Consider the following 48,473-nt stretch of genomic DNA (forward strand, 5'->3'; position numbering starts at 1 on the left):
CACCTCGCCTCCGAGGCGCTGGTCGCCGTCCACATGCATCTGTCCGGCATGCCCGGCAAGACGAGCTTGCCCGGCAAGGCAACGCAGGGAGGCCAGCTGTGAGCGCGCTTCCCTTCGCCTTCGCCTATCCGGCCATTCTCGGCGCCCTCGTGGCGCTTCCCGTCATCTGGTGGCTGCTGCGCCTGACCCCGCCGCGCCCGAAGGCCGAAGTCTTCCCGCCGCTGCGCATCCTCGCCACCGTGCTGAAACGCGAGGAAACGCCGGCGCAGAGCCCCTGGTGGCTGACGCTGCTGCGCATGCTTCTCGCCGCCGCCGTCATTCTCGCCATCGCCGATCCGGTGTTCAATCCGCGCGCGAGTTCGATCGCCCCGGGCGGTCCGCTCGTGCTTTTCATCGACAATGGCTGGGCGACCGCACCGGATTGGGAGCGCCGCGTTGAGACCGCCGAGGCGCTGATCGACGACGCGGATTCAGCAAGCCTGCCCGTATCCATCGCCTTTACCGCCGACCCGAGCAACGATGCGCTCGCCGGCACCGCCGCCGTTGCCCGCGAGAGGCTCCGCGCCGCCGAACCGCGGCCGCTGGTGCCCGACCGCCAGCGCGCCTTCGCAGCGTTGCGCGCGGCGCTTGACGGCGTCAAGCCCGGCACGCTCGCCTTCCTGACCGACGGCGCCGCCGCGAACGACAACGACGCCACCGTTCGCCAGCTGGCCGACCTGCAGCCGGCGCAGCTTCGGCTGATCGCCTCCGACGCGACGCAAACCGTGGCGATAACGGACGCCAACAACGCCGCCGACGCCATGACCGTCGCGGCCACCCGCCTCGACAGCGCCTCCGCCGCCACCCTGCCGCTGACCGCCCAGGACGCGCAGGGCCGCGCCATCGCCTCGGGCTCCATCTCTTTCCAGCCCGGCCAGTCCGTGGCATCGGGCTCGATCACGGCGCCCTTCGAGATGCGCAACGACTTCGCCCGCGTCAGCATCGACAATCACCCGACGGCCGGTGCCGTCCAGCTTCTCGACGACGGTTTCAAGCGCCGCCGCGTCGTGCTCTTGTCGGGCGAGGCAAGCGACAGCCTGCAGCCGCTGCTGTCGCCGCTCTACTACATCCAGCGCGCCCTGCAGCCCTATGCCGATCTGATCGAGCCGAACGCCACCAATCTCGCCACCTCCATCCCCGATCTTCTGGCGCAGAACCCCTCGGTCATCGTCATGGCCGATATCGGCCGCCTGCCGCAGGAGACCTACGAGCCGCTGCAGCGCTGGATCAACAACGGCGGCACGCTGATCCGCTTCGCCGGCCCGCGCCTGGCCGCCGCCCCCGCCGACGATCCGCTGGTTCCGGTCACGCTGCGCCAGGGCGAACGCGCGCTCGGCGGCGCCTTGTCCTGGGCCGAGCCGCAGCCGCTGGCCGAATTCCCCAATTTCGGCCCCTTCGCCGGCATGGCGCGCCCGACCGACGTCACGGTGAAGCGCCAGGTGCTGGCCGAGCCGACGCCGGATCTGGCGGAACGCACATGGGCAAGCCTCGCCGACGGCACGCCGCTGGTGACGGTGAAGCCGATGAACGCCGGCCGCATCGTGCTCTTCCACGTCAGCGCCGAAGCCACATGGTCGGATCTTCCGATCTCGGGCAATTTCGTCGAGATGCTGCGCCGCATCGTGCAATTGTCACGCTCCGGCGGCGTCACCTCGCAATCCGGCGGCGCGACGACCGCGGACGCGCTGCCGCCCTTCCGGCTGTTGACCGCCAAGGGCGCGCTAACCACCGAAACCGGCGCCGCGCGGCCGCTGATCCAGAACGCCAAGGCCGCCCCCGTGGCCGGCTTCGAAAATCCGCCGGGCCTATACGGCTCCGAAGAAGGGTTCACCGCCTTGAACGTCCTGCCCCAGAACGCCGAACTCAAGCCCCTCGACGCCTCGGGCGTGACGCTGGTGCGCGAGGGCCTGATCGGCGGCGAGACATGGTCGGCCAAACCCTCGCTCTTCCTCATCGCCTTCCTGCTCCTGCTTGCCGACAGCCTGATCGTCATGCTCATGAGCGGCGCCTTCTCGCGCCTGCGCCCGGCCGCGCGCACGGCGGCGATGATCGCGGTGGCGGCCGGCGCCGCCTTCCTCGTCCAGCCCGGCCAGTCGCGCGCCGACGACAGCAAGCCCGGCGATGACCAGATCTTCCAGCGGCTCGACAACACCCACCTCGCCTACGTCGTCACCGGCGAGCCCGAGGTCGACCGCATCTCCCAGCGCGGGCTCGAGGGTCTCACGCAATATCTGACATTCCGCACCACGCTCGAACCGTCCGCTCCCGTCGGCCTCGATATCACCAAGGACGAGCTCGCCTTCTATCCGATCATCTACTGGCCGATCTCGGCCACCGCGCCCATGCCGTCGGCCGCCTCGATCAACCGGATCGACGCCTACATGCGCTCCGGCGGCACCGTGCTCTTCGACACCCGCGACCAGTTCAGCGCCCTCGACAACAGCGGCGGCACCAGCGCCAATGGCGAGCGCCTGCAGCAGATCCTCGCCAATCTCGACATACCGCCGCTGGAGCCGGTTCCCTCCGATCACGTGCTGACCAAGTCCTTTTATCTTCTGTCGAGCTTCCCCGGCCGTTATGCCGGCAGCCCGCTCTGGATCGAGGCGCGTCAGGACAACCGCTCCGGCAACGCCAAGTCGGCGGCAACGGCCGACGGCGTTTCGCCGATCCTCATCACTGGCAACGATTTCGCCGGCGCCTGGGCCGTGGACGACAATGGCGTCCCGATCCTTCCCACCGTCCCCCCGGACGAGGCGCAGCGCGAATATGCCTATCGCAGCGGCGTCAACATCATGATGTATATGCTCACCGGCAACTACAAGACCGACCAGGTACATGTCCCCGCCCTCCTCGAACGGCTGGGACAGTGACATGACGTTTGATTTCGCGCCCTTCATCCCCTGGCCGCTTCTGGCGGGCCTCGCCGTCATCGTCGTCGCCATCGCCGCGCTCGCTATCTTCAGGGGCGTACGCGGCGCCTGGATACGCAGCATGGCGGCCCTTGCCCTGCTCGCCGCGCTCGCCAATCCGCTTCTGATGCAGGAGGATCGCGAACAGCTCTCGACGATCGTCCCCGTCATCGTCGACCGCAGCCAGAGCCAGCAGACGCCGGAGCGCGTCAAGATGACCAACGACGCGCTGGCGCAGCTCAAGGACCGTCTGGCCCGCTTCCCGAACGTCGAGGCACGCTATGTCGATGCCACCGAGCCGGAAGATTCCGACGCGCCCTCGACACGGCTCTTCAACGCCCTGTCGGCGGCCGTCGCCGACGTTCCGCCGGCCCGCATCGGCGGCGCCATCATGATCAGCGACGGCCAGATCCACGACGTGCCCGGCGTCAATCAGGCGCTCGGCTTCGACGCCCCGATCCACGGCCTCATCACCGGCAAGGCCAAGGAGTTCGACCGCCGCATCGAGGTGATCAAGGCACCGCGCTTCGGCATCGTCAACGAGGAGCAGCAACTGGTGCTGCGCGTCTTCGACGATGGCCCGAGCCCCGGCGGCACCGCCGACGTCACGGTCAAACTCAACGGCAACGAGATCGCGACGCTGCAGGCAACACCCGGCCGCGACACGCCCTTCTCCTTCAAGGTCGAGCGCGGTGGCAGCAACGTGCTGGAATTCTCCGTGGCGGCTCTGCCGGGAGAGGTGACGCAAGCCAACAATCGCGCCGTCCACGTCATCGACGGCATCCGCCAGAACCTGCGCGTGCTGCTGGTCTCCGGCGAACCGCACGCCGGCGAGCGCGCCTGGCGCAACCTGTTGAAATCCGACGCCTCCGTCGATCTCGTGCACTTCACAATCCTGCGTCCGCCGGAAAAGCAGGATGGCACGCCGATCAACGAACTGTCGCTGATCGCCTTCCCGACGCGCGAGCTCTTTGTCGACAAGATCAAGGACTTCGACCTGATCATCTTCGACCGCTACCAGCATCGCGGCGTGCTGCCGATCCTCTATTACGATTACATCGCGCAATATGTCCAAAACGGCGGCGCGCTGCTGATCGCGGCGGGTCCGGAACAGGCCGGTCCGGATTCGATCGCGCTGACGCCGCTCTCCTCCGTGCTGCCCGCCGCCCCCACCGGCGAGATGATCGAAAAGGCGTTCTATCCCCGCCTATCCGAGATCGGAAAGAAGCACCCCGTCACCCGTGGTCTCGATGGTTCGACCGAAGAGCCGCCGCGGTGGGGCCGCTGGTTCCGCAGCGTCGGCGTCGAAAAGCCTCAGGGCGATACGGTCATGGTCGGCGCCGACAACAACCCGCTGCTGGTGCTCAACCGCGCCGGCCAGGGTCGCGTCGCCATGCTCCTGTCCGATCAGGGCTGGCTCTGGGCGCGCGGCTTCGAAGGCGGCGGTCCGCACGTATCGCTCTATCGCCGTATGGCCCACTGGCTGATGAAGGAACCGGCTCTGGAAGAAGAGGCGCTGACCGCGCGCGCCTCCGGCCGCACGCTCGAGATCACCCGCCAGACCATCGGCGACAATCCCGGCAACGCCACCGTCCGCTACCCCTCGGGCAAGACCGAGACGCTGCCGCTTGTCCAGTCCGAGCCCGGCCTCTTCAAGGCCGAGAAACGCATGGACGAAATCGGCCTCTTCGAGATCCGCAACGGCGAGATGAGCACGATGGTCCATGTCGGCGCCGTCGATGCGCCGGAATTCAAGGCGATGATCTCGACGCCCGATGTGCTGAAGCCGATATCGGACAAGACCAGGGGTCTCGTCACCCGGGTCTCCAACGAGGACGGCAACGTCACGATCCCGCCGATCCTGCCGGTGCGCGGCCAGATCCGTGTCGCCGACGACGACCGCATGCAGATCCGCCTGACCAACGAGACGGTGCTGAAGGGCATCAACACGCTGCCGCTCTTCGCGGGCTTTGCCGGCGTCGGCATCCTGCTGCTCGCCTTCGGCGCCATGTGGTGGCGCGAGGGTCGCTGACCCGATGCCGCGACTCGAACTGACCGCCACGCCCTCCCCCGATGACCTCGCGGTCATCGGCGAGAGCCTCACCGCCTTCAACCACGCCGATGTCGGCCCGGCCGACCGCCGGACGCTGGCGGTGCTGATCCGCGACGAGGAGGGAACGGTGCTAGGTGGCCTCTCCGGCTATACCGCCTGGGGCTGGCTCTTCACGCAGTTGCTGTTCATCCCCGAAAACCATCGCGGCACCGGCCTCGCCGGAAGGCTTCTCTCGATGGCCGAACAGGAAGCAGCCACCCGCGGCTGCCACGGCGCCTGGATCGACACCTTCAGCCCAAAGGCGCTCAAAGCCTATCGGAAACAGGGATACGAGATCTTCGGCGAACTGCCGGAATTCCCGAAAGGCCGCACGCGGACGTTTCTGCGCAAGACGCTGACGCCTGGGCCGTCTCGGACCGGCGCTGAATAGCGGAGCCTGTCGCCTGCTTTAGAGATGCGCGATCTTGGCCTCGACCTCGGTCAGTCGCGACTGAACCTCTTCCGCGATGCGAGAGGCATGCGATGCATCGCGCAAGGCTGTCAGCACCTCATTGTACTGCCCGACCACATCGATCTGCATTCGCTTGAGGTCATGGGCGCGGTCGTCGAGATCGCCTCAAGCCGACCTGACGTCTCGCTGTGATGCCGAAGCGCGAGCTCGTGCAAACTGTTCATTTTGCGATTGAGCTTGGAGATCTCGGTCTCGACCGTGCTAAACTTGTCGATGGCGGCTTCGACCATGCCCAAGGTCCGCTTCTGGCCATTGAACATGGCTTCCATCATCGCCAGCATTCTCGCCGTCTCGCTGTCGCCCACGCGCCTCGATCCTCCGTTCTCGTTCAATATGGCATTACGGCACGCAAACAACAAGAAAGCCTGCCCCTCAGGCGATCGACGCCTGACGGGTCTCTGAATCGATCGCCAACGCCGCCAGCGCCGAGACGACGAGGAAGCCGGCGAAGAGGCCGATCGCAACCCCGAGCCCTTCGGAAACGACCAGCGCCATCAGCGATGGCGCGAGAAGTCCGCCGAGCCGCGCGACGGCGCCCGCCGTGCCCATGCCGGTCGCCCGCACCGCGGTCGGGTAGAGTTCCGGCGTATAGGCGTAGAGCGCGCCCCATGTCCCAAGCAGCGCGAAGCTCATGATCAGAAGCGACGCGCCGACCATGATATCGACCCCGGAAACGACGAACAGCAGGCACCCCGCCGCCGACAGCAGGCAGAAGCCGATCAGCGTCGGCTTGCGGCCCCAGGCCTCGACGCCATAGGCCGCGAGCGCGTAGCCGGGGATCTGCGCCAGCGCCACGAAAACAAGGAAGCCGTAGCCCCGGACGAAGCCGAAGCCATCGCCCGCGAGCTTCGCCGGCATCCAGGTGAAGACGCCGTAATAGGAGACCGACACCAGGAACCAGATCACCAGGATCATCACCGTGCGGCGGCGAAGCGCGCCGGAAAACACCCCTTCGGATGCGGCATGCGGTGGTGAAACCAGCTCGTCGCCCGCTTCAAGCGCGGGCTTGCCGTTGGCCACCAGCACCCGGTTGATCGTCGTCTTCGCTTCCTCGCCGCGACCGCCGCGCAGCAGATAGAGCGGCGATTCCGGCACGAACAGCCGCAGGCCGAGCCCAAGGATGGCAGGCAGCGCCGTCACCGCGAAGATGTAGCGCCACGCATCCTGGACCCCGGCGACGCTGGCCGCCCATGCCGCAAGCGCCACGATCAGCGTTCCGATCGCCCAGAACCCCTCAAGCGCCACCAGCCAGCGGCCACGGCTTTTCGACGGCAGGAATTCCGCCATCATCGCATAATCGACCGGCAGCGTGCCGCCGACGGCCACGCCGGTGAGAAACCTGAGAGCGAGCAGGATGGTGAAACTCGGCGCGAAAACCGAAAGCGCCCCGAACACCGCGTCGCAGGCGACCGTCAGCAGCAGCACGTTGCGCCGCCCCACCCTGTCGGCCAGACGGCCGAAGGCGTAGGCGCCGATCAGCATCCCAAGGAAGAACAGCGTGCCCGTCTGCAGCGCCTGCGGCACCGTCAGCCCGAAACTCGCGGCGATCGACGCGGCGGTGAAGCCGACCGCCAGCACCTGCATCGCATCCGCCGTCCAGACGAGACCGAAAATGCCGAGAAGCCGCCGCTGGAACGGTCCGGTCCCGGCGTGATCGAGCGCCTCGTCGATTGAAATGCGACCCATGCCTTCCCCCTCAAGCATCTGAAAGATCACCAAAACCGGCGACCCTGTCATAGCTCAATAGAACAGATGGCCTATCCGCGCCAGCCGATCGTGCCCTTCAGCCGGCCATGCACGTCCGCGCCGAGCGGCACCACCAGCACCCGGCCCGGATCGACCGGTCCCGGAAAGGTCAGCGCGTTATAGGCCACCTTCTCGAAGCCGAGCGGCCCGTAATAGGGCGGATCGCCGACGAGGATGACGGCTTGCGACCCCTTGCGCTTGGCCGCTTCCACCGCGATCCGCACCAGTTCCCGGCCGATGCCGCGGTTCTTGTGCGAGGGGCGAACGGCGAGCGGGCCGAGCAGATGGCCGGGCACGTCGCCGGCCATGACGGGCGTCATCCGCACCGACGCGATCGTCTCGCCGTCATCGGCGCAGATGAAGGACAGCGCGAGATCATGCGGCCCCTGCTCGCGGATGCGGGCGGCGGCACGCGTGTGCCGGCCTGGGCCGAATGCTTCTTCGTTGATGTGTTCGATAGCGGCGTCGTGCGACGCGTCCTCAGTGAGGTAGACCAGATCGTGCTTGTGCATGAAGAGACAGAAACCGGATAGACAGAATGATGGGTTCTCGAACACGCCCTTGGGCGTTCGGGAGCATCAGCGTCGTCGCAGGGTTCTGTATGCGGACATCAATCGGGTTCCTGAAATCGTGGAAAGGCCGATAGCAGGAAAAAAATCGGTCGTCTACGGGAAAACGTCACGCAGGAGGCCACCGCCGCCGAAACGGCGATGGCGGCTGAAATCACCCCCTCGGCCAGCGCTCGACCGTCTGGCCGCCGAACAGCCGGCTGGTCGGCATCTGGAAGATGAAATAGGGGTTGAGCAGCGGCAGCGCGCTTGCCTGCTCCAGCCGCTCCAGCATCGCCTCGTCGAGATCAACATCCAGCGAAGCGATGTTCTGCCGCAGTTGCTCCACCCGGCTGGCGCCGATCAGGACCGACGAGACACCGCCGCGCCGCGCCACCCAGGCAAGCGCCACCTCGGCCGCCGAGCGGCCAATCTCCGCCGCGACCGAGGTGACCACATCAACCACATCGAAATTGCGCTCGGTAAACAGCATGCCGCCGAACGGGTTCTCGCCGTTCAGCCGGCCGTCGCTGCCGCTCTCCGATGTCTCCGAGGTTTTGTCGGGCAAGGCCGTGGCGCGCCCGGCCTCGGCCAGCATTTCGCGACCGTATTTCCCCGTCAGCAGGCCCGCCGCAAGCGGGCTCCAGGGCACCATGCCAAGACCGAACTCGGCGCCGGCAGGCATGAGATCGAGCTCGACGCCGCGATCGATCAGCGAATAGGCGTATTGCAGGCCGATCGGCTTCGGCAGCCCGTGCGCCTCGGCCAGCGTCGCGATCCGCGCCACGTACCAGGCCGGCGTGTTGGAGAATCCGTAATGCAGGATCTTGCCGGCCCGCACGGCATCGGCAAGCGTCTGCAGGACTTCATCGGCTGGCGTCGTCTGGTCCCAGACATGCATCCAGTACATGTCGATATAGTCGGTGCGCAGCCGCTTCAGCGATCCCTCGATGCCGAGGCGGATGTTCTTCGCCCCGTTGCCGCCCCAGAGCGGCGTGCCCGCGCCGCGCGGAAATCCCGACTTGGTGGCAATCACCAGCCGGTCGCGCCGTCCGCTATCGGCCAGGAACGTGCCGAGCATCTCCTCGCTCTGCCCCGCCGAATAGATGTCGGCCGTATCGATGAAATTGCCGCCGGCATCGACATAGGCGTCGAACAGCGCCCGCGAGGTCTGCTCGTTGGCGCCCCATCGCCCGGCGCCGAAGGTCATGGTTCCGAGCGCCAGCGGGCTGACGATCAGTCCCGAACGGCCGAGGGTGCGATAACTGGTAAGGTCCATATCCGTGCTCCTTGTTCACACCCCACCATCTAGGCCGGCACGAGCCTGGGGATTAGCGGTTGCCGGCCGCATGAACTTGTGAGCAGATTGCAGCAATGGAACGCGGAACACTCAACGATCTCCTCGCCTTCGCCGCCGTCGCCCGCGAGCGCAGTTTTACGCGCGCGGCAGCAGTCCTCGGCATGTCGCCTTCGGCGCTCAGCCACGCGATGCGCGCGCTGGAGGAGCGGCTTGGCGTCCGCCTGCTTGCCCGCACCACCCGCAGCGTGGCGCCGACCGAGGCCGGAGAGCGGCTTCTGCAATCGCTCAACCCCGCGCTTTCGGATATCGAAGGCGGATTGGAAGCGCTGGCCGAATGGCGCGACAACCCCTCCGGCACGGTCCGCATCACCACCTTCGCCTATGCCGCCAGGATGGTGCTGGTGCCGAAACTTCCGGCCTTCCTGCTCGCCCACCCCGATATCCGCGTCGAGGTGATCATCGAGGACGGGCTGACGGATATCGTAACCTCGGGCTTCGACGCCGGCATCCGCCTCGGGGAAACGGTGGACAAGGATATGATCGCGGTGCGCGTGGGGCCGGAATTGCGCACCGTCGTGGTCGGCACGCCCGCCTATTTCGCCCGCATCCCGCCACCCGAGACGCCCTATGATCTCGAGCGCCACGCCTGCATCGGCTACCGCCTGACGACCTCCGGCGGGCTGCTCCCCTGGGAGTTCGAAAAGGACGGCAAGGAGATCAAGATCCGCACCAGCGGCCCGCTCGTCGTCAACGACGGCGAGCTTCCGGCAGCAGCCGTGCGAGAAGGCGTCGGGCTCGGTTATCTGATGGAGCACGACGTCGCCGACGAGATTGCCTCCGGTGCGCTGGTGCAGGTGCTCGACGACTGGTGCCCGCCCTTCCCGGGCTTCCACCTCTATCACCCGAGCCGCCGCCAGTCGCCGCCGGCACTGCGCGCGCTGATCGCGGCCTTGAGCGTCAAGTAGCAGTCGCGGAGCGCCGCCCAATCGGCGCGTGACGCACTGTTCAATCATTGTCCCACTGCAAAATCGGCCCGGACGCGATATCTACAAGGGCAACGAAGGATCGAAGGAGTAGACACCATGGGTATGCTGGTCGACGGCGTGTGGCAGGACGTCTGGTACGATACGAAGGAGACCAAGGGTCACTTCAAGCGAGCCGCCTCGCAGTTCCGCAACTGGATCACGCCGGATGGCGGCGCCGGTCCGTCGGGCAAGGCAGGCTTCAAGGCCGAGGCCGGGCGCTATCATCTCTACGTATCGCTTGCCTGTCCCTGGGCGCACCGCACGCTGATTTTCCGCAAGCTGAAACGGCTGCAGGACCTGATCACGGTTTCCGTCGTCGATCCGCTGATGCTGGAAAAAGGCTGGGAATTCAATGTCGGCGACGGCGCCACCGGCGATCCGCTCTTCGGCGCCAAGGCGCTCTCCGACATCTACGTGAAGGCCGATCCGCATTATTCCGGCCGCGTCACCGTGCCCGTTCTGTGGGACAGGAAGACCGACACCATCGTCAGCAACGAGTCGGCCGAGATCATCCGCATGTTCAACAGCGCCTTCGACGCGCTGACCGGCTCGACCGCCGATTTCTACCCGCAAGACCTGCGCGGCGAGATCGACGACCTGAACGCGCTGGTCTACGACACCGTCAACAACGGCGTCTACAAGGCCGGCTTCGCCACCACGCAGGACGCCTATTCGCAAAGCGTGGTCACGCTCTTCGAAACGCTCGACATGCTGGAAGATCGCCTCGGCAAGGGCCGCTATCTGTTCGGCGACCGGCTGACCGAGGCCGACTGGCGGCTTTTCACCACGCTGGTGCGCTTCGACCCTGTCTATGTCGGCCACTTCAAGTGCAATATCCGCCGCATCGCCGATTATCCGAACCTCTCGGCCTATCTGCGCGATCTCTACCAGACGCCTGATATCAAGGAGACGGTCGACTTCCGTCACATCAAGGATCACTACTACCGCAGCCACAAGACGATCAACCCGACGGGTATCGTCCCCGTGGGCCCGGCGCTGGATCTCGACCGCCCGCACGGCCGCGGCGAACGCGCCGCTGCCTAAGCAAAGGCAATCCGGTCCGATCTACCAAACCTGGTCGGGCTGCTGCTCGCCCGCGACTTCGGCAAGACGGCGGCGGGTCGACGCCGTCGTTCCCTCAGGGAGCGCGTCGAGCGCGAAGAAACCGCATTCGACGATCTCGCGGTCAGGCGCCCTCGGTGCCGTCTGCCGCACATTGGCGCGGTAGAACACCACATGGTCGCGCCGGGTCGCCGCCTTGTTGAAGTAGACCTGCACGAGCGCCGGCCGTCCGACAATCACCAGATTGCCCTCCTCGCGCAGTTCCTTGACCAGCGCGTCCTCGGCCGTCTCGTTGCGTTCGATGCCGCCGCCCGGCATGTGCCATCCGGGCACGTAGCTGTGCCGCACGAGAAACACGTAGCCCCTGTCATCGAAGCATGCGGCGCGCACGCCCATGGTCATTCCACGCGCCCAGGCGAAGTAAAAATGGACCACGCGCATCATGAGGCGCGATTGCCAATGGCGGATTTCTTTCACGCGTCTTCCAATTCCATCAATCCGTTCAAGCAGATGTGCGAGGAGATGTGTTTGAAATACGGCGGCCGTGAGCTATGTGTGCACCCATGTTCAAGCTCGCGCACATCTCAGACATCCATCTCGGCCCGCTGCCCCATCTCTCGTTCCGCGAACTCTTTTCCAAGCGTATCACCGGCTTTGTGAACTGGCATCGCAATCGGCGCAAGCACCTTTTCGGCGGCACGCTGGATCTCCTGCTCGACGATATCCGCGAAAGGCAGCCGGATCACCTGGCGATCACGGGCGATCTCGTCAATCTCGCGAGCGGCCTCGAGATCCGCGCCGCGGCCGGCTGGCTGCGCGAACTCGGCGATCCCAGGGATTACTCCGTCGTTCCCGGCAATCACGATGCCTATGTGCCCGGCGCCTACGAAAAGTCGATGCGGGCGTGGTATCATAACGTCTGCGGCGACCTCGCCCCCGCCGAATGGCAGGAAAACAAGCACATATTCCCCTATCTGCGCATTCGCGGCAAAGTGGCGATCGTCGGCTGCTCGACGGCGGTGGCGACCCCGCCCTTCGCCGCCAGCGGCTTCTTCGGCGAAAGACAGGCCCGCGAGACCGTGAACATGCTGCGCGCCGCCGGCGAAGCCGGGCTGTTTCGCGTCGTCATGATCCACCATCCGCCGATCCGTGGCGCCACCTCCTTCCACAAGCGCATGATCGGCATTAGACGTTTCGCGGCCGTCATCTCCACCGGCGGCGCCGAACTCGTGCTGCATGGCCACACGCATCTCAACACGGTGCACTGGTTGCGCGGCCAGACGGGACCGGTCCCGGTCGTCGGCATCGCCTCCGGCTCGCAGGGGCCCGGCGGCTCCAAGCCGCCCGCCGCCTACAATCTTTTCAGCATCGACGGCTCCCCCGGCGCCTGGAGCCTGAAGGGCGAACGTTTCAGCCTCAGCCCCTCGGGCGACGACATCGACCCGGAAAGCGTCGATATCTTCAGGCTTTAGCGGCGTTTCCGGAATCAGTTTCGCGGCAAGTTGAATCACCGCGCGAAGACGGGCGAAAAACCACCGATCGGACCCCGTCGCCTCTTGGTATTTCCGGATCTAGGCGTACACTCGCTATATTAGCGATCCATACCAGGAGATGTCGCATGCCATCCACGATCCCCATGCTGCGCGGCCTGGCGCTCGCCGGCTGCCTCGCGCTGAGCTTCTCGGCCCCGGCCTTCGCCGCCGGCGAGGAGACCGACGAAACCAAGCCGCCGCCGAAGACCGAAACCACGACGAAGTGCACCGGCGGCAAGGTCTGGGACAAGAAGAAGAAGGAATGCGTCACGCCGAACAAGCAGAGCTTCAACGACGACGATCTCTACAGGGCCGCCCGCGAATTCGCCTATGCAGGCCAGTACGACACCGCCATCAAGGTGCTGAAGCTCGCCCGTAACCAGGATGATCCGCGCGTCCTGAATTACCTCGGCTACGCCAACCGCAAGGCCGGCCGGATGGAGCTTGGGATGTCCTATTATCGCAAGGCCCTGCAGGCGGACGAGAATTATATTCTCGCGCGGTCATATATGGGCCAGGCTTTGATGGAACAGGGTGATGTCGAGGGCGCGCGCGTGCAGCTCGTCGAGATCCGCGACCGTGGCGGCGAGAACAGCTGGGCCTATCGCTCTCTCCTCCAGTCGCTCAACGGCTACAGAACCTATTGAGCCTGCCGGTTCACCCGGAAAAAAGCTTTGGGAACCCGTGAGATAAGCGGCCTTTTGCTTGCGAAGCAGCGGCGACTTGTTTCATAAAGGACACAGAGAAGATATAATTCGCACCTGCGCCGGGTAAAGGCTTACGATACCCGGCATTCATCTTGGGAAAACCATGCGTCAACCTGTGACGACCATCGATATCAGACGCGATCTCGTGGGGCTTCTGCCTCGGTTGCGGCGGTTCGCGATGACGCTCGCGGGTGATGCGGCGGGCGCCGACGAACTCGTCCAGGTCGCCTGTCAGCGCGCGATCGCCAAGAGCAGCCAGTGGCAGGGCGAAGGCCGGCTCGACAGCTGGGTCTACACGCTGATGCGCCAGCAATGGGCCGAGGATCACCGCAAGCGCAGGCCGCACGCCGTCAACAAGACCAACGTCACCGACATTCGCACGGCCACGCGCGACCGCGCCGCCATCGTCGATTCCGACGCGATCCACCGGATGATATCGGACATGCCCGATGGCATCGCCAGCGCCTTCCTGCTGGTTTCGATCGAAGGGCATGGCTACCAGCAGGCCGGCGACATCATGGGCGTCGCCCCCACCCTCATCATGTCGCAGCTGGCGCAGGCGAAAATGCACTTCGCCAGCCTCGCCGACGACCACTCCCACAGGTTCTGATTTGCCCGATTTCAAGAAACTGCCGCTCGACGCCCAGCTGACCGCCCTCCTCGACGGCGAGACGACGCCCGAGCAGAAGCATGAGCTGGAACAGCGCCTGGCGACCGACGACGGCGCGCGGCGGATATTCGACAAGCTGCGCCACGGAGCCGATTTCGGCAAGCGCCGGCTCGACGACATCCTGAAGGAGCCGGTTCCGCTGGCGCTGGTGCGCTCGATCAAGAGCGTGCAGCCGCCCAAGGCGGCCGTCGCGCCGCGCGTTTCGCGCCAGCCGTTCAAATTCGCGCCGACGGGTCTCCAGGCGCTGGTCGGCGCCATCGTGCTCCTCATCGCCGGCTGCGGCATCGGCTATATCGTCGGCACCGGCCAGACCGCCGCGCAGACGGCGCAGGCCGTCGATGCCGCCCAGCAGGCCAACGACGCCACGGAGTGGCTGGGCGACATGCTGGCCAACCAGAGGCTGCTCGCCCGCCAGCCGCGCCATATCTTCGAAGTCCCGGCCACGCAGCCGGAGGAAATCTCCACCTGGCTGACGACGTCCGTCGGCGTCGCCTTCCGCGTCCCCGATCTGGTGGCCGAGGGATGGACCTTCCAGGGCGCACGCGTGACGCTCGCCGGCAACCGCCCGGTCGGTCAGCTGATCTACACCAGCAACGACGGCGATCTGGCGACCATCGCCTTCCGCAAGGACAACCAGTCCGACGATACCGAGGATTTCAAGGAAACCATCCGCGATGAGATCGGCCTGGTCACCTGGCACAATGCCGGTACCTCCTACATGCTGATCGGCCCCTCCTCCGACGCATCCCTCAGCCAGCTCGCCATGCAGATCGCCACCGCGATTTAAAGCATCAGATATAGAGCGCGCATGAAAAAGCGGGCGCCGCATGCGACGCCCGCTTCATGATTCCATGCCCTAGGATCAGGCCTTGCCGGCCTTCACCTCGAGCACCCGGTTCGCCGCCGAGACGATCGCTTCCAGCGACGCGCCGACGATATTGGTGCTGATGCCGGCGCCGAACAGCTTGCCGCCGGGATAGGACGTCTCGACGTAGGAGATCGCCGAGGCGTTCGAACCGTGCTGCAGCGAGTGCTCGGAATAATCCTGCACCGCCATTTCGACGCCGAGATACTCCGAGAGCGCATTGATGAAGCCGTCGATCGGGCCGTTGCCGCGTCCCTCGATCGTCTTCGTCACGCCATTGTCGGTGATCTCGGCGGAAACGACGCGAACGCCACGGCGCTCGGGATCGGCGAAGGTCTGGTGATCGACGAACTTGATGCGGCCCTTCGGCTGCGTCACGTAGCGCTCGATGAAGTGGTCGTAGATCCGCTTCGACGGCAGTTCCTTGCCCTCTTCGTCGGTGATCCGCTGGATTTCCTCGCGATACTCCACCTGCAGGTTGCGCGGCAGGTTGAGGCCGTAATCCTGCTGCAGGATATAGGCGATGCCGCCCTTGCCGGACTGCGAGTTGATGCGGATGATCGCCTCGTAGCTGCGGCCGACATCCTGCGGATCGATCGGCAGATACGGCACTTCCCAGACCGGGTGGTTGGCGACCTTGATCGCCTTCATGCCCTTGTTGATCGCATCCTGGTGCGATCCGGAAAACGCCGTGTAAACCAGTTCGCCGACGTAAGGGTGGCGCTCGCCGATCGGCATCTGGTTGGAATATTCGAACACGTCCTTCATGCGCACGATATCCGAGCAGTCGATTTCTGGATCCACACCCTGAGTGAACATGTTGAGCGCCATCGTCACGACGTCGACATTGCCGGTGCGCTCGCCATTGCCGAACAGCGTGCCCTCGACACGATCGGCGCCCGCCAAGAGCGCCAGCTCGGCGGCGGCGATGCCGGTACCGCGGTCGTTATGCGGATGCAGCGAGATGATCAGGTTCTCGCGGTTGTCGAGATTCCGGCACATCCACTCGATCTGGTCGGCATAGACGTTCGGCGTCGCCATTTCGACGGTCGAAGGCAGGTTGATGATCAGCTTGTTGTCGGGCGTCGGCTTCATCACCTCGATGACCGCGTTGCAGATCTCCAGCGCCACGTCGAGTTCGGTGCCGGTGAAGCTCTCCGGCGAATATTCGAAGCGATAGCCGCCACCGGCCTTTGCCGCCATGTCGGAGATCATCTTCGCCGCGTCGACCGCGATCTGCTTGATGCCGTTGACGTCCTTGGCGAACACCACGCGCCGCTGCAGCTCGCTGGTGGAGTTGTAGAAGTGAACGATCGGCTTGTTGGCGCCCTGCAAGGCCTCGAAGGTGCGCGTGATCAGCTCGGGACGGCACTGCACCAGGACCTGCAGCGACACGTCGTCGGGAACGTTGCCCTCCTCGACACACCAGCGCGCGAAGTCGAAATCGGTCTGCGAGGCCGACGGGAAGCCGATCTCGATTTCCTTGAAGCCCATGTCGATGAGCAGCTGGAACATCCGCGCCTTGCGGTCGTGACCCATCGGGTCGACCAGAGCCTGGTTGCCGTCGCGCAGGTCCACCGAGCACCAGATCGGCGCCTTGGTCAGCGTCTTGGTCGGCCATGTGCGATCGGGGATGTTGACCTGCGGATAAGGGCGATACTTCATCGCCGCGTCAGGCATGCCGTGGGAGCGGGTCTTCGTGTCCATGTCTTCTCTTCCTATTCCCGTCATCTGGCCGCGTCATAGCGCATGGCCTGCCTGTTGGCGATGACGAATCCGGCGCAAGGCGTCCGGTTGATCGATTTTTGGGATATGTGAAGAGGAGCTATGGCCGGCAGGCTTTGGGCCGCCGGGCGCTCCTCAACGGACCCGGCAACCGCGCGTAAGGCCGAGGAGAAGAAGCGAGGTCAGGGCTCGCGTATTGTCGCGCAGGGCGATACGCCCGCGTACAATCCGCTCAGAAATCATGCTGCCCGTGCTCTTCATGCCGGTCTGTATAGCCGCCGCGCGAAAAACTGGCAAGTGCCTGCCCATGTTTTTGCCAGCTGCACGAAGTCAGCGCTGTCCGACGGACGAAAGACGCTCGGCGATCCAAAGCTGAAGCAAATCCTGCCGCGACACCCCGAGCCGCTTCGCTTCGGTATCCAGTACGCGCAATTCGCCGACTGTCAGATCGAAGGCAACAGCCGTCAGTTCCTGGCCGGGTCCGCGCGCCTTCGACCAGTCGAGATATTCGCTGATATCTTCGCCGTCGTCGAATTTCTTGTCGAGTTCTTCAGCCGAAATGGTCTTCATAAAGCTGCTTCTCCATGTGCCGCGCGCGCCGTACCGAAATGATTCTGACGACGCTCCCGCGCAAGGTATAAAACGCAACCCAGTGCTTGCCGCCGATTTTACCGATCAAGGCGAAGCGCGGCTCGTTGGACGATTTTGCCGGAACGCTTAGGTAGCGACTATACCCCCAAAGGGCCTGCGCCTCAATGAAATCGATACCGTGCTTGTCCTTGTTGCTGGCGCTCTTGCCCGGATCGAATTCAAATTCCATTTCCGAGCCTCGTTGAGAGTTTGCAACTCCCGATATGCTACCTCGATTTCACAAATCGCTGCAACGCCATCATCAGCCCACCGGCCAGCAGCCCCCAGAAGGCGCCGGAGATGCCGCCGAAGGAGACGCCGGACGCGGTGACCAGAAAGGTGATCGCAGCCGCTTCCCGCGTATCGGGCGCCTGGAAGGCGGCCATGGCGGAGCCGGAGAAGGCGCCGACCAGCGCCAGCCCCGCCACCGCCTGGATCAGGATCGGCGGAGCGAGCGCCACCGATGCGGTCACGGCACCCGCGAGCGGCCCGAGGATCAGATAGCAGACGCCGCAGACGATGACCGCCCAGTAGCGCCGCTTAGGATCGGGATGGGCGTCCGGCCCGGCGCACATCGCAGCCGTGATCGCCGCCAGATTGACGGCATGGCCACCGAAGGGCGCCGAGAGCAGCGAGAAGAAACCGGTCGAGGCAAAGAGCGGACCGGGCTTGGTCTCATAGCCATTGACCTTCATCACCGCGATCCCTGGAATGTTCTGCGAGGCCATGGTGACGATGAAGAGCGGCAGCGCGATCGACACGAAGGCAGGCACGTTGAAAACCGGCATGACGAACGCGACCGTCGGCACCAGCGACTGGCGAACCGTATCGAGCGCGCCCTCGGGCACATCGACGCCGAAGACCACGACCAGCACGAAGGCCGCCAGCGCCGCCGGCACCGCCCACAGGCGCTTGAACGCGCCGACGACGATCCAGGCAAGCACGATCGGCAGCCCGAGCAGCGGATTGAACCCGATCGCCTTGACCGGCGCGAAGCAGAGCCCGATCAGCACGCCTGCCAGCATCGCATTGGCCAGCGGCGCCGGAATGGCCGCCACCGCCCGCCCGAGCGGCCGAAACAGCCCGGCTATGACGATCAGAAGCGCGCAGACGATGAAGGCCCCGACCGCGGCATTGAACCCGCCCTCGACCACCCCGGTCGAAGCCAGAAGCGCGCCCCCCGGCGTCGACCAGGCCATGCTGATCGGCAGCCGCGACGTGGCGCTGAGCACGATGGCGCAAATCCCGAGCGCGACCGACAACGCCATCAACCCCGAAGCCGCCTGAGCCTCGCTCGCCCCCACCGCCTGCAACCCGTGCAGCACGACGGCGAACGAACTGGCGAAACCGACGAAAGCGGTGAGAACGCCCATGAACAGGGCCTGCACGGAGAAGTCTTTAAGCATGAGAAGGTCTCGGGGGCGAGGATGACGCGTCATGCAGCCGTATCGTAAACCTCGGCGCAAGGCCAGATGGATGGAAGATTGCGCCGATTGGCCTGGCTTAATCGCCACTCACTGCAATAACCTCGCCATGCGGATAAGTGCGTGGCGCCTCGCGGTACATTATGATGTAACCCGGCAAAGCCGTTGCCTGCCATCCTTTCGGTAGCGATGCAACGATATGACGGATCGCTTCGCGAGGGGTTACGGGGCCTGTGAGTGCCGCGAGCGGAGTTAATTCAGTATCCGGATGCGGCTTGCGACTCCGGCCACCTTTGCTTTCAAAACGAAATGTATATGGGAGGGCTTCTTTCAACCGCGCAAGCGCATCGGCCGCCATTTCTCCGGCATCGATCGCGTACGCCACCTCTCGATCGATATCTATTGGGAACTTGGCGTCATAATTACCAAGATCAATCTTTGTGGTATCCCGTTCACGACCCGGGTCGTTGGACCCAAATCCGCTCCCGTTCCAATCAATCGCTTTGACGCCGCCATAGTGACGGATCAAGTCAGATTCCAAATCCATGGCGGTAAAGACAAAAATGCGTACCGCTTTGAAGCTTACGCGCATCGGATCAAGCCCCACCCGATACATCACCTTGCGCGCATGGCGCGTTAGCCTCTTATGCAATCCCGCTTCCGCGTCCGTCTTTCCGACGTAGACAAGCCGATCGTCAAGGAAGAGTTGGTATACGCCCTGCTCTTCGGGAACGTTTGAGAGATTGGCCGCATTCAAAGGTGCAGGCTGCAGATCATCAAGGATGGTTATCAATCGGCTCAGGAGCGCACCAGGAAGATCGAACTCGAACTCAACATAACCTGTCATTGTACGAAGTCCGCTGCTCCAAATGCTAGATGACGCTTAACACTGCGCGCGATGACACTCGCAAGTTCGACCGGCACGGCATTGCCAAGCTGCCGCATCGTCTCCGACCAAGAGCCATGAAAGCGGAAATCGTCCGGAAATGTCTGCAGCCGGGCACTCTCGCGTACCGAAAAATATCGAACACTACCGTCAGGCCGCAGCAACATGTTCTCTCCACCGGGCACCCCGTGGACCCCGGCTTTCAGCGTCTTCGCGGGCTCATCAAGCGGGCTTCCCGTGTGTCCCGGGTAAGACCGCGCTCCCGCCTGATATCGGTGATTATCGTATCGAGCGGACTTGTGAGGGGCGAGTTCGGGGTCTGGAAGATCGCCGATAGCGTCACGAGTCGTCCGCCATGCCAAGGCCGAGGGTTGATCGGCGAGCTTGGCCGCGCGGTCACCAAGGCGCCCCACTAGGTTTCTGTGAGCCTTACCAACTTCGTGGCGTTCCCAATACGTGCCACGCGTTTGATCCCAAAGCAGTGCGTCAAGCGAGTGCGTCTCACGCGGAAACGCCCACTCAATGTCCAGATCACTTCTGAAGCCAACAAAGACCACGCGCTCGCGGCGCTGCGGCACGCCAAAATTAGCCGCATTGAGGACCCGATGGATGACACGGTATTCCAATCCATGCGACCCACGGTGACCGGTATGGTGTTGCTCCAGGCGCCGTAAATGACCTGGCCAATCTTCGTCTCCCATAGCGACGAGCTCGGGATACTGCATCTGAAGGAAAATATATGAAAAATATGTCGCGAAGCTCTCGCGCGTCAGCCCTTTAACGTTCTCGAAGACAAATGCCTTTGGCTTGGTTTCGCGCAGAACGCGAACAGCTTCAGGCCACATGTCACGCTTGTCCGCATGCGCGCGATGTTTGCCGCCGAGCGAAAACGGCTGACAAGGCGGACCGCCGGCAACAAGATCGATCCGTCCCTCGAAGGAACGGAAATCCACACCGCGAACATCGCCTTCCGTCGGCTCGGGCCACTTGCCCATCCAGCCTAGTCCGTCCCGGCGGTTTTCGCGAATGGTGTCACAGCACCAGCGATCCCACTCGACCACCGCCTGCGGAGTGAACCCAGCATTGCTGACGCCCATACCCAGTCCGCCGGCCCCAGCGAAAAGCTCGATCGCTTTCATGTTGTCCCCAAGGATAGTTTAGTCATCTAGAAAAAGTCGAAGTTTGTTCTTTAATTGTTCCACATATCGTAGTTCGCATTCCCAGACAACCAAGACTTTCCATCCGGCCGTCCGTAAAGCTTCCTGATTGCGAACATCACGTTCGGCGTTCGCCGTCAGCTTGGGCACCCAAAAGTCAAGACGGGTTTTCGGGAGCCGCGCGAGTCTGCATTCCGGATCGTCATGACGATGCCAGAAGCAACCATGGACGAAAATGGCCTTGCGACGTTTTCCAAAGACGATATCAGGTCGCCCGGGCAGGTCCGCGTGGTGCAACCTGTATCGGTACCCCATGTTATGCAACATGCTACGGACAGCCATTTCCGGCTTTGTATTCTTGCCGCGAACCCGCGCCATACGTTCACTTCGGGCAACCGGCGAGAGTGTATCCACCATGGCTATTCCTCGGCGACCTCGGACATGACATAGCGCGATGCCCCCTCAAAAACAAAAAAAGCGCCCTCGCCCACCATCCGGCAGCCGAGGGCGCTTCGTCTTGTTCGATCAGATTTCGCTCTGCGACGTCACGATGCGCGAGACCAGGCCGTAGGCCTTGGCTTCCTCGGCCGAGAGCCAGTAGTCGCGGTCGGTGTCGGCTGCGATCTTCTCGTAGGGCTGGCCGGTGGCGGCGGACATGATCTTGTTGAGGCGCTCGTTCATCTTGATGATCTCGCGTGCCTGGATCTCGATGTCGGACGCCATGCCGCGCGTGCCGCCCGAGGGTTGGTGCAGCAGGAAGCGGGTGTTGGGCAGGCAAAGGCGCTGCTCCTTGGGCGCGGCGACGTAGATCAGCGCGCCGGCCGAAGCGACCCAGCCGGTTCCGATCATCCAGACCTTCGGCTTGATGAACTTGATCATGTCGTGGATCGAATCGCCGGACTCGACGTGGCCGCCGGGCGAATTGACGTAGATGCGGATGTCCTCGTCGCTGGCCGCGGCAAGCGCCACGAGCTGCGAGCAGACCTTCTGCGCCAGTTCCTGGTTGATCGGTCCATAGATGAAGATGGAACGCGACTTGAAAAGGTTCGCCTCCGTTTCCTTGCCGAGCGGCAGTTCCTTCGTCTTGTCGTCCTGGTCTTCGTCGTTCATTCGAACCTCTCTCACGTAAATTCGGGTTCCCCGCACATAGTGCGACTCAATGCGTAAAACAATGCGTGAAAAAGACAAGCCACGGAACGGGTGAAGATATGGTTTAGGCCCGGATGTTCGCGGGCCGGGCTTACTGAAATGTAACCCGTCGAGGCTTTGAAAAGTCTCAATCCGCACCTACGTCCTTCTCAAGCGTCCATGCGGACCCACCCCCAGGAACCGCATGCGAGCACGCAGCAAAGGAGACAGCCGATGTCACCCGAAGAACGCCAACTCCTGACCGCCCTTTTCGAGCGCGTCCGCACCGCCGCCTCGACCCCGCGTGACCGCGAGGCCGAACAGCTGGTCGATCAAAACACCCGCGAGCAGCCCTATTCAGCCTATTATCTGGCCCAGGCCGTGATCGTGCAGGAAAAAGGCCTCGAGGCCGCCGCCGACAGGATCAGGAAGCTGGAGGACCGCGTCCGCCAGCTGGAGGCGGACCAGAGCGACAGCCACAAGGCCGAGCAAGGCGGCGGCTTTCTCTCCTCGATCTTCGGCGGCAGCCAGCCGCCGCAGCAACGGCAACAGACAACGCCGACGGAAGGCGTGTCTGGCCCCTGGGGCAGCGCCCCGCGCCAGCAGATCCGCGAGAACCAGGGCTTCGACACCGCCCCGCGCATGCAGCAACAACCTTCCGGCCCCTGGAACCCGCAGATGTCGTCGCCATCGGCCGGCGGCAGCTTCCTGCAGGGCGCGCTCGGCACCGCGGCCGGCGTCGCCGGCGGCATGCTGCTTGCCAATTCGCTGAGCGGCATCTTCGGCGGCAACCATATGGCCTCGCTCGGCCTCGGCTCCGGCGCCTCGCCCGCGAGCGCGCCCACGGAAGAGACCGTCATCAACAACTATTATAACAATGACGGCGGCCAGCAGGCCTCCGGCGACGCCGACACCACGCGCCAGGTCGCCGATAACAGCGACAACGACGACAGCGGTCTTCAGCAGGCCGATTACGACAACAGCGACGACGGCTTCGACGATCAGTCCGACTTCGGCGGCGACGACAGCTCCAGCGCCTAGCCTGGATAGGATATGCCTATGGCAAGTTTCGGTGAGCGCGCGGGCCGGCCGATTGATAAGCGCTTGCCGCATCGATAAGGTCCGCCCCGATCATCGAACAGAAGACTATATCGGGCGGGACAGCAGTGAAGACCCTCATCATCAGCCGCAAGGCCGAGGACACCAGGCGGCGCTTTCAGACGCGGCAGATGCAGGCGCTGGGCCTCGATTTCGAGTTTCTCGATGCCTTCGAGGCCCGCGACCTGACGCCGGAGGAGTGCCAGAAGGCGGCAAACAGCTGGCCGAGCCCGACGCTGCGCGAGGATATCGCCTGCTTCACCTCGCATCGCATCGCCTGGCGCAGGGTCATCGACCGTGGCGAACGCATGCTGATCCTGGAGGACGACGCGGTGCTGTCGGAAAGCATCGCCGACGCCCTTGCCGGCATCGAGGCGCGCCCGGACGCCGACGACATCGCCTATGATCTCGAATTCGCGCCGCGCGATCATATCCTGGCCAAACGGCCGCTCTGGACCGACGGCATCTATTGCGCCCGGCGCGTGTTCCAGAACCGGGTTGGCCTGGCAGGCTATGTCGTCGGTCCGGGTGCCGCCGCGCGCATGTTGAAGGATACCGAAACCTACGGCCTGCTCGACGCCTATATCTGGCACCGCGCCTGGCTGAAGGCCTACCAGATCGAGCCCGCCCCGATCATCCAGATGCAGTTCCTCGACGGCAGCGCCGACAAGGCGGCCTTCATCCGCAAGTCGATCGACCGCGCCTTCAAGCCGGGCAAGCTGCGCAAGAACCTGCTCAGGCTGAAGATCGAGGGCATCAGGGCCCGCAACCTGATCCGTGGCTGGCTCAGGAGCGAGAGGCGGCCGTTGCGCATGGACCGCGCGAGTTTCCCCGCCGATCCCGCCAAGCCCGCCGATTGATTTCAGCCGCGACCGCGATAGGTCGCGACCCCCTGGTCGGGAAGCCATACGCCCTCGGGCGGCTTGCCGGTCTGCCAGAACACGTCGATCGGGATGCCGCCGCGCGGATACCAGTAGGCGCCGATCCTCAGCCACTTCGGATCGAGCAGCTCGACGATCCGCTTGGCGATATAGATCGAGCAATCCTCGTGGAAGGCGCCGTGGTTGCGGAAGGAATGCAGGAAGAGCTTCAGCGCCTTGGATTCCACCAGCCATTCGTTGGGGATGTAATCGATGACGATATGGGCGAAATCCGGCTGTCCGGTCATCGGGCAGAGCGAGGTGAATTCGGGCGCGGTGAAGCGCACGACGTAATCGGTGCCGGCATTGCTGGCGGGCACCTTCTCGAGCACCGCCGTTTCCGGCGAGGTCGGCGCTTCGGTCTGTTTTCCCAGCATGGACAGGCTGGAGACGTCTGTATTGGGCATTCAAGCCTCCTTGATGACTTTGACGCGGATGCCGTGGGCGGTTTCACCCTCCGGCTCGACGTGAATGGCGATGCTGGCGCCCGGATGCGTGGCGCGGATGGCATCCTCGAGGCAATCGCAGATATCGTGCGCCTGCCTTACAGACATCGCGGCCGGCACGACAAGATGGAAATCGACGAAAGTGACGGTGCCGGCGCGCCGCGTCTTCAGGTCGTGCACGCCGAGCGAGCCCGTCGCATGGGTGGCGATCGCCTGCTTGATCGCCTCCTCCTCCTGCGGCTCGACCGCCTGGTCCATCAGTCCACCGATCGAATGCGAGATCACCTTCCAGCCCTGAAACAGGATGTTGATGGCGACGAGAATGGCGAGAAGCGGGTCGAAGATCGCATAGCCCGTCGCCAGCGCCAGAATAAGGCCGATCAGAACGCCGATGGAAGTGATCACGTCGGACATGACATGCTGGCCATCGGCCGTCAGCGCCGCCGAGCGATACTTGCGCCCGGTCCGGATCAGGGTCTGCGCCCAAACGGCATTGATCACGGCGGCGAGGAAGTTGATGGCAAGGCCGAGCACCGGCGCATCGAGCATGCGCGGATTGGCGAGATGGCCGACCGCCGCCTGGACGATCAGCAGCGCCGCGACGACGATCAGGACGCCCTCGGTGACGGCCGAAAGATATTCAGCCTTGTGGTGACCGAAATGATGGTCGTGATCGGCCGGCCGCTGCGCGTAGCGGATGACGAAGAAGGCGATGAAGGCGGCGACGACGTTGACCGACGATTCCAGCCCGTCCGACAAAAGCGCCACCGACCCGGTGACCCACCAGGCCACCAGCTTCAGCCCCATGACGCCGAGCGACATCGGGATGCTCCAGAATGCCAGCTTCCGAACCGTGAGGTTGCCCTGTCCGCTCATCTCTCTCCCTCCGCCTGTGCGATGTCCAAACCGGTGCGGATGCGAACGAATTGCAGAAACAATGCCGTTCAAACGCAAAACCGCCCGCGCGAAAATCGCGCAGGCGGCCATTGCTGGGGATATGCGCCCAAAATGGCGATTTGTCAAAGTGGAAGTGGGTGGTGAACCTGGAACGACATGCAGCAGGCCTGATTGAGGCATCGACAAACTGCAAACCAAGCAATCTGGAAGACATCTGGATCATCAAATTCCCGATCTGAATGATACATATAGTCTGTAGACCTATAGTCATCATTTCGCCAGTTTCGTCCCATGCAGAACGATGGGCGCACGGCTTTCGGGAAGAACATCCGGAACCGCAGACAAGAACTGGAAATTTCACAGGAAAGACTGGCTGAGCAGGCTGGCCTTCACAGAACTTATGTTGGTGGCATCGAGCGTGGCGAGCGCAATGTAAGCCTCGACAATATTCTCTGCATTGCAAAAGCACTCAACATTACCGCCTCGGATTTGATGCGCGGTGTCGTCTGATGCTGGTTTCGCCATATGCCGGTCACCCGCGCGAGGAATGGCCTGAGATTACACGAAGGCTGGTGGACGTTTTTCCACTTCAGCCGGATCAGTTGCTCCAATTCGTGGACAGCGCGTGGAGCAACCTGTTTAATTCCAGCTTTGGTGAAAGCGGCCTCAAGATCGGGACGGATATTTTGCTTCCAGCCCAAGCGACCGGGGTCTTGTTGGAGCGCTTGATTGCTGTCGAAATGCAAAAATCGCTTGAGGGCTGGCGAGGCGGCCGGACTAAAACTGAAAAAGATATTATTTGTGAAACCGATCTCAAATTTTCATTTGAAATCAAAACCTCGTCAAGCCGGTCAGGTCTCTACGGAAACAGAAGCACGGGGCATCGCGCCGAGGGCAGGACAAAGTTTCGTTCCGGGTATTACCTTGTGATAAACTACAAGCTGCCGACGGAAGACAACAGTTCCAGAGAAATTATCAACGTTCGATTTGGTTGGATCGATGATGACGATTGGGTCGGACAAGCCCAACCGACCGGACAACAGGCATCGATTGGGGTCGGCCTGGCTAGACTGAAATTGATCACAATTCGAGGGTCGATCTGAAATCGAAGGGCAATTTGGCTTGGTCGTGTTCAATCTCTTGAGACTGACGCATGTTTTTCAGGCGTCTGGCAGCCATGTTCACGTAACTTGAATCGATCTCAAATCCGATTGCCTTTCGCCCCAGCCTGGCGGCTGCCTCCAACGTAGATCCCGACCCGGCAAATGGGTCAAGCACCACATCGCCCCGGTTGCTGGACGCAAGGATCACTCGGCTTACCAAGGCCAGAGGAAATTGCGCTGGGTGAGCGGTTCGTTCCTTTGAGGACCGATTTGCTCCTGATGTAACTTTTGCGATTTGCCAGACATCAGAGGGATTTTTTCCGTTCGGATTGCACTTCAGCTTTCCATTCTTTTTCTGGTTCGGATATTTTACGTCCGGATCGCGGATATCATCGAGATTGAAGACGTATTCCTCGGCGTCTTTTACGTACCAGAGAAATTTTTCATTACGTGGCGAAAGGAAAAGCCGACCCGCAACCCCCGCTCCGTAATTCCAGACGACCTCTTGGATCATGAAGAATGGAATCTTATCCCATATAAGGTAGGCAAGAGGCATCGCCTTGGCTTTTTCAGGGACAGGCATATAGCCGACGTTCAACCAGAACGCACCCGACTGTGTCGTGAGTTCATGAACCAGAGAAACCCAATCGGCCGTCCACTTGATATAGTCCTCTACGGATCGATTATTTTCGTAGGATTTACCGATGTTATAGGGTGGCGACGTCACCGTAAGTGGAACCGATTCAGACGGCATCCGCCTCATCAAATCAAAACAGTCGCCATGGTATAGAAGGACGTCCTCGTCCTCATAGGCAGGACGGCCAAGGGATGCTCTAATCGCGGAAAAATCTGGCTGCATTTCGTCACTATCGAATGGAACTTATAGTCATCATAAAGTGAGGCACCATCGAGTCAATGATTGGGGCGCGCAAATCAAGACATGTGCACTGGTTTTCGACGCCACGATCTCAACCCCTTGGGCGGTGTGGGAAACAGCCCCCGCTATTCCCCGCCCTCACCCGCATCGCCACCAACCACGACCACCGTCTGCGGCCAGCGCAGCAATGCCGCCTCGCCGGCCTCGTTCAGCGCATAGACGCCCTTCCCCTGCCGGTCGAACCAGCCATAGACGTTGTCGAGCAGGATGCGGCCCGCCTGCGGCGCCCATGTCTTCATGTCGCGCGGCCGCGCCAACCCCTGTTGCAGCGCCGAGGCGCAGATCAGCGCCTGTTGCCGGTAGGCGGTCATGATCGGCGAGCGCGTGGCGCCGCCGAGCGCCGGATCGCCTTGTCTTTTCCGATGCTCCCTGACAAGCCGTGTGCGCCGCTTCGGGTTGGTCCTCGGCATCGGCGATACGGAGCTGACGATGACGCTGACCTCGCCGGTATCGGATATCCCGAGCATGCCGATCCCCATCCGCCGGCAGAGATCGCGATAACGCCTGTCCGCCTCCCGCCCCCGGCCCTTGGCCGAGACCTTCGCCGCGATCCAGACTTCATCGGCCATCGCCGCCCGGTCGACCGCCTGCAGGATAAGCTCGAGATTGAACGACATCTTCAATTCGCAGACGACAACGACCGGCGGTTCGCCGTCGCTCAGCCCCACGACATCGCAGCTTGCGACCTCCCCCTTCACGACATAGCCGGCCGCCTCCAGAAAGGCCTTGACCGGCGGATAGAGCGACGTCTCCATGGTAAGGTTTACGGATTGAGATCGGCGATCTCGCCGAACTGGGCCAGCAGCCGTGGCGACAGCATGTCGCCGGTCTCCTCGTCGACGGTGATCGCATAGGCCGCCACGCCCGCGAAGCGCTCCGCCATGGCGGACGCGATCTTCTCCGCGCTGATCGGGTTCGACGCCTGCCGCATCTCGCCGGGCACCAGCTTGCCGCGATTGCTGCGGTAAGGGATCACGATAAACTTTTCACCAGTGGACACGCGCAGGATTCCCGATTGATCGTTCCTGAAACGTTCTGATTTGGGGACGGATGTCAATGGTCTGGGCGGGTGAAAGCATGGGTCGAGGCTGCGTTACCCCCTCAGCCCTGCCGGGCATCTCCCCCACAAGGGCGGAGATCGACTCGTTGCGGCGTCATCGCCAAAACGTTGAGGTAGGAGCAGGCGGCCGCGCCCAGCCAATCTCCCCACTTGTGGGGGAGATGGCCGGCAGGCCAGAGGGGGGTATCACACCCACCAACCTCGCAAACAACTAGCGGCCGACCTCAGGCCGCCTTCGTCTTCGCCTTGCGCGACAGATGCGCCACCACGTTCTCGATCATCCGCATGCCGGCGTCGCCGCCGAGCGTCATGATCGATTCCGGATGGAACTGCACGGCCGCGATCGGTTCCTTGGCGTGCTCGATGCCCATGATCGTGCCGTCCTCGCTCTCCGCCGTGATGATGAAATCGCGCGGCAGGGTCGAGGGGTCGGCGAAGATCGAGTGGTAGCGGCCGACGGTGACTTCCTTGCCGAGGCCGGAGAATACCAGGCCCGGCTCCAGCACGCGGATGCGCGACGGCTTGCCGTGCATGGGAAGCGCCAGGTGACGGAGCTCGCCGCCATAGGCCTCGGCGATCGCCTGCAAGCCGAGGCAGACGCCGAAGATCGGCAGGTCGCGGGCGCGCGCCTTCTTGATCGTCGCCTTGCAGTCGAAATCCTTCGGGTTCCCTGGGCCCGGCGAAAGCACGACGAGATCGGGATCGAGCCGGTCGAAGATCTCCTCCGGCACCGGCGAACGCACGGTCGAAACCTCGGCGCCCGTCTGGCGGAAGTAATTGGCGAGCGTATGCACGAAGCTGTCTTCGTGGTCGACCAGCAGGATCTTGACGCCCTTGCCCACGGTGGCGACGTCGCGGCTGGCCTTGGCCGTATTGCCGGCCTTGGCATCGCGGATGGCGGAGAGCATGGCGGAGGCCTTCAGTTCGGTTTCGGCTTCTTCTTCCTCGGGGATGGAATCGTTCAAGAGCGTTGCCCCTGCCCTGACTTCGGCGATCCCGTCCTTGATACGCACGGTGCGCAGCGTCAGCCCCGTGTTCATGTCGCCATTGAATCCGACCATGCCGATCGCGCCGCCATACCAGGCGCGCGGGCTCTTCTCATGGCTCTCGATGAAGCGCATGGCCCAAAGCTTCGGCGCGCCGGTGACGGTAACCGCCCAGGCATGAGACAGGAAGCCGTCGAACGCGTCCATGTCGTCGCGCAGGCGTCCCTCGATATGATCGACCGTGTGGATGAGGCGCGAATACATCTCGATCTGCCGGCGGCCGATGACCTTGACGGAACCCGGCTCGCAGACGCGGCTCTTGTCGTTGCGGTCGACATCCGAGCACATGGTGAGCTCGCTCTCATCCTTCTTCGAGTTCAGGAGCTTCAGGATCTGCTCGCTATCGGCGATTGGATCGTCGCCACGCTTGATCGTGCCCGAGATCGGGCAGGTCTCGATGCGGCGGCCCGACACGCGCACGAACATCTCCGGCGAAGCGCCGACCAGATATTCCTGGTTTCCGAGATTGATGAAGAAGGAATAGGGCGACGGATTGATCGCCTTCAGCCGCTTGGAAATATCCGAAGGCTTGCTGTCGCAGCGCTCCATGAACTTCTGCCCGGGCACGACCTCGAAGAGGTCGCCCTTGCGGAAGCTTTCCTTCGCCTTGACCACCAGCTCGGAATATTCGCCGGGGCGGTGATCGCTCTTCGGCGGGATCGTGTCGGTGCGCCGGAACGGCTCGGCCGGGATATCGCCGGCCTTGCCCTCGGTCGTCAGCCCGCCCTTTTCGAAATCGTAGCGGTCGATCCAGGCCTTGGCCGAATAATTGTCGACCACCAGAATCTCGTCAGGGAGATAAAGCACCATGTCGCGCTGGTCTGAGGGACGTGTCAGCTTCAGGTTGATGGCATCGAACTGGAAGGCGAGATCGTAACCGAAGGCGCCGTAGAGCCCGAGGCTGGCATCGGCCTGTGAATAGAAGAGATCGGTAACGGCGCGCAGCACGGTGAAAACAGTCGGGATCTTCGAGCGCTCTTCTTCGGTGAACGCCCGGTCGGGCGCCTTGACGGTGAGATCCAGCCGCCGCCTGGTCGCCGCACCCAGTTCCAGCTCGGAGATCGTCTTCAGCCGCTCGGTGACGAAGCCGAGAATGACCTCGCCGCGCTCGTTATAGGCGTCGATCCAGACCTTGCGGCCGTTGCAGGAAATGCCGAGCGGCGGATCGACCACGGCCGTATCCCAGCGCGTGTAGCGGCCCGGATATTCGTAGTTCGACGAGAATACCGCCCCGCGGCGCTCGTCGAGCTTGTCGATATAGGAGGAGACCGCGTCGGCATAAGGGATCGCCCGGCGCTGCCGCGTGACCGTGATGCCGCCCTTGGTCTCGTAGATCTCCGCTCCGTCATCCCTGATGATCGTTACCATTGCTTCACTCCGTTATCGGCCCGGATGACAGGCGGCCTTAAAAACAAAAAAAGCCGCCTGGTGTTTTCCGGGCGGCTCATCGTCGTCTTTGGACACGATTGGTCGAGGCCGCCTCAGCGAGCCCACCACCAGATTGCAATGTTCAAGGACATGTTCATGGGCGGAATTGTTAGCGTGAGTTCAAGGAGAGCGCAAGAGGCGAATGCGGCAACGAAAAAGGGCGACCCGGAGGCCGCCCTTTCGATCGTGTCAGAAGCGCTGCGTGAGCGAGATTTTGAAGGTACGGCCCGGCTCGGAGTAGTATTCGCGAGGCTGCGAACCACCGTTACGCACCGAGGCGTAGTCGTAATAGGTCTTGTCGAAGACATTGTAGATGCCGGCGTTGATCTTCAGGCCCTTGATCTGCTCGGGCTCCCACCATGCGGTCAGGTCGACGATGCCGTAGCCCGGCGTGCTGAAGTAGCTCATCGACGTCGCGGTTCCGATGGTCTGGCCACGCGCACGCTTGACGCCGGTCCAATCCAGGCCGACACCCCATGTCTCGGTGTCGTATCCGACGCTGATCACGGCCTTGAGCGGCGCGACCGACTGCAGGAACGTATTCGTATCGAGGTTGTTACCCTCCGCGTAGGCCAAGCCGGCCAGAGCGCGGAAGCCGTTCGAAAACCGCTTGTGAACGGAGACTTCGGTACCGTAGATCTCGGCGTTGGCGACATTGTTGTAGGTCGTGATGCCCTGCGGATACTGTGCCAGGTTGTAGCCGAGAGCGGCTGCCTGAGCGGCGTTCAGGCTCGTCGTGTCGATGAAGTTGCGGTAGCGGTTGTAGAACAGGTTGACGCGGCCGCCGAATTCATCGTCGCCGAGCTTGGCGCCGACTTCGAAACCATTGCTGGTTTCCGACTTCAGGTTGGGATTGCCGATACGCAGGTAGGTGCCCGGTCCGCCGAAGTTGCTGTAGAGTTCACCGGCCGTCGGCGCGCGGAAGCCCATGGCCCACTGGCCGTAGAGCAGGACCTGATCGTTGACTTCCTGCTCCAGCCGGACCTTCGGCGATATCGCCGTGTCATCGAAGCTGTTCGGAAGCGCCGGATTGTTAGCGTTCTCGGCGAAGGCATCGGTCATCTTCGGATCATGCTTGACCCAGTCGAAGCGCACGCCGGGCGTAACCGAGAAGCCTGTATCGCCAAAATTGATCTTGTCGTCGACATAGAGACCGATCCGACCGCTGTCCACCTTCGGCGTATCGGCCTGGTTGGTGTGCAGGTTGGCGCACGCGGTGTATCCGGCCGGATAAGAGCCGTTCGCAAGCGGTGCCGGGCATCTGTCGTAACCCGACGAATACTGCTCGTCGATGCTGCGGGCAATGTCGAAGCCGAAGACGAAATTATGGTCGAGGTAACCGGTATCGACGTTCTTTTCCAGCGCGCCGACGAGACCGATCGTGCGTTCGTTATACTCGTTGAGGCGGCCGATCGGGCCGACGACCGAGGTGGAACGATAGCCGTTATATCCGGTGCCGCGCGTCTGATCCTGCCAGTAGAGCGAAGCCCAGGCGGCATCGACAAGGCTGTCGTCGCTCTCGGACTGGAACTTGTAGTCCAGCGAAACGCGATCGCGCGCGGTGGCATCATTGGTGAGATAGTTCCCGGGCAGATACTGATCGCGCGGCCCCAGAACTCTGACCTGGTTGGTCTTCGCGTCGGTATCGCGATCCTTGCGGTAGCTCTCCGCCGTCAGGCCGATCGTGTGGCCGCCTTCGAGCTGCTGGCGCAGCTTGAACAGCAGGTTGTGCTGCTGGTAGTCGGAAGGGTTCGGGGCCGTGCGGGTCGCACCGTAGGTATCGACGGTTCCCTGGCTGTCGGTCTGCTTGCCGGCCTTGTAGCCGCCCTGGAACATGATCGAGGTGTTCTCGATGCGCTTGGCGATCGCCGCGGATGGCGCGGAGCTGCGGTCGGAGCTGTCGTAGGTGTACTTGACGATGCCGCCCCAGTCCCGGCCTTCCTCGATCAGGTCTTCCGGCTCCAGCGTGCGCACGGCGAGAACACCGCCGAGCGCGCCGCCCCCGGCACGGCTGGAATCGGCGCCACGCAGGACGTCGACGGCCGAAAGCGACGAGAAATCGAAGGTATCGACGCCACCCGTGGCGCTGCGCGTCGCATCCGACAGGAAGGTCAGCGGAATGCCGTCGACGGTCGTCAGCACGCGGCTGCCCTCGAGGCCGCGAATGTTGACGCCACCCGTGTTGCGGTTGAAGTTGACGCCCGGCTCGGCGATGCGGCCAAGATCGCCGATGCTGGTGATCTGCTTGTTCTCGATCTCGGCGGCTGTCGTCTCGGTGGCGAGCGGCGTGTCGGTGACGCTGCCCGGCTCCGGCGCGGCGGAGACCCGCTTGCCCTTCACCACGATCTTCTGCAGCGTCGTTTCGCCGTCGCTTGTCGCGGCCGGCGTCGTCGTCGTCTGCGCGCTCTGCGCCAGCGCCTGCGAGACCGGACCGGCAAGAACGAACGCCGTGCCCACCAAAAGCGCCGCGCGCCAATGTCGGATAACCATAATCAACCCCTCAATGAAAAAAGTACCGGGCTGGCTGGTCGTCGCGCATCCGCGCTTGGAGGGGCTGGCTAGGTGTCTCGGCGAAGAATTCCGCCTACTTCTTGCCGCATAAAAAACATGAGTATGGTTGTCAATATATTCCGCCCACATATCATGATATAAGTAGTCATGTTTTAATCATGGCGATCAACGTTGCGAAATTGCAACGAAATCCGCCCCCATACGTTGTTATCCCGCTGGGCATGAAACGATGGATGGAAGCGTGAAGAAGACGGGCCAGATCGCGACAGCACTGTTATGCCTCATCATATTGACCGGCGCCGGCCTGCCCCAGACCGGTCCGAGACCCGAAGTGAAGCCCGGCGACAAGCCTTTGGAACAGCAGTCCGAGGACCCGGCGAAGGTTGAGGTCGCGCCCAAGCCGCTGCCCAAACCCGACACCAATGAGCCCGACCGTAACGAGTCAGACGCGAAGCCCGACACGCCGAAGTCTGACATGTCGAAGCCCGGCGCGAACACCACCGAAGGCGAACAGCCCTCCTCCGACACGACGAGCAAGGACGCCGCCCCATCCAAGCGCGAGGTACAGGGACCGAACCTGCCCGAAAAGCAGACGCTCGAGGCCCAGAACCTGACGATCGAGCCGGAAAGCGATGCCGACCACTCGGCATGCGTCAAGGAACTGGAGAGCCTTGGCGTCGTCTTCACCGATCTCGACCGCATCGACGACGGCAACGGCTGCGGCATCGACAAGCCGATCAAGGTCAGTGAAGCCCTGCCCGGCATCAAGCTGAAGCCGGATGGCGTCATGCGCTGCCCGGCCGCGCTGGCGCTCGCCCGCTGGATGAAGCAGACGGTGGTCCCGGCGGCCGCCGTCGCCGCCCCTGATCAGGGCCGCATCACCACCATCAACCAGGCCTCCACCTATATCTGCCGCCTGCGCAACAGCGCCGAAACCGGCAAGATTTCCGAACACGCGCGCGGCAACGCCGTTGATATCGCCAGCTTCGGCTTCGAGAAGGGCGAGGATGTCGCGGTCAAGCCGAGGCGCGAGGATTCGACCCTGATCGGCGCCTTCCAGCGCGCCGTCAGCGCCGCCGGCTGCCTGTACTTCACCACCGTGCTCGATCCCGAAAGCGACGCCGCCCATGAGAAGCACTTCCATCTCGACGTCCTGCAACGCAATGGCGGCTACCGCTACTGCCGCTGAAAATCGAGAAATGTCAGTGGCTTGCCGGGATGAGGTGAATCGGAATCCGAGCGTCTTCAGTCCAGGCGGAAGGTCAGAACAGCCCCTCGATCGCGCCTTCTTCATTGAGGTGGATGCGCTCGGCGGCAGGCGATTTCGGCAGGCCGGGCATGGTCATGATCTCGCCGGTGATGACGACGACGAAGCCGGCGCCCGCCGACAGCCTGACCTCGCGCACCGAAACCACATGCCCCTCTGGCGCGCCGCGCAGGTTCGGGTCGGTCGAGAACGAATATTGCGTCTTGGCGATGCAGACCGGCAGATGGCCATAGCCCTGCTCTTCCCAGACCTTCAGTTGGTCGCGCACCGTCTTCGGCACGCTCACCTCGCTGGCATGATATATCTGGGCGGCTACTTCCTCGATCTTCTCGATCAGCGGCATGGCGTCGGGATAGATCGGCGCGAACCTGGCATCGCCCGATTCCGCCATCTCCACCACCTTCCACGCCAGTTCCTCGATACCAACGGACCCTTCCGCCCAGTGCCGGCAGACGATCGCCTCGGCGCCGAGATGCGCGACATAGGCCTTCACCGCCTGCACCTCGGCATCCGTGTCGGAAACGAAGTGATTGATGGCGACCACGACCGGCACGCCGAACTTGCGCACATTGGCCACATGGCGGCCGAGGTTGGAACAGCCGCGCGTCACGGCGCCGACATCCTCGCGTCCGAGATCGCCCTTGCCGACACCGCCATTCATCTTCAGCGCGCGCACGGTCGCCACGATCACCGCCGCATCGGGCTTCAGCCCGGCCTTGCGGCACTTGATGTCGAAGAACTTCTCCGCCCCGAGATCCGCGCCGAACCCGGCCTCCGTCACCACGTAGTCGGCAAGCTTCAGCGCCGTCCTGGTGGCGATGACGGAGTTGCACCCGTGGGCGATGTTGGCGAACGGGCCGCCATGCACCAGCGCCGGATTGTTCTCCAGTGTCTGCACCAGGTTCGGCTGCATCGCATCCTTGAGAAGCACGGCCATGGCGCCGTCCGCCTTCAGGTCGCGCGCGAAAACCGCTGTCTTGTCGAAACGGTAGCCGATGATGATGTTGCCGAGGCGCTCTTCCAGGTCCTGAAGATCGGAGGCCAGGCACAGGATCGCCATCACCTCCGAGGCGACCGTGATGTCGAAGCCGCTCTCGCGCGGAAAGCCATTGGAGATGCCGCCGAGCGAGGCGACGATCTCGCGCAGCGCCCGGTCGTTCATGTCCATCACGCGCCGCCAGGTGACGCGGCGCACGTCGATATCGAGCGCGTTGCCCCAGTAGATGTGGTTGTCGATCATCGCCGAAAGCAGGTTATGGGCCGCCGTGATCGCGTGGAAATCGCCGGTAAAGTGGAGGTTGATATCCTCCATCGGCACGACCTGCGCATATCCGCCGCCGGCCGCCCCGCCCTTGACCCCGAAGCACGGCCCGAGCGAGGGCTCGCGCACGCAGATGACGGCCTTCTTTCCGATCCGGTTCAGCCCGTCGCCGAGCCCGACGGTCGTGGTCGTCTTGCCCTCGCCGGCCGGCGTCGGATTGATGGCGGTGACGAGAATAAGCTTGCCGTCTGGCTTGCCCGCCTGCGCGGTGGTGAATTCGGCGCTGATCTTCGCCTTGTCGTGCCCATAGGGCGAGAGCTGGGCCGCCGGAATTCCGAGCCGGTCGCCGATCTCGTAGATCGGCTTTTTCACCGCGGCGCGCGCGATCTCGATGTCGGTTTTATACTCAGCCATGCCGCCCCCAGACCTTTTCGTCGTTCGAACGTCACGTTTATGCCAATGGCCCGGTGAAATATACCGAAAGTTTGCGACCCCGCCGGTTGCGCACGGACACCCGCAGCCTCTATCACCAAGCGTTGATTTAGCACTTACGGGGACAAACCATGAAATCACTCGAGCTCATCGTCGAGCGCATCATTCTTTCCAGCCGCTGGATTCTCGTCGTCTTCTATCTTGGTCTGGCGCTTTCGCTGGCGGTCTACGCCGTGTCCTTCGGCTACAAGTTCCTGAAGGTCGCCTCCAACGTCTTTACCTATGACGAAGGTGAAATGATCCTGGCCATGCTCGGCCTCATCGACGCGGCGCTGGTCGCCAGCCTGATCGTTATGGTGATGATCTCGGGCTACGAGAATTTCGTCAGTCGCCTCGACGAAAGCGAGGCCGACGTCTCCTTCATCGGCAAGCTCGATGCCGGCAGCCTCAAGATCAAGGTCGCCTCGTCGATCGTCGCCATCTCGTCGATCCACCTCCTGCAGGTTTTCCTGAATTCGGAGCAGTTCACCGACAGCAAGATCATGTGGCTGACCATCATGCACATGGCCTTCGTCGTCTCCGCCGTCATGCTCGGTTTCCTCGAGCAGCTGATGCGGAAAAACAAGGACAGTTCGAAGGTCTGACGAAAACTGATTCGCGGGCGGTCTTGCCGCCTGCGACATATCGCGCAAGGCAGATAATACCCTTGTGATTTGCTAGTGAAGAAAATTCCTGCGCTCGACACCGAGAAAACAATACATAGTTGTTTTAATATTTACTAATAACAACCGATGGAAGATTTTTCGTGTTTAAATTATAACACATTAATCTAATAGCGGTGCGCCGCACAAATTGTGGCTAGCAAATATATCAGATAGTCGATCTTATGGCTTGAGTGGCAGGCTGGCGGGAATTGATTGATGTCTTACATAGCTACCTCGGAGAGGCAGTCAGTATTGACGGCTGAAATTGCAGCAGTGAAAACTAGACCGGCATTCGTCCAGGCAATGTTTCGTACCGCCGAAGCTTTCGGTTTCAAATACGCGACGCTGATGGACGCACCGACGCCCGAGAGCTTTCTTCTGAAGTCGCTGTTGATCGAAACCAATCTGCCGGCCGCCTATATCAGCGGCTTCGATCGCGCCCGCTTCATGCAGCTTCCAATGTTTTCGACCGGCATGTCGGGCTCGGCCCTGCCCCGCTGCTGGAACCTGCGCGATGGCTCCAACATGTTCCCGCCGGAACTGGAGGAGCTGAAGAGCGCCCACGACATGCGGGCGGGCGTCGCCGTTCCCATGCATTCCGCGGATGGTCACCGTTTGCTGTTCTGGTTGTCGGGCACGCGCGCGCCGCTTGGACAGACGGAGATCAACGAAGTGAGCATGATCCTGCTACACCTGCTGGACGCCTTTAATCTCGTCAAGTCCGCCAAGATCAGCGACCACCCGCCATTGTCGGCGCGCGAGCGCGAAGTCGTGCGCTGGACGTCGCAGGGCAAGACCTCGATCGAGATCGGGCAGATCCTGTCGCTCTCCGACCATACGGTCAACGCCTACATGACCAGCGCCATCAAGAAGCTCGATTGCGTCAACCGCACCCAGCTGGTCGCCAAGGCGATCCGCTACAAGCTGATCAACTGACGCCGCGCCACCGGAGCCGGCGCGGCAAGGCTCGCCCTTATCGGCCGAGCACCGCGCGCATCTCCACCAGGTTCGAGCGCACCCTCAGAATATAGAAGCCCATCGTCGCCAGATGGCTCGGCATGATCCAGCCGTCCTCGCGGCCGTTCGAAATGATCGCCGGCTGGATGCGCAGCGCCGCCTGGAACTGGGCGTTGGTCACGCCGTAGAGCGCGCCGAGATTGCGCTCCGCGATCACCCGCGAAAAGTCCGATTGGGCGGCGGCGAGAATGGCGTAGTAGCCGTAGAGCTGGCCATAGGCGAACCAGAAGCGATCGTCGGCGCGCGTATCGAACCAGCCGCTCGCGGAGTTGGCCGAACGCTCCGCCAGCATGTCGGATGTCGCGCCGAGATCGTTGGCGATACGGTCGATGAACTGGATGAGATTGTCGGCGCGGGTGTCGAACACGGCGTTGCAGTTGGACAGATCCGTGTTGAACTTGCGAAGGCTGTTGATCGCCGAGCGATAGTAGCTCGGCGTCGGCGTCTTCGGACCGAACGGATTGACCCCGAAATACCAGCTGAACTCGTCGAACTGCAGCTTGCCGCGCGCATCCTGCAGGTCGCCGTTGATGCCGGACGTGCCGCGCACGCGCCCCAGCGTATCGACCAGCTCGACGGAGGTGCGGCGCACCGCCTGGTTCACGCCGCGCTGGAACGAGGCCTTGTTGTCGAGGAACGGCGTGTTGTCCCAGTCGATCCCGAAGAAACCGAGGCGATAGAGCAGCATGGAGGAGATCCATGCGTTCTGGTTGACGTTGAAATCGGTGAGATCGGCCACGACATCGACGATCGCCGCACGCTGGCAGGTCTTTGTCGCCGGCGCACTCGCGCCGTCAGCGGCCGGGATTTCCTGGCCGGCGGGAACCTTGCGCTCGGCGAGCTTGTACTGGTCGACGAAGGACGGATTGAAGCCGGTCCACGATTGCGTCTGCACGAGGAAATAGCCGTAGAGCAGGACGAGCAGCGCCAGGATGCCGATAACGGGAAGCCTTACCAGCCAGCCGCGCTGAATGTACCAGCCGCGCGCCGCGAGGAACGGCCAGAACGCCCAGGCCACGAAAAGCCGCGCCCAACGACCAATCGCCCGGCCGATCGATCTGAAAAAACCGGAGATTCCGTCAAGCATCGCCCATTCCCTTCTGCAGCCCAAAGCGCGTGTTTTACCCGCTCTCAGATATGCATCCGCATCTCAAACGGCAACATCATGCTGTTATTATTGTTTCTTCCGCCGATCCTGAAGACGGGCACGTCTATAGACGCGGCATCCGCAAGCGCAGCTTCCCCGACATGTTCGTCGTGTCGATCAGCGGCGCGCCCGACGCACCTTCATTTTGGTGGGCATAAAGCGGAAACCTCTTGCCGAACTGCGCGTCCGCCGTCCGCTTGCGATGCTCGATCTCCTGCGGCAGCAGCATGTCGCGTTCGAACAGCACGATGGCGTCGGCGATGCTGGGAAACAGCTCCGACGAGATCTTCACCTTCGAGCCCGGAATATCGGTATCGACCTGGGCCTGATATATCAGGAGGCGCTCTTCCGTATCGATCATCAGCTTGCGCATCAGCGTGTTGCACTGGCCGATCTCGGTGTTGAGCCCGTCGACCAGCAGCTGGAATATCCCGATGAAGCGCTCGCGCCGCTGGCTCTCGTCGCGTAGCTCGTGCTCGCGGGTGGAGATTTCGTCCGCCTGCGCCTTCAGCGCCTGGCGCTCCTCCTCCATCCGCTGCCACTCGGCCTTGCTGCCGTAGACGCCGATCCGCCCCTGCGTCGTCAGCGCCTTGGCGTTGAGCTCCTTGATGCGGATGCGGGCGATGTCGATGTCGTCGACCAGCCGGCGCCGGCGCTCGACGATATCGACCAGCCGGCCCTCGGCCTCCTTGTGGGCGGTGACCACGACCGCGCGGTGACGCGTGATCAGCCCGGCGACGCTGTCGGACTTGACCATCAGGTCGCGCAGCCGCTCGACCACGGGCGCCGCCCGCACACGGCTGCTGTGGCGCCGCCACATGCGCTGGCGCGAGAAGTGGCCGATGAACCGCTCGGTCGCCGTCAGGCCCCGGAAACTGTCGAGATCGGACGACACCTTGACGGTCATCGCATCCAGCGTCGCCACCAGTTCGGCAAGCAGCTCCGCCAGGTTCCTGGCGTCGGCGGAAAAGCCCTGGAAGCGCTCGTTTTCGACAAGGAAGCGTTCGTCGTCGATGTCGGTCGGGTGCCGAGCGAACTCGCCGACGAAATCGGCGCATGTCTTGACCTTCACCGGCAATTCGTCGGCGATGGCGCTGGCGGCATCAAATGTGGTGTCGAACGAGACAGGCTTGCGCACCCGATATCCCCGATGAATCGAATGCCGCCAAACTAGAGCCGTTCAGTCTCAAATGGAAGCAGCGCCTTGCTCAGGCCCTCTCGGCGACCCATTCGCCGTTCATGGCGTCGTCCCAGTGACGGCGGCAGAGCGACACATATTTCTCGTTGCCGCCAACCTCGATCTGCGCCCCTTCCCGTGCCACCGCGCCGTTGCCGTCGAGCCTGACGACCATCGTCGCCTTGCGGCCGCAATGGCAGATGGTGCGCACCTCGCGCATCTCGTCGGAGATCGCCATCAGCTCCTGCGAGGCCGGAAACAGCTTGCCCTGGAAATCCGTGCGCAGTCCGTAGACCATGACCGGGATATCGAGCCGATCGACGACGCGCGCCAGCTGCCAGATATGCTCGCGCGTCATGAAATGCGCTTCGTCGACGAAGACGCAGGCGATGGGTTCGCCCGCAGCCCCCTGCTCGGCGATCAGCGCAAGCAGATCCGCGTCCTGCTCGAAGGCGACGGCGTTCGCCTGGAGCCCGATCCGCGAGCCGATGACGCCCTTGCCGGCCCGTTCGTCGAACGCCGCGATCAGCAAGAGAACGCGCATGCCACGCTCCTCGTAATTATACGCGGCCTGCAGCAGCATCGTCGATTTGCCGGCATTCATCGTCGAATAGTTGAAGTAAAGCTTCGCCATTGCATTCTCCGTCTCTCCGCTTCTTGGTGGCTCGGCACCGCCAAGAAAACCCCCGGCCACCGTTAATCACAGAAAATTGCCGGAAACGCCCGGCAAATCCGACGAAATTCAAGCAATCCATTAAATGCCCGACGTCGCAATCGGATACGGCAATGCGGCGCAAACACACTGAGGTCGCTTGTAAAACTCGGCTATTGATGATTGGCTTGGGAACGTAAGACTGGGAGTCTATAAATGAAAACGACAAGCGCATTCAAACTGATCACCGCCACGGCCGTTGCCGCGCTCTCTGTCGCAACCGCCGCCTATTCCGCCGACCCGGCCAGCTGCTCCACCGTCCGCTTGTCGGATGTGGGCTGGACCGACATCACCGCGACGACGGCAACCGCATCCGTGATCCTCAAGGGTCTCGGCTACAGCCCCGACGTCAAGGTTCTCTCCGTACCGGTCACCTACCAGTCGCTGAAGAACAAGGACATCGACATCTTCCTCGGCAACTGGATGCCGACCCAGGAAAAGGACGTCCGTCCCTTCATCGACGACAAGTCGGTCGAATCCTTCGGCCCGAACCTGACCGGCGCGAAATACACATTGGCGACCAACGCCAAGGGCGCCGAGCTCGGCATCAAGGACTTCAAGGATATCGCCACCTACAAGGACGATCTCGAAGGCAAGATCTACGGCATCGAGCCGGGCAATGACGGCAACCGTCTCGTCATGAACATGATCGAGAAGGACACCTTCGGCATGAAGGGCATGGAGGTCGTCGAATCCTCCGAGCAGGGCATGCTGGCGCAGGTGGCCCGCGCCGAAAAGGCCGGCAAGCCGGTCGTCTTCCTCGGCTGGGCGCCGCATCCGATGAACGAGAACTTCCAGCTCACCTACCTGACGGGTGGCGACGACGTTTTCGGTCCTGACTTCGGTGGCGCCAAGGTGTTCACCAACGTGCGCGCCGGCTATCTCACCGAATGCCCGAACGTCGGCACGCTCTTGAAGAACATGGTCTTCTCGCTTCCGATGGAAAACCAGATCATGGGCAAGATCCTGAACGACGGCGACGAGCCCGAAAAGGCCGCCACGGCGTGGCTGAAAGCCAACCCGACGGCGATCGAGCCCTGGCTCAAGGGCGTCAAGACGCTCGACGGCAGCGGCGACGGCGTTGACGCCGTCAAGAAAAGCCTCGGCCTCTGATATCGAGTGCGGGGTGGCCCTGGCCGCCCCGCTTTCGCTGTCCTCGCCCCTGTTGTTGTTCTTTCTGGATAGGCACGCCCTTGAACTGGATCACCGACTTTAAAATCCCCATTGGTCCCTGGGCGAAAGCCTTCGTGGATTGGCTCACCACGAATGCCGACTGGTTCTTCAACCAGCTTGCCTTTGTCCTGTCCCGCGTCATCAACGGCCTGCTCTTCGTGCTGCAGACGCCGCACCCGCTGATCGTCATCCTCGGCATCACCGCCATCGCCTACTGGCTGAGGCGTTCGGTCGTCGTCGCCGTCTTCACCTGTCTCGGGCTGCTGTTCATCATGAACCAGGGCTACTGGAAGGAAACGACCGCGACGCTGGCGCTAGTGCTCGCCTCCACCTTCGTCAGCATGGTCGTCGGAATTCCGCTCGGCATCGCGTCCGCCCGCCGCCCCTGGGTCAATTCGCTGCTTCGGCCCGTGCTCGACCTGATGCAGACCATTCCGACATTCGTCTACCTGATCCCGGCGCTTATCCTGTTCGGCCTCGGCATGGTGCCCGGCCTGATCGCCACGGTGATCTTCGCCATCCCCGCCCCCATCCGCCTCACCCGCCTCGGCATCATCTCGACGCCGCCCTCGCTGGTCGAGGCCGCCGAATCCTTCGGCGCGACCCCGATGCAGGTGCTGCGCAAGGTCGAGCTTCCCTACGCCACGCCGCAGATCATGGCCGGCCTGACGCAGACGATCATGCTGTCGCTGTCGATGGTCGTCATCGCCGCTCTCGTCGGCGCCGACGGCCTCGGCGTCCCCGTGGTGCGCGCACTCAACACCGTCAACGTCGCCAAGGGCTTCGAGGCAGGTCTCTGCATCGTCATCCTGGCGATCATTCTCGACCGAATGTTCCGCGCGGCGGGTGAAGGAGACGGCGCATGACCGCGGTTCGCTTCGATAATGTCAGCATCGTCTTCGGCGACAAGCCGGAAGCAGCGCTCGCCCTGGCCGACAAGGGCAAGAACCGCGACGAGATCGGCGCCGAAACCGGGCTGGTGCTCGGCGTCGCCGATGCCTCGCTGGAGATCCAGGAAGGCGAGATCCTCGTGCTCATGGGCCTTTCCGGCTCCGGCAAGTCGACGCTTTTGCGCGCCGTCAACGGGCTTGCCCCGGTCGTTCGCGGCGAGGTCACCGTCAACACCGCGTCGGGACCGGTCAACCCCTACAAGACCTCCGCCAAGGGCCTGCGGGACCTGCGCATGCACACCGTCTCGATGGTGTTCCAGCAGTTCGCGCTCCTCCCCTGGCGCACCGTCGCCGACAATGTCGGCTTCGGCCTCGAACTGGCAGGCATGGCCGAGGGCGAGCGCAAGAAGCGCGTCGCCGAACAGCTCGAGCTGGTCAACCTGACCAAGTGGGCCGATCGCAAGGTCAACGAGCTCTCCGGCGGCATGCAGCAGCGCGTCGGCCTTGCCCGCGCTTTTGCGACCGGCGCGCCGATCCTTCTGATGGACGAGCCCTTCTCGGCGCTCGACCCCCTGATCCGCACCCGCCTGCAGGATGAACTGCTCGAGTTCCAGCGCCGCCTGAAGAAGACCATCCTCTTCGTCAGCCACGATCTCGACGAGGCCTTCCGCATCGGCAACCGCATCGCCATCATGGAGGGCGGACGCATCATCCAGTGCGGCACGCCGCAGGACATCGTCAAGAACCCGGCCGACCAGTATGTCGCCGATTTCGTCCAGCACATGAACCCGATCAGCATGCTGACCGCCCGCGACGTCATGCATTCGGGCCTCGGCGATGCAGCGGCCGGCGCCAGCGTCAGCGGCACGGCCAAGGCGGAGACCCCGCTGATCGACATTCTCGACGCGCTTTCCCGCCAGCCGGGCAGCATCGGCGTGGTCGAGAACGGCGCCATCATCGGCACGATTTCCGCCCAGGACGTCGTCGCCGGCCTGACGCAGCACCGCAAGAAAGAACAGGCTTGATCGAGCCGTCCGCTTCCGCCAGAACGTGGACATGAAAGATCAGCCTTCCGTCATCAGGGAAACGGACGAAGAGGCGCGCAGGCTGGCGCGCACTCTTCTCCGCTCCGCCCGCTACGCCGCCATCGCGGTGCTCGACCCGAAGACCGGCTTCCCATTCGCCAGCCGCGTGCTTCTCGGCACCGATATAGACGGCGTTCCCGTCATCCTCGTCTCCGGCCTCTCGGCGCATACCCGTGCGCTCGACGCCGATCCGCGCGCGTCGCTTTTGACCGGCGAGCCCGGCAAGGGCGACCCGCTCGCCCATGCCCGACTGACGACGCAGTGCCGCGCGGCGGCTGTCGAGCGCGGCAGCGCCATCCACACACGCATTCGTGATCGCTTTCTGGCCCGTCATTCGAAGGCGAAACTCTATGTCGATTTCCCGGATTTCCGGTTTTTCCGCCTGATTCCCGAGAGCGCCAGCCTCAATGGCGGCTTCGGCCGGGCCTATGTTCTGGGTGGAGAAGAGCTGATGATCCGCTCGGACGCCAACGAGGAACTGGCGGCTTGCGCCAATGAGGTAGTGCAAGATTTGCTAGCGCTGGAGCCCGATTTGGCAAGGAAAACAGCGATCACACATAAAGCACGCATGGGGGCCAAATGGGCGATTTGTGGAGTCGACTGCGCCGGTTTTGATGTGATTTCGGGCGATTTGCTGGTGCGGCACGAGTTTGACACACCCGTGAACAGCCGCGATGAACTTTATTCACATATATCTAACATGAAATACTCAATACCTGAAATTTAGCTATATACAATCTTGAAGGCCTCTTGCTAGTTTTCACCGTCGGCGATTTCAGGCCGACGTTTTTTTGAATTCCGTTTCCATGGGAAGATGATTATGGACACAATTGATTTGACCGCTCACGCGAATGTTGCAGCCGCGCTTTTGTCCGCCATGGCAAATCCCAAGAGACTTCTGATCCTCTGTAATCTGGTCAAGGGCGAAATCCCCGTCGGCGCGCTGGCCACCGAAGTCGGCCTCAGCCAGTCGGCGCTGTCGCAGCATCTCTCGAAGCTGCGCGCCCAGAAGCTGGTCAAGACCCGCCGCGACGCACAGACGATCTACTACTCCAGCACCTCCGACCAGGTCATCCGCATTCTCGAGACCCTGACGCAGATCTACGCCGAACCGGTCCGCGCCAAGTCGGCCGCCTGATCGCTTTAAGCCTTTCCGGTCGTTCCCATGCGGAGCGACTGACCATTTTCAGCACCATTTCATATTGACGGATCGGCGACCTCAGGTTTGCCGATCTTTTTTTGCGCGCTAAAGCACCGGTCGGTGAACGGGCGTCGATGGCCCCAGAAAATCAGGACCTGAAACGCGTTATCGGTCTCCATGCAGCGAATTCCCTGAAACGGATGGGGCGCCCTTTCCCATCGGAGATCATTGCATGCGTACACGACTGATCGCACTCGTCCTGCTCGCCAGCTTTTCCGCCTTCCCGGCCTTCGCCGCGCCAGGTTTCCGGCAGACCACCATCGCCGCGACAGGCGCTCGTCCGCCATTGTCCATCAGCCTCTGGTATCCCACGACGTCCACCGCCGAATCTATAAACCTCGGCGAGACACCGGCCTTCGTCGGGCTCCCGGTCATTCGCGACGCCGAACCCGCGCCCGGCCCGCGCCCGCTGATCCTGCTTTCTCACGGCTATGGCGGCAACTGGCGCAACCTCGCCTGGCTTGCCGGCGAACTTGCCGCCAAGGGTTATGTCGTCGCGGCGCCCGACCATCCCGGTACGACCACGTTCGACATGCGGTCGCCCGACACTATCGAACTCTGGCAGCGGCCGCGCGACCTCAGTCGGGTGATCGATACGCTTCTGGCAAACCCCGGCCTTGCGGGCTCGGTATCGCCGGACCGCATCGGCGCCATCGGCCACTCGCTTGGTGGATGGACCGTGATGGAACTCGCCGGCGGCCGGTTTGACGCCGGGGCGGTCATGAACGATTGCCCCCGCGTGTTCGGCCCCGTCTACTGCAGGACGTTCACGGCATTGGGCGTCGGCCGCGACGCGGCCTCGATGGCAGCCCTTGGCGCGGATCTTGGCGACGCCAGGATCAAGGCGATCGTCACGCTGGACCTCGGCCCCGGACGCGGCCTGACGTCGGAAAGCCTCGCTGCGGTAAAGGTTCCGGTGCTTGTCCTCGGCGCGGGCGAGAACGTCGATCCCGAGACTGCGGAGAAAGCCAGTATCGCCGCAACCAATAAGGACTCCTTCTATCTCGCCGAGCACCTGCCGCCAACCACGACGCAATTCGCCCTGGTGCCGGGCGCCTTGCATTTCAGTTTCATGCAGCTTTGCAAGCCGGGCGCGGCAGCGCTCATCGAAGAGGAGGCCCCTGGCGAGAGCATTGTCTGCCGGGATGCGCCTGGCGCCGATCGACAAGCGGTCCATCGCGACGTGAGTGACAGAATAATGGTCTTTCTCGGGAGTGCGCTGGCCGATCGATGACGCCGAGGTGTCTTCTCCACAAATCACGGCTTTTCACCCAAGAAGCCGTGATTTTCGACCTCTCGGATATCGAATCCGTCACAATTCGCCATCGTCATTCTATCTTCTTGCTAAATCGGCGCGAAATTCCTAATAAACTTGCAATGCGTCCTTCGAGCCAAACATGGCCGGATGGGCGTGTTTGCCGCGCGCAGTCCGTCGTCCTTGGCGCATCCCTGAACGGATGTTTGTACGGCCTGGATTGATCGCAGCGGCAGGACAATCGCGGGCTTGAAACCCATCCAAGGAGAAACGGAATGACCCTGAAGACCCTGACGGCGACCCTCGTCGCCTCGCTCGCCTTCGCGCCGCTGGCGCATGCGGATATCACCATCGGCCTGATCGCGCCGCTGACCGGCCCCGTCGCCGCTTATGGCGACCAGGTGAAGAACGGCGCCCAGACCGCCGTTGACGAAATCAACAAGGCCGGCGGCATCCTCGGCGAGCAGGTCGTGCTGAAATTCGCAGACGACGCGGGCGAGCCCAAGCAGGGCGTCTCGGCCGCCAACCAGCTCGTCGGCGACGGCATCCGCTTCGTCGTCGGCCCGGTCACATCGGGCGTCGCCATCCCGGCCTCCGACGTCTTCGCCGAAAACGGCGTGCTGATGGTCACCCCGACCGCCACCGCCCCTGACCTGACGAAGCGTGGCCTCGCCAACGTTCTGCGCACCTGCGGCCGCGACGACCAGCAGGCCGAAGTCGCCGCCAACTACGTCCTGAAGAACTTCAAGGACAAGCGCATCGCCATCATCAACGACAAGGGCGCCTATGGAAAGGGTCTGGCTGACTCGTTCAAGGCAACCCTGAACGCCGGTGGCGTCAAGGAAGTCTTCGATGACGCGCTGACACCCGGCGACAAGGATTTCAGCGCGCTCACCAGCCGCCTGAAGGCCGAAAAGGCCGACGTCGTCTATTTCGGCGGCTACCACCCGGAAGGCGGCCTGCTCGCCCGCCAGCTGCGTGACCTCTCGGTCAACGCCGTCATCATCGGCGGCGACGGCCTGTCGAACAGCGAATTCTGGAACATCGGCACCGATGCCGCCGGCGGCACCATCTTCACCAACGCCGTAGACGCCACCAAGAGCGCCGACTCCAAGGCCGCCGCCGACGCGCTGAAGGCCAAGGGCATCCCGGCCGAAGCCTTCACGCTGAACGCCTACGCCGCCGTCGAAGTCATCAAGGCCGGCATCGAGAAGGCGAAGAGCGCCGAGGATTCCGAAGCCGTCGCCAAGGCTCTGAAGGCCGGCGAACCGATCTCCACCGCCATCGGCAAGCTGACCTACGGCGAGACCGGCGACCTGACCTCGCAGAGCTTCTCCCTCTACAAGTGGGAAGCCGGCAAGATCGTCTCCGCCGAGTAATTCGGGTTTGACGATACGCATACGGACGGGCGCCTTGGGGCGCCCGTTTTGTTTTTGGGCGACGCCGTGACCTTGATGTTCAAAGACACGGACAATCCACCCGCGACCGTCGTCCTCGGGCTTGTCCCGAGGACCTAACCACGCCTCGACGCATTCAACGTGCATCGACCCAGCCACCCCGAGCGGGCCGCGGGCGTCAGCCATCACATCCATAAACGTTGCACTAGCGGCAACGTGCTCAGATCCTCGGCACGACGGCCACTACTGTCCGGTTTAAATCTCTGGACAGGTTGCATGACATTGATTCTATTCGGCTTCAGACGTTTCGCGGCGTTCTGGACACGCATTGGAGATCAATGTCATGCGGCATGAGAATAGCGTCTTTCATCAGATCCAACAGCATATTCCGT

48 protein-coding genes (1 of these 48 cut by a window edge) are annotated in these 48,473 nt (G+C 62.9%); 24 read left to right on the plus strand and 24 right to left on the minus strand.

Translation table 11 applies throughout. From position 1 onward, the window contains the following. The 4 genes in view from GGQ67_RS06410 to GGQ67_RS06425 are tightly spaced (at most 4 nt apart) and all read left to right on the plus strand, a layout consistent with a single transcriptional unit that may run on beyond the window. Window positions 1–102, plus strand: the final stretch of a protein-coding gene (locus GGQ67_RS06410) for a DUF58 domain-containing protein (RefSeq protein WP_183899348.1). It extends 837 nt beyond the left edge of the window; only the last 102 of its 939 coding nucleotides appear in the window; its start codon lies off the left edge, out of view; it ends in the stop codon at window positions 100–102. Further along, window positions 99–2,909, plus strand: a complete 2,811-nt coding sequence (locus GGQ67_RS06415) for a DUF4159 domain-containing protein (protein WP_183899349.1) — start codon at window positions 99–101, stop codon at window positions 2,907–2,909. The genes GGQ67_RS06410 and GGQ67_RS06415 overlap by 4 nt, the downstream gene beginning before the upstream one ends. A gap of 1 nt (window position 2,910) precedes the next feature. Then, window positions 2,911–4,980, plus strand: coding sequence for a hypothetical protein (locus tag GGQ67_RS06420; RefSeq protein WP_183899350.1), 2,070 nt, complete (start codon window positions 2,911–2,913; stop codon window positions 4,978–4,980). Window positions 4,981–4,984: 4 nt separating this feature from the next. Beyond that, the gene (locus GGQ67_RS06425) at window positions 4,985–5,431 is read left to right on the plus strand and encodes a GNAT family N-acetyltransferase (RefSeq protein ID WP_183899351.1); all 447 of its coding nucleotides are present in this window, start codon (window positions 4,985–4,987) and stop codon (window positions 5,429–5,431) included. Between the two features lie 110 nt (window positions 5,432–5,541). Here the strand turns inward: GGQ67_RS06425 and GGQ67_RS06430 are convergent, their stop codons facing one another. The 4 genes from GGQ67_RS06430 to GGQ67_RS06445 form a co-directional block, all read right to left on the minus strand. Then, window positions 5,542–5,817, minus strand: a complete 276-nt coding sequence (locus tag GGQ67_RS06430; RefSeq protein ID WP_183899352.1) for a hypothetical protein — start codon at window positions 5,815–5,817, stop codon at window positions 5,542–5,544. Between the two features lie 67 nt (window positions 5,818–5,884). Beyond that, window positions 5,885–7,198 (minus strand): MFS transporter, encoded by a 1,314-nt coding sequence (locus GGQ67_RS06435; protein WP_183899353.1) that lies wholly within the window; start codon window positions 7,196–7,198, stop codon window positions 5,885–5,887. Window positions 7,199–7,269: 71 nt separating this feature from the next. Next, entirely contained in the window at window positions 7,270–7,770 is a 501-nt protein-coding gene (locus tag GGQ67_RS06440; RefSeq protein ID WP_183899354.1) for a GNAT family N-acetyltransferase, read from the minus strand. Between the two features lie 211 nt (window positions 7,771–7,981). Then, entirely contained in the window at window positions 7,982–9,085 is a 1,104-nt protein-coding gene (locus GGQ67_RS06445) for an aldo/keto reductase (RefSeq protein WP_183899355.1), read from the minus strand. A gap of 95 nt (window positions 9,086–9,180) precedes the next feature. Between GGQ67_RS06445 and GGQ67_RS06450 the strand changes: the two genes are divergently transcribed. Both GGQ67_RS06450 and GGQ67_RS06455 read left to right on the plus strand, forming a co-directional pair. Further along, window positions 9,181–10,071, plus strand: coding sequence for a LysR family transcriptional regulator (locus tag GGQ67_RS06450; protein ID WP_183899356.1), 891 nt, complete (start codon window positions 9,181–9,183; stop codon window positions 10,069–10,071). A 117-nt stretch (window positions 10,072–10,188) separates the two neighbouring features. Beyond that, window positions 10,189–11,175 (plus strand): glutathione S-transferase family protein, encoded by a 987-nt coding sequence (locus GGQ67_RS06455; protein WP_183899357.1) that lies wholly within the window; start codon window positions 10,189–10,191, stop codon window positions 11,173–11,175. 21 nt (window positions 11,176–11,196) lie between these two features. On the opposite strand, the gene GGQ67_RS06460 is transcribed toward GGQ67_RS06455, so the two are convergent. After that, a complete protein-coding gene (locus GGQ67_RS06460; RefSeq protein ID WP_183899412.1) occupies window positions 11,197–11,634 on the minus strand; it encodes an NUDIX domain-containing protein in 438 nt (145 codons plus the stop codon). A 122-nt stretch (window positions 11,635–11,756) separates the two neighbouring features. Here GGQ67_RS06460 and GGQ67_RS06465 point away from each other — a divergent pair, with 122 nt between their 5' ends. From GGQ67_RS06465 to GGQ67_RS06480, 4 genes are all read left to right on the plus strand, one after another. Then, entirely contained in the window at window positions 11,757–12,665 is a 909-nt protein-coding gene (locus GGQ67_RS06465; RefSeq protein ID WP_183899358.1) for a metallophosphoesterase family protein, read from the plus strand. 164 nt (window positions 12,666–12,829) lie between these two features. Next, window positions 12,830–13,372 carry a tetratricopeptide repeat protein gene (locus GGQ67_RS06470; protein WP_425503756.1) on the plus strand — a complete coding sequence of 181 codons (543 nt, stop codon included), beginning with the start codon at window positions 12,830–12,832 and terminating at the stop codon, window positions 13,370–13,372. A gap of 163 nt (window positions 13,373–13,535) precedes the next feature. Then, complete coding sequence (locus GGQ67_RS06475; protein WP_183899360.1) at window positions 13,536–14,042, plus strand: RNA polymerase sigma factor; 507 nt, start codon at window positions 13,536–13,538, stop codon at window positions 14,040–14,042. A gap of 1 nt (window position 14,043) precedes the next feature. Continuing rightward, on the plus strand, window positions 14,044–14,889 hold the full coding sequence (locus tag GGQ67_RS06480; RefSeq protein WP_183899361.1) for an anti-sigma factor family protein: 846 nt from the start codon (window positions 14,044–14,046) through the stop codon (window positions 14,887–14,889). Between the two features lie 75 nt (window positions 14,890–14,964). Here the strand turns inward: GGQ67_RS06480 and leuA are convergent, their stop codons facing one another. The 8 genes from leuA to GGQ67_RS06520 all read right to left on the minus strand — a co-directional run bounded on the left by leuA (window position 14,965) and on the right by GGQ67_RS06520 (window position 21,899). Next, window positions 14,965–16,674 carry a 2-isopropylmalate synthase gene (gene leuA / locus GGQ67_RS06485; RefSeq protein ID WP_183899362.1) on the minus strand — a complete coding sequence of 570 codons (1,710 nt, stop codon included), beginning with the start codon at window positions 16,672–16,674 and terminating at the stop codon, window positions 14,965–14,967. Window positions 16,675–17,022: 348 nt separating this feature from the next. Then, a complete protein-coding gene (gene brnA, locus GGQ67_RS06490; protein ID WP_183899363.1) occupies window positions 17,023–17,262 on the minus strand; it encodes a type II toxin-antitoxin system BrnA family antitoxin in 240 nt (79 codons plus the stop codon). Next, window positions 17,243–17,512: a BrnT family toxin gene (locus tag GGQ67_RS06495; protein WP_112980173.1), complete on the minus strand. Its 270-nt coding sequence runs from the start codon at window positions 17,510–17,512 to the stop codon at window positions 17,243–17,245. Before GGQ67_RS06495 ends, brnA begins: the two co-directional genes overlap by 20 nt. A 37-nt stretch (window positions 17,513–17,549) precedes the next feature. Then, a complete protein-coding gene (locus GGQ67_RS06500; RefSeq protein WP_183899364.1) occupies window positions 17,550–18,728 on the minus strand; it encodes a benzoate/H(+) symporter BenE family transporter in 1,179 nt (392 codons plus the stop codon). 97 nt (window positions 18,729–18,825) lie between these two features. Then, entirely contained in the window at window positions 18,826–19,593 is a 768-nt protein-coding gene (locus tag GGQ67_RS06505; RefSeq protein WP_183899365.1) for a GIY-YIG nuclease family protein, read from the minus strand. Beyond that, window positions 19,590–20,771 (minus strand): DNA cytosine methyltransferase, encoded by a 1,182-nt coding sequence (locus GGQ67_RS06510; RefSeq protein WP_183899366.1) that lies wholly within the window; start codon window positions 20,769–20,771, stop codon window positions 19,590–19,592. Before GGQ67_RS06510 ends, GGQ67_RS06505 begins: the two co-directional genes overlap by 4 nt. 18 nt (window positions 20,772–20,789) lie before the next feature. Beyond that, window positions 20,790–21,206 carry a very short patch repair endonuclease gene (locus tag GGQ67_RS06515; protein WP_210279544.1) on the minus strand — a complete coding sequence of 139 codons (417 nt, stop codon included), beginning with the start codon at window positions 21,204–21,206 and terminating at the stop codon, window positions 20,790–20,792. A 108-nt stretch (window positions 21,207–21,314) separates the two neighbouring features. Beyond that, complete coding sequence (locus GGQ67_RS06520) at window positions 21,315–21,899, minus strand: ATP-dependent Clp protease proteolytic subunit (RefSeq protein WP_183899367.1); 585 nt, start codon at window positions 21,897–21,899, stop codon at window positions 21,315–21,317. A gap of 252 nt (window positions 21,900–22,151) precedes the next feature. Between GGQ67_RS06520 and GGQ67_RS06525 the strand changes: the two genes are divergently transcribed. Continuing rightward, the gene (locus tag GGQ67_RS06525; RefSeq protein ID WP_183899368.1) at window positions 22,152–22,958 is read left to right on the plus strand and encodes a DUF2076 domain-containing protein; all 807 of its coding nucleotides are present in this window, start codon (window positions 22,152–22,154) and stop codon (window positions 22,956–22,958) included. Window positions 22,959–23,083: 125 nt separating this feature from the next. Further along, window positions 23,084–23,875 carry a glycosyltransferase family 25 protein gene (locus tag GGQ67_RS06530; RefSeq protein ID WP_183899369.1) on the plus strand — a complete coding sequence of 264 codons (792 nt, stop codon included), beginning with the start codon at window positions 23,084–23,086 and terminating at the stop codon, window positions 23,873–23,875. Window positions 23,876–23,877: 2 nt separating this feature from the next. On the opposite strand, the gene queF is transcribed toward GGQ67_RS06530, so the two are convergent. Both queF and emfA read right to left on the minus strand, forming a co-directional pair. Next, window positions 23,878–24,342 (minus strand): preQ(1) synthase, encoded by a 465-nt coding sequence (gene queF / locus GGQ67_RS06535; protein ID WP_037184229.1) that lies wholly within the window; start codon window positions 24,340–24,342, stop codon window positions 23,878–23,880. Further along, window positions 24,343–25,257, minus strand: a complete 915-nt coding sequence (emfA, locus tag GGQ67_RS06540; RefSeq protein ID WP_183899370.1) for a CDF family cation efflux transporter EmfA — start codon at window positions 25,255–25,257, stop codon at window positions 24,343–24,345. It abuts the gene before it with no gap. A 312-nt stretch (window positions 25,258–25,569) separates the two neighbouring features. Between emfA and GGQ67_RS06545 the strand changes: the two genes are divergently transcribed. Together GGQ67_RS06545 and GGQ67_RS06550 are read left to right on the plus strand one after the other, a co-directional pair. Further along, entirely contained in the window at window positions 25,570–25,788 is a 219-nt protein-coding gene (locus GGQ67_RS06545) for a helix-turn-helix domain-containing protein (RefSeq protein WP_183899371.1), read from the plus strand. Then, window positions 25,788–26,381 (plus strand): ScaI family restriction endonuclease, encoded by a 594-nt coding sequence (locus GGQ67_RS06550; RefSeq protein WP_183899372.1) that lies wholly within the window; start codon window positions 25,788–25,790, stop codon window positions 26,379–26,381. Before GGQ67_RS06545 ends, GGQ67_RS06550 begins: the two co-directional genes overlap by 1 nt. Here GGQ67_RS06550 and GGQ67_RS06555 read toward each other — a convergent pair. From GGQ67_RS06555 to GGQ67_RS06575, 5 genes are all read right to left on the minus strand, one after another. Next, on the minus strand, window positions 26,359–27,240 hold the full coding sequence (locus tag GGQ67_RS06555; RefSeq protein ID WP_183899373.1) for a DNA-methyltransferase: 882 nt from the start codon (window positions 27,238–27,240) through the stop codon (window positions 26,359–26,361). The two genes, GGQ67_RS06550 and GGQ67_RS06555, sit on opposite strands and share 23 nt — an antisense overlap. Window positions 27,241–27,383: 143 nt before the next feature. Then, on the minus strand, window positions 27,384–28,073 hold the full coding sequence (locus GGQ67_RS06560) for a DUF2161 domain-containing phosphodiesterase (RefSeq protein WP_183899374.1): 690 nt from the start codon (window positions 28,071–28,073) through the stop codon (window positions 27,384–27,386). Between the two features lie 8 nt (window positions 28,074–28,081). Next, window positions 28,082–28,318, minus strand: a complete 237-nt coding sequence (locus GGQ67_RS06565; RefSeq protein WP_183899375.1) for a hypothetical protein — start codon at window positions 28,316–28,318, stop codon at window positions 28,082–28,084. Window positions 28,319–28,602: 284 nt separating this feature from the next. After that, window positions 28,603–30,792, minus strand: a complete 2,190-nt coding sequence (locus tag GGQ67_RS06570) for an anthranilate synthase (RefSeq protein WP_183899376.1) — start codon at window positions 30,790–30,792, stop codon at window positions 28,603–28,605. Between the two features lie 249 nt (window positions 30,793–31,041). After that, a complete protein-coding gene (locus GGQ67_RS06575) occupies window positions 31,042–33,342 on the minus strand; it encodes a TonB-dependent hemoglobin/transferrin/lactoferrin family receptor (RefSeq protein ID WP_183899377.1) in 2,301 nt (766 codons plus the stop codon). Between the two features lie 262 nt (window positions 33,343–33,604). Between GGQ67_RS06575 and GGQ67_RS06580 the strand changes: the two genes are divergently transcribed. After that, the gene (locus GGQ67_RS06580) at window positions 33,605–34,552 is read left to right on the plus strand and encodes an extensin-like domain-containing protein (RefSeq protein ID WP_425503754.1); all 948 of its coding nucleotides are present in this window, start codon (window positions 33,605–33,607) and stop codon (window positions 34,550–34,552) included. A gap of 73 nt (window positions 34,553–34,625) precedes the next feature. Here the strand turns inward: GGQ67_RS06580 and GGQ67_RS06585 are convergent, their stop codons facing one another. Further along, window positions 34,626–36,305, minus strand: coding sequence for a formate--tetrahydrofolate ligase (locus tag GGQ67_RS06585; RefSeq protein WP_183899379.1), 1,680 nt, complete (start codon window positions 36,303–36,305; stop codon window positions 34,626–34,628). Between the two features lie 149 nt (window positions 36,306–36,454). Between GGQ67_RS06585 and GGQ67_RS06590 the strand changes: the two genes are divergently transcribed. Then, the gene (locus tag GGQ67_RS06590) at window positions 36,455–36,967 is read left to right on the plus strand and encodes a TIGR00645 family protein (RefSeq protein WP_183899380.1); all 513 of its coding nucleotides are present in this window, start codon (window positions 36,455–36,457) and stop codon (window positions 36,965–36,967) included. 276 nt (window positions 36,968–37,243) lie between these two features. Further along, a complete protein-coding gene (locus GGQ67_RS06595) occupies window positions 37,244–37,963 on the plus strand; it encodes a helix-turn-helix transcriptional regulator (protein WP_183899381.1) in 720 nt (239 codons plus the stop codon). A 37-nt stretch (window positions 37,964–38,000) separates the two neighbouring features. Here the strand turns inward: GGQ67_RS06595 and GGQ67_RS06600 are convergent, their stop codons facing one another. The 3 genes from GGQ67_RS06600 to GGQ67_RS06610 form a co-directional block, all read right to left on the minus strand. Beyond that, window positions 38,001–39,131 carry a DUF2333 family protein gene (locus tag GGQ67_RS06600; RefSeq protein WP_183899382.1) on the minus strand — a complete coding sequence of 377 codons (1,131 nt, stop codon included), beginning with the start codon at window positions 39,129–39,131 and terminating at the stop codon, window positions 38,001–38,003. Window positions 39,132–39,255: 124 nt separating this feature from the next. Then, window positions 39,256–40,329, minus strand: a complete 1,074-nt coding sequence (locus GGQ67_RS06605; RefSeq protein WP_183899383.1) for a hypothetical protein — start codon at window positions 40,327–40,329, stop codon at window positions 39,256–39,258. Window positions 40,330–40,399: 70 nt separating this feature from the next. After that, entirely contained in the window at window positions 40,400–41,002 is a 603-nt protein-coding gene (locus GGQ67_RS06610) for a thymidine kinase (protein ID WP_183899384.1), read from the minus strand. Between the two features lie 234 nt (window positions 41,003–41,236). On the opposite strand from GGQ67_RS06610, the gene GGQ67_RS06615 reads away from it, so the two are divergent. The 7 genes from GGQ67_RS06615 (at window position 41,237) to GGQ67_RS06645 (ending at window position 48,063) form a co-directional block, all read left to right on the plus strand. Next, entirely contained in the window at window positions 41,237–42,193 is a 957-nt protein-coding gene (locus GGQ67_RS06615; RefSeq protein WP_183899385.1) for a choline ABC transporter substrate-binding protein, read from the plus strand. A gap of 80 nt (window positions 42,194–42,273) precedes the next feature. Then, window positions 42,274–43,119, plus strand: coding sequence for a choline ABC transporter permease subunit (gene choW / locus GGQ67_RS06620; protein WP_183899386.1), 846 nt, complete (start codon window positions 42,274–42,276; stop codon window positions 43,117–43,119). Continuing rightward, window positions 43,116–44,168: a choline ABC transporter ATP-binding protein gene (gene choV, locus GGQ67_RS06625; RefSeq protein ID WP_183899387.1), complete on the plus strand. Its 1,053-nt coding sequence runs from the start codon at window positions 43,116–43,118 to the stop codon at window positions 44,166–44,168. The genes choW and choV overlap by 4 nt, the downstream gene beginning before the upstream one ends. A 31-nt stretch (window positions 44,169–44,199) precedes the next feature. Then, window positions 44,200–44,955 (plus strand): HugZ family pyridoxamine 5'-phosphate oxidase, encoded by a 756-nt coding sequence (locus GGQ67_RS06630; RefSeq protein ID WP_183899388.1) that lies wholly within the window; start codon window positions 44,200–44,202, stop codon window positions 44,953–44,955. Window positions 44,956–45,048: 93 nt separating this feature from the next. After that, a complete protein-coding gene (locus tag GGQ67_RS06635; RefSeq protein WP_018897310.1) occupies window positions 45,049–45,366 on the plus strand; it encodes an ArsR/SmtB family transcription factor in 318 nt (105 codons plus the stop codon). A gap of 235 nt (window positions 45,367–45,601) precedes the next feature. Further along, window positions 45,602–46,663 (plus strand): alpha/beta hydrolase family protein, encoded by a 1,062-nt coding sequence (locus GGQ67_RS06640; protein WP_183899389.1) that lies wholly within the window; start codon window positions 45,602–45,604, stop codon window positions 46,661–46,663. Window positions 46,664–46,959: 296 nt separating this feature from the next. Beyond that, the gene (locus tag GGQ67_RS06645; protein WP_183899390.1) at window positions 46,960–48,063 is read left to right on the plus strand and encodes a branched-chain amino acid ABC transporter substrate-binding protein; all 1,104 of its coding nucleotides are present in this window, start codon (window positions 46,960–46,962) and stop codon (window positions 48,061–48,063) included. The last annotated feature ends 410 nt before the right edge of the window (window positions 48,064–48,473 follow it).

Source organism: Rhizobium metallidurans (genome assembly GCF_014196505.1).
Classification (GTDB): Bacteria; Pseudomonadota; Alphaproteobacteria; order Rhizobiales; family Rhizobiaceae; genus Rhizobium; species Rhizobium metallidurans.

What these genes read in the sequence shown, in the direction of transcription:
- GGQ67_RS06420 (WP_183899350.1), top strand. Translation starts at nt 2,911, where the DNA reads ATGACGTTTGATTTCGCGCCCTTCATCCCCTGGCCGCTTCTGGCGGGC.
- GGQ67_RS06425 (WP_183899351.1), top strand. Translation starts at nt 4,985, where the DNA reads ATGCCGCGACTCGAACTGACCGCCACGCCCTCCCCCGATGACCTCGCG.
- GGQ67_RS06435 (WP_183899353.1), bottom strand. Translation starts at nt 7,198, where the DNA reads ATGGGTCGCATTTCAATCGACGAGGCGCTCGATCACGCCGGGACCGGA.
- GGQ67_RS06440 (WP_183899354.1), bottom strand. Translation starts at nt 7,770, where the DNA reads ATGCACAAGCACGATCTGGTCTACCTCACTGAGGACGCGTCGCACGAC.
- GGQ67_RS06445 (WP_183899355.1), bottom strand. Translation starts at nt 9,085, where the DNA reads ATGGACCTTACCAGTTATCGCACCCTCGGCCGTTCGGGACTGATCGTC.
- GGQ67_RS06450 (WP_183899356.1), top strand. Translation starts at nt 9,181, where the DNA reads ATGGAACGCGGAACACTCAACGATCTCCTCGCCTTCGCCGCCGTCGCC.
- GGQ67_RS06455 (WP_183899357.1), top strand. Translation starts at nt 10,189, where the DNA reads ATGGGTATGCTGGTCGACGGCGTGTGGCAGGACGTCTGGTACGATACG.
- GGQ67_RS06460 (WP_183899412.1), bottom strand. Translation starts at nt 11,634, where the DNA reads ATGCGCGTGGTCCATTTTTACTTCGCCTGGGCGCGTGGAATGACCATG.
- GGQ67_RS06465 (WP_183899358.1), top strand. Translation starts at nt 11,757, where the DNA reads ATGTTCAAGCTCGCGCACATCTCAGACATCCATCTCGGCCCGCTGCCC.
- GGQ67_RS06470 (WP_425503756.1), top strand. Translation starts at nt 12,830, where the DNA reads ATGCTGCGCGGCCTGGCGCTCGCCGGCTGCCTCGCGCTGAGCTTCTCG.
- GGQ67_RS06475 (WP_183899360.1), top strand. Translation starts at nt 13,536, where the DNA reads ATGCGTCAACCTGTGACGACCATCGATATCAGACGCGATCTCGTGGGG.
- leuA (WP_183899362.1), bottom strand. Translation starts at nt 16,674, where the DNA reads ATGGACACGAAGACCCGCTCCCACGGCATGCCTGACGCGGCGATGAAG.
- brnA (WP_183899363.1), bottom strand. Translation starts at nt 17,262, where the DNA reads ATGAAGACCATTTCGGCTGAAGAACTCGACAAGAAATTCGACGACGGC.
- GGQ67_RS06495 (WP_112980173.1), bottom strand. Translation starts at nt 17,512, where the DNA reads ATGGAATTTGAATTCGATCCGGGCAAGAGCGCCAGCAACAAGGACAAG.
- GGQ67_RS06500 (WP_183899364.1), bottom strand. Translation starts at nt 18,728, where the DNA reads ATGCTTAAAGACTTCTCCGTGCAGGCCCTGTTCATGGGCGTTCTCACC.
- GGQ67_RS06505 (WP_183899365.1), bottom strand. Translation starts at nt 19,593, where the DNA reads ATGACAGGTTATGTTGAGTTCGAGTTCGATCTTCCTGGTGCGCTCCTG.
- GGQ67_RS06510 (WP_183899366.1), bottom strand. Translation starts at nt 20,771, where the DNA reads ATGAAAGCGATCGAGCTTTTCGCTGGGGCCGGCGGACTGGGTATGGGC.
- GGQ67_RS06515 (WP_210279544.1), bottom strand. Translation starts at nt 21,206, where the DNA reads ATGGTGGATACACTCTCGCCGGTTGCCCGAAGTGAACGTATGGCGCGG.
- GGQ67_RS06520 (WP_183899367.1), bottom strand. Translation starts at nt 21,899, where the DNA reads ATGAACGACGAAGACCAGGACGACAAGACGAAGGAACTGCCGCTCGGC.
- GGQ67_RS06525 (WP_183899368.1), top strand. Translation starts at nt 22,152, where the DNA reads ATGTCACCCGAAGAACGCCAACTCCTGACCGCCCTTTTCGAGCGCGTC.
- queF (WP_037184229.1), bottom strand. Translation starts at nt 24,342, where the DNA reads ATGCCCAATACAGACGTCTCCAGCCTGTCCATGCTGGGAAAACAGACC.
- emfA (WP_183899370.1), bottom strand. Translation starts at nt 25,257, where the DNA reads ATGAGCGGACAGGGCAACCTCACGGTTCGGAAGCTGGCATTCTGGAGC.
- GGQ67_RS06545 (WP_183899371.1), top strand. Translation starts at nt 25,570, where the DNA reads ATGCAGAACGATGGGCGCACGGCTTTCGGGAAGAACATCCGGAACCGC.
- GGQ67_RS06550 (WP_183899372.1), top strand. Translation starts at nt 25,788, where the DNA reads ATGCTGGTTTCGCCATATGCCGGTCACCCGCGCGAGGAATGGCCTGAG.
- GGQ67_RS06555 (WP_183899373.1), bottom strand. Translation starts at nt 27,240, where the DNA reads ATGCAGCCAGATTTTTCCGCGATTAGAGCATCCCTTGGCCGTCCTGCC.
- GGQ67_RS06560 (WP_183899374.1), bottom strand. Translation starts at nt 28,073, where the DNA reads ATGGAGACGTCGCTCTATCCGCCGGTCAAGGCCTTTCTGGAGGCGGCC.
- GGQ67_RS06570 (WP_183899376.1), bottom strand. Translation starts at nt 30,792, where the DNA reads ATGGTAACGATCATCAGGGATGACGGAGCGGAGATCTACGAGACCAAG.
- GGQ67_RS06575 (WP_183899377.1), bottom strand. Translation starts at nt 33,342, where the DNA reads ATGGTTATCCGACATTGGCGCGCGGCGCTTTTGGTGGGCACGGCGTTC.
- GGQ67_RS06585 (WP_183899379.1), bottom strand. Translation starts at nt 36,305, where the DNA reads ATGGCTGAGTATAAAACCGACATCGAGATCGCGCGCGCCGCGGTGAAA.
- GGQ67_RS06590 (WP_183899380.1), top strand. Translation starts at nt 36,455, where the DNA reads ATGAAATCACTCGAGCTCATCGTCGAGCGCATCATTCTTTCCAGCCGC.
- GGQ67_RS06595 (WP_183899381.1), top strand. Translation starts at nt 37,244, where the DNA reads ATGTCTTACATAGCTACCTCGGAGAGGCAGTCAGTATTGACGGCTGAA.
- GGQ67_RS06600 (WP_183899382.1), bottom strand. Translation starts at nt 39,131, where the DNA reads ATGCTTGACGGAATCTCCGGTTTTTTCAGATCGATCGGCCGGGCGATT.
- GGQ67_RS06610 (WP_183899384.1), bottom strand. Translation starts at nt 41,002, where the DNA reads ATGGCGAAGCTTTACTTCAACTATTCGACGATGAATGCCGGCAAATCG.
- GGQ67_RS06615 (WP_183899385.1), top strand. Translation starts at nt 41,237, where the DNA reads ATGAAAACGACAAGCGCATTCAAACTGATCACCGCCACGGCCGTTGCC.
- choV (WP_183899387.1), top strand. Translation starts at nt 43,116, where the DNA reads ATGACCGCGGTTCGCTTCGATAATGTCAGCATCGTCTTCGGCGACAAG.
- GGQ67_RS06630 (WP_183899388.1), top strand. Translation starts at nt 44,200, where the DNA reads ATGAAAGATCAGCCTTCCGTCATCAGGGAAACGGACGAAGAGGCGCGC.
- GGQ67_RS06635 (WP_018897310.1), top strand. Translation starts at nt 45,049, where the DNA reads ATGGACACAATTGATTTGACCGCTCACGCGAATGTTGCAGCCGCGCTT.
- GGQ67_RS06640 (WP_183899389.1), top strand. Translation starts at nt 45,602, where the DNA reads ATGCGTACACGACTGATCGCACTCGTCCTGCTCGCCAGCTTTTCCGCC.
- GGQ67_RS06645 (WP_183899390.1), top strand. Translation starts at nt 46,960, where the DNA reads ATGACCCTGAAGACCCTGACGGCGACCCTCGTCGCCTCGCTCGCCTTC.